At 73.4% G+C, this 56937-nt stretch carries 52 protein-coding genes (1 of these 52 cut by a window edge); 35 read left to right on the top strand and 17 right to left on the bottom strand.

The window, feature by feature from the left end:
- Nucleotides 1–1170 carry the 5' portion of a magnesium transporter MgtE N-terminal domain-containing protein gene (locus ACGFMP_RS23055; protein WP_393674808.1) on the bottom strand. Its footprint begins 159 nt before the window's first position, so only the first 1170 of its 1329 coding nucleotides appear in the window; its start codon is at nucleotides 1168–1170; its stop codon lies beyond the left edge, outside the window.
- A gap of 140 nt (nucleotides 1171–1310) precedes the next feature.
- Between ACGFMP_RS23055 and ACGFMP_RS23060 the strand changes: the two genes are divergently transcribed.
- Complete coding sequence (locus tag ACGFMP_RS23060) at nucleotides 1311–2063, top strand: hypothetical protein (protein WP_393674810.1); 753 nt, start codon at nucleotides 1311–1313, stop codon at nucleotides 2061–2063.
- Between the two features lie 3 nt (nucleotides 2064–2066).
- Here the strand turns inward: ACGFMP_RS23060 and ACGFMP_RS23065 are convergent, their stop codons facing one another.
- The gene (locus ACGFMP_RS23065; protein ID WP_393674812.1) at nucleotides 2067–2573 is read right to left on the bottom strand and encodes a hypothetical protein; all 507 of its coding nucleotides are present in this window, start codon (nucleotides 2571–2573) and stop codon (nucleotides 2067–2069) included.
- A 135-nt stretch (nucleotides 2574–2708) separates the two neighbouring features.
- Between ACGFMP_RS23065 and ACGFMP_RS23070 the strand changes: the two genes are divergently transcribed.
- Nucleotides 2709–3659, top strand: coding sequence for a DMT family transporter (locus ACGFMP_RS23070; protein ID WP_393674814.1), 951 nt, complete (start codon nucleotides 2709–2711; stop codon nucleotides 3657–3659).
- 29 nt (nucleotides 3660–3688) lie between these two features.
- Here the strand turns inward: ACGFMP_RS23070 and ACGFMP_RS23075 are convergent, their stop codons facing one another.
- A complete protein-coding gene (locus tag ACGFMP_RS23075) occupies nucleotides 3689–4825 on the bottom strand; it encodes a magnesium and cobalt transport protein CorA (RefSeq protein ID WP_393674816.1) in 1137 nt (378 codons plus the stop codon).
- A 383-nt stretch (nucleotides 4826–5208) separates the two neighbouring features.
- Here ACGFMP_RS23075 and ACGFMP_RS23080 point away from each other — a divergent pair, with 383 nt between their 5' ends.
- From ACGFMP_RS23080 to ACGFMP_RS23095, 4 genes are all read left to right on the top strand, one after another.
- Nucleotides 5209–5799: a suppressor of fused domain protein gene (locus ACGFMP_RS23080; protein WP_393674818.1), complete on the top strand. Its 591-nt coding sequence runs from the start codon at nucleotides 5209–5211 to the stop codon at nucleotides 5797–5799.
- A 179-nt stretch (nucleotides 5800–5978) separates the two neighbouring features.
- Nucleotides 5979–6617, top strand: coding sequence for a DUF6758 family protein (locus tag ACGFMP_RS23085; protein ID WP_205048648.1), 639 nt, complete (start codon nucleotides 5979–5981; stop codon nucleotides 6615–6617).
- A gap of 87 nt (nucleotides 6618–6704) precedes the next feature.
- Nucleotides 6705–7556 (top strand): PHP domain-containing protein, encoded by an 852-nt coding sequence (locus tag ACGFMP_RS23090; protein ID WP_393674819.1) that lies wholly within the window; start codon nucleotides 6705–6707, stop codon nucleotides 7554–7556.
- Nucleotides 7557–7634: 78 nt separating this feature from the next.
- Nucleotides 7635–8243, top strand: coding sequence for a MarC family protein (locus ACGFMP_RS23095; protein ID WP_393674820.1), 609 nt, complete (start codon nucleotides 7635–7637; stop codon nucleotides 8241–8243).
- Between the two features lie 136 nt (nucleotides 8244–8379).
- Here the strand turns inward: ACGFMP_RS23095 and ACGFMP_RS23100 are convergent, their stop codons facing one another.
- The 3 genes from ACGFMP_RS23100 to ACGFMP_RS23110 form a co-directional block, all read right to left on the bottom strand.
- Nucleotides 8380–8520, bottom strand: coding sequence for a hypothetical protein (locus ACGFMP_RS23100; protein WP_200804305.1), 141 nt, complete (start codon nucleotides 8518–8520; stop codon nucleotides 8380–8382).
- A gap of 94 nt (nucleotides 8521–8614) precedes the next feature.
- Nucleotides 8615–9508 carry an alpha/beta fold hydrolase gene (locus ACGFMP_RS23105; protein ID WP_393674822.1) on the bottom strand — a complete coding sequence of 298 codons (894 nt, stop codon included), beginning with the start codon at nucleotides 9506–9508 and terminating at the stop codon, nucleotides 8615–8617.
- A gap of 106 nt (nucleotides 9509–9614) precedes the next feature.
- Complete coding sequence (locus tag ACGFMP_RS23110) at nucleotides 9615–11750, bottom strand: DEAD/DEAH box helicase (protein WP_393674823.1); 2136 nt, start codon at nucleotides 11748–11750, stop codon at nucleotides 9615–9617.
- 362 nt (nucleotides 11751–12112) lie between these two features.
- Here ACGFMP_RS23110 and ACGFMP_RS23115 point away from each other — a divergent pair, with 362 nt between their 5' ends.
- Nucleotides 12113–12949: a ferritin-like fold-containing protein gene (locus ACGFMP_RS23115; protein WP_393674982.1), complete on the top strand. Its 837-nt coding sequence runs from the start codon at nucleotides 12113–12115 to the stop codon at nucleotides 12947–12949.
- Nucleotides 12950–13145: 196 nt separating this feature from the next.
- Complete coding sequence (locus ACGFMP_RS23120) at nucleotides 13146–13424, top strand: RNA polymerase sigma factor (RefSeq protein ID WP_393674825.1); 279 nt, start codon at nucleotides 13146–13148, stop codon at nucleotides 13422–13424.
- Nucleotides 13425–13560: 136 nt separating this feature from the next.
- Here ACGFMP_RS23120 and ACGFMP_RS23125 read toward each other — a convergent pair whose 3' ends face one another.
- The 4 genes from ACGFMP_RS23125 to ACGFMP_RS23140 all read right to left on the bottom strand — a co-directional run bounded on the left by ACGFMP_RS23125 (nucleotide 13561) and on the right by ACGFMP_RS23140 (nucleotide 15446).
- Nucleotides 13561–13839: a hypothetical protein gene (locus tag ACGFMP_RS23125; RefSeq protein ID WP_393674827.1), complete on the bottom strand. Its 279-nt coding sequence runs from the start codon at nucleotides 13837–13839 to the stop codon at nucleotides 13561–13563.
- Between the two features lie 125 nt (nucleotides 13840–13964).
- Complete coding sequence (locus tag ACGFMP_RS23130) at nucleotides 13965–14195, bottom strand: DUF3107 domain-containing protein (protein ID WP_393674828.1); 231 nt, start codon at nucleotides 14193–14195, stop codon at nucleotides 13965–13967.
- Nucleotides 14196–14359: 164 nt separating this feature from the next.
- On the bottom strand, nucleotides 14360–15016 hold the full coding sequence (locus tag ACGFMP_RS23135; protein ID WP_393674829.1) for a TetR/AcrR family transcriptional regulator: 657 nt from the start codon (nucleotides 15014–15016) through the stop codon (nucleotides 14360–14362).
- A gap of 178 nt (nucleotides 15017–15194) precedes the next feature.
- Nucleotides 15195–15446 carry a hypothetical protein gene (locus ACGFMP_RS23140; protein ID WP_393674830.1) on the bottom strand — a complete coding sequence of 84 codons (252 nt, stop codon included), beginning with the start codon at nucleotides 15444–15446 and terminating at the stop codon, nucleotides 15195–15197.
- 194 nt (nucleotides 15447–15640) lie between these two features.
- Between ACGFMP_RS23140 and ACGFMP_RS23145 the strand changes: the two genes are divergently transcribed.
- The 8 genes from ACGFMP_RS23145 to ACGFMP_RS23180 all read left to right on the top strand — a co-directional run bounded on the left by ACGFMP_RS23145 (nucleotide 15641) and on the right by ACGFMP_RS23180 (nucleotide 25355).
- Nucleotides 15641–16684, top strand: coding sequence for an alpha/beta fold hydrolase (locus ACGFMP_RS23145; protein ID WP_393674831.1), 1044 nt, complete (start codon nucleotides 15641–15643; stop codon nucleotides 16682–16684).
- A gap of 8 nt (nucleotides 16685–16692) precedes the next feature.
- Complete coding sequence (locus tag ACGFMP_RS23150; protein WP_393674832.1) at nucleotides 16693–18051, top strand: DUF3152 domain-containing protein; 1359 nt, start codon at nucleotides 16693–16695, stop codon at nucleotides 18049–18051.
- A 286-nt stretch (nucleotides 18052–18337) separates the two neighbouring features.
- Complete coding sequence (locus ACGFMP_RS23155) at nucleotides 18338–20035, top strand: DUF3492 domain-containing protein (RefSeq protein ID WP_393674834.1); 1698 nt, start codon at nucleotides 18338–18340, stop codon at nucleotides 20033–20035.
- A gap of 728 nt (nucleotides 20036–20763) precedes the next feature.
- Nucleotides 20764–21717, top strand: coding sequence for a hypothetical protein (locus ACGFMP_RS23160; RefSeq protein WP_393674983.1), 954 nt, complete (start codon nucleotides 20764–20766; stop codon nucleotides 21715–21717).
- 113 nt (nucleotides 21718–21830) lie between these two features.
- Nucleotides 21831–22748, top strand: coding sequence for an NAD-dependent epimerase/dehydratase family protein (locus ACGFMP_RS23165; RefSeq protein ID WP_393674836.1), 918 nt, complete (start codon nucleotides 21831–21833; stop codon nucleotides 22746–22748).
- Complete coding sequence (locus ACGFMP_RS23170; RefSeq protein ID WP_393674837.1) at nucleotides 22736–23533, top strand: spherulation-specific family 4 protein; 798 nt, start codon at nucleotides 22736–22738, stop codon at nucleotides 23531–23533. Before ACGFMP_RS23165 ends, ACGFMP_RS23170 begins: the two co-directional genes overlap by 13 nt.
- Nucleotides 23534–23667: 134 nt before the next feature.
- The gene (moeZ, locus tag ACGFMP_RS23175) at nucleotides 23668–24846 is read left to right on the top strand and encodes an adenylyltransferase/sulfurtransferase MoeZ (RefSeq protein WP_393674838.1); all 1179 of its coding nucleotides are present in this window, start codon (nucleotides 23668–23670) and stop codon (nucleotides 24844–24846) included.
- Nucleotides 24847–25178: 332 nt separating this feature from the next.
- A complete protein-coding gene (locus tag ACGFMP_RS23180) occupies nucleotides 25179–25355 on the top strand; it encodes a hypothetical protein (protein WP_393674839.1) in 177 nt (58 codons plus the stop codon).
- Between the two features lie 28 nt (nucleotides 25356–25383).
- Here the strand turns inward: ACGFMP_RS23180 and ACGFMP_RS23185 are convergent, their stop codons facing one another.
- Nucleotides 25384–26475 carry a hypothetical protein gene (locus ACGFMP_RS23185; protein WP_393674840.1) on the bottom strand — a complete coding sequence of 364 codons (1092 nt, stop codon included), beginning with the start codon at nucleotides 26473–26475 and terminating at the stop codon, nucleotides 25384–25386.
- The gene (locus ACGFMP_RS23190; protein ID WP_393674842.1) at nucleotides 26463–27155 is read right to left on the bottom strand and encodes a hypothetical protein; all 693 of its coding nucleotides are present in this window, start codon (nucleotides 27153–27155) and stop codon (nucleotides 26463–26465) included. Before ACGFMP_RS23190 ends, ACGFMP_RS23185 begins: the two co-directional genes overlap by 13 nt.
- Nucleotides 27156–27447: 292 nt before the next feature.
- Here ACGFMP_RS23190 and ACGFMP_RS23195 point away from each other — a divergent pair, with 292 nt between their 5' ends.
- Nucleotides 27448–28386 carry an FG-GAP repeat domain-containing protein gene (locus tag ACGFMP_RS23195; RefSeq protein WP_393674843.1) on the top strand — a complete coding sequence of 313 codons (939 nt, stop codon included), beginning with the start codon at nucleotides 27448–27450 and terminating at the stop codon, nucleotides 28384–28386.
- 152 nt (nucleotides 28387–28538) lie between these two features.
- Here ACGFMP_RS23195 and ACGFMP_RS23200 read toward each other — a convergent pair whose 3' ends face one another.
- The gene (locus ACGFMP_RS23200; RefSeq protein ID WP_393674844.1) at nucleotides 28539–31733 is read right to left on the bottom strand and encodes a lysylphosphatidylglycerol synthase domain-containing protein; all 3195 of its coding nucleotides are present in this window, start codon (nucleotides 31731–31733) and stop codon (nucleotides 28539–28541) included.
- A gap of 272 nt (nucleotides 31734–32005) precedes the next feature.
- Between ACGFMP_RS23200 and ACGFMP_RS23205 the strand changes: the two genes are divergently transcribed.
- The 5 genes from ACGFMP_RS23205 to nudC all read left to right on the top strand — a co-directional run bounded on the left by ACGFMP_RS23205 (nucleotide 32006) and on the right by nudC (nucleotide 41667).
- Nucleotides 32006–32377, top strand: a complete 372-nt coding sequence (locus ACGFMP_RS23205; RefSeq protein WP_393674845.1) for an MGMT family protein — start codon at nucleotides 32006–32008, stop codon at nucleotides 32375–32377.
- Between the two features lie 190 nt (nucleotides 32378–32567).
- Entirely contained in the window at nucleotides 32568–36041 is a 3474-nt protein-coding gene (locus ACGFMP_RS23210; RefSeq protein WP_393674846.1) for an ATP-dependent helicase, read from the top strand.
- 126 nt (nucleotides 36042–36167) lie between these two features.
- Nucleotides 36168–37007, top strand: a complete 840-nt coding sequence (locus ACGFMP_RS23215) for a hypothetical protein (protein ID WP_393674847.1) — start codon at nucleotides 36168–36170, stop codon at nucleotides 37005–37007.
- Between the two features lie 69 nt (nucleotides 37008–37076).
- On the top strand, nucleotides 37077–40508 hold the full coding sequence (locus ACGFMP_RS23220) for an ATP-dependent DNA helicase (protein WP_393674849.1): 3432 nt from the start codon (nucleotides 37077–37079) through the stop codon (nucleotides 40506–40508).
- Nucleotides 40509–40725: 217 nt separating this feature from the next.
- Entirely contained in the window at nucleotides 40726–41667 is a 942-nt protein-coding gene (nudC, locus tag ACGFMP_RS23225) for an NAD(+) diphosphatase (protein ID WP_393674850.1), read from the top strand.
- 28 nt (nucleotides 41668–41695) lie between these two features.
- On the opposite strand, the gene ACGFMP_RS23230 is transcribed toward nudC, so the two are convergent.
- Nucleotides 41696–41953, bottom strand: a complete 258-nt coding sequence (locus tag ACGFMP_RS23230; RefSeq protein WP_393674852.1) for a glutaredoxin family protein — start codon at nucleotides 41951–41953, stop codon at nucleotides 41696–41698.
- Nucleotides 41954–42075: 122 nt separating this feature from the next.
- On the opposite strand from ACGFMP_RS23230, the gene ACGFMP_RS23235 reads away from it, so the two are divergent.
- From ACGFMP_RS23235 to ACGFMP_RS23255, 5 genes are all read left to right on the top strand, one after another.
- Nucleotides 42076–44343, top strand: a complete 2268-nt coding sequence (locus tag ACGFMP_RS23235) for an ATP-dependent DNA helicase UvrD2 (RefSeq protein WP_393674854.1) — start codon at nucleotides 42076–42078, stop codon at nucleotides 44341–44343.
- A 137-nt stretch (nucleotides 44344–44480) separates the two neighbouring features.
- A complete protein-coding gene (locus tag ACGFMP_RS23240) occupies nucleotides 44481–44825 on the top strand; it encodes a hypothetical protein (RefSeq protein ID WP_393674855.1) in 345 nt (114 codons plus the stop codon).
- A 188-nt stretch (nucleotides 44826–45013) separates the two neighbouring features.
- Nucleotides 45014–45331, top strand: coding sequence for a WhiB family transcriptional regulator (locus ACGFMP_RS23245; protein WP_393674984.1), 318 nt, complete (start codon nucleotides 45014–45016; stop codon nucleotides 45329–45331).
- Entirely contained in the window at nucleotides 45328–45648 is a 321-nt protein-coding gene (locus tag ACGFMP_RS23250; RefSeq protein WP_393674856.1) for a hypothetical protein, read from the top strand. The genes ACGFMP_RS23245 and ACGFMP_RS23250 overlap by 4 nt, the downstream gene beginning before the upstream one ends.
- 128 nt (nucleotides 45649–45776) lie before the next feature.
- Nucleotides 45777–45956 carry a hypothetical protein gene (locus ACGFMP_RS23255; protein ID WP_393674858.1) on the top strand — a complete coding sequence of 60 codons (180 nt, stop codon included), beginning with the start codon at nucleotides 45777–45779 and terminating at the stop codon, nucleotides 45954–45956.
- 19 nt (nucleotides 45957–45975) lie between these two features.
- Here ACGFMP_RS23255 and ACGFMP_RS23260 read toward each other — a convergent pair whose 3' ends face one another.
- The gene (locus ACGFMP_RS23260; protein WP_393674859.1) at nucleotides 45976–47325 is read right to left on the bottom strand and encodes an ABC1 kinase family protein; all 1350 of its coding nucleotides are present in this window, start codon (nucleotides 47323–47325) and stop codon (nucleotides 45976–45978) included.
- 321 nt (nucleotides 47326–47646) lie between these two features.
- On the opposite strand from ACGFMP_RS23260, the gene ACGFMP_RS23265 reads away from it, so the two are divergent.
- From ACGFMP_RS23265 to ACGFMP_RS23280, 4 genes are all read left to right on the top strand, one after another.
- The gene (locus tag ACGFMP_RS23265; protein ID WP_393674861.1) at nucleotides 47647–48285 is read left to right on the top strand and encodes a M48 family metallopeptidase; all 639 of its coding nucleotides are present in this window, start codon (nucleotides 47647–47649) and stop codon (nucleotides 48283–48285) included.
- 72 nt (nucleotides 48286–48357) lie between these two features.
- Nucleotides 48358–50010 (top strand): TerD family protein, encoded by a 1653-nt coding sequence (locus ACGFMP_RS23270; protein ID WP_393674985.1) that lies wholly within the window; start codon nucleotides 48358–48360, stop codon nucleotides 50008–50010.
- A gap of 6 nt (nucleotides 50011–50016) precedes the next feature.
- Complete coding sequence (locus ACGFMP_RS23275) at nucleotides 50017–50700, top strand: AIM24 family protein (RefSeq protein ID WP_393674862.1); 684 nt, start codon at nucleotides 50017–50019, stop codon at nucleotides 50698–50700.
- Nucleotides 50701–50716: 16 nt separating this feature from the next.
- Complete coding sequence (locus ACGFMP_RS23280; RefSeq protein WP_393674863.1) at nucleotides 50717–51481, top strand: AIM24 family protein; 765 nt, start codon at nucleotides 50717–50719, stop codon at nucleotides 51479–51481.
- Nucleotides 51482–51505: 24 nt separating this feature from the next.
- Here ACGFMP_RS23280 and ACGFMP_RS23285 read toward each other — a convergent pair whose 3' ends face one another.
- Together ACGFMP_RS23285 and ACGFMP_RS23290 are read right to left on the bottom strand one after the other, a co-directional pair.
- Nucleotides 51506–52036, bottom strand: a complete 531-nt coding sequence (locus ACGFMP_RS23285; protein WP_393674865.1) for an NUDIX hydrolase — start codon at nucleotides 52034–52036, stop codon at nucleotides 51506–51508.
- Entirely contained in the window at nucleotides 52033–53592 is a 1560-nt protein-coding gene (locus ACGFMP_RS23290) for a zinc-dependent metalloprotease (RefSeq protein ID WP_393674867.1), read from the bottom strand. Before ACGFMP_RS23290 ends, ACGFMP_RS23285 begins: the two co-directional genes overlap by 4 nt.
- A 155-nt stretch (nucleotides 53593–53747) precedes the next feature.
- Between ACGFMP_RS23290 and ACGFMP_RS23295 the strand changes: the two genes are divergently transcribed.
- The 4 genes from ACGFMP_RS23295 (at nucleotide 53748) to ACGFMP_RS23310 (ending at nucleotide 56934) form a co-directional block, all read left to right on the top strand.
- On the top strand, nucleotides 53748–54851 hold the full coding sequence (locus ACGFMP_RS23295) for an SDR family oxidoreductase (protein ID WP_393674868.1): 1104 nt from the start codon (nucleotides 53748–53750) through the stop codon (nucleotides 54849–54851).
- 64 nt (nucleotides 54852–54915) lie between these two features.
- A complete protein-coding gene (locus tag ACGFMP_RS23300; RefSeq protein WP_393674869.1) occupies nucleotides 54916–55368 on the top strand; it encodes a molybdenum cofactor biosynthesis protein MoaE in 453 nt (150 codons plus the stop codon).
- A gap of 165 nt (nucleotides 55369–55533) precedes the next feature.
- The gene (locus ACGFMP_RS23305) at nucleotides 55534–55752 is read left to right on the top strand and encodes a hypothetical protein (RefSeq protein ID WP_393674871.1); all 219 of its coding nucleotides are present in this window, start codon (nucleotides 55534–55536) and stop codon (nucleotides 55750–55752) included.
- Between the two features lie 96 nt (nucleotides 55753–55848).
- Nucleotides 55849–56934, top strand: coding sequence for a PDZ domain-containing protein (locus ACGFMP_RS23310; RefSeq protein WP_393674872.1), 1086 nt, complete (start codon nucleotides 55849–55851; stop codon nucleotides 56932–56934).
- Nucleotides 56935–56937: the final 3 nt, after the last annotated feature.

The following is a 56937-nucleotide window of genomic DNA, read 5'->3' on the forward strand; positions in this document are numbered from 1 at the left end:
GTTGTACGTGGCCAGGAAGCTGGTCACCGAGGGCAGCGCGGTGGTCGGGGACAGCGGCTGGAGGTCGGTGTCCACGATCGAGCCCAGCAGCGTGAAGGGCGGGTCGCGCAGCAGCCGCTGGAAGTGCACCAGGCCGAGGTACTTGCCGGTCGGCGTCTCGTCCGGCGGCCGGCACACGTAGACCTGCGCGGCGAGCGCCGGCGACAGGTCGGGGTTGCGGATCCTGGCCAGCGCGTCGGCGACGGTCGCGTCAGGGCGCAGCACGATCGGCTCGGTCGTCATCAGCCCGCCGGCCGTCCGCTCCTCGTACGACAGCAGCCGCCGTACACCCGCCGCGTCCTGCGGCTGCATCAGGGTGAGCAGCCGCTCCTGCTCCTCCGCGGGCAGCTCGGCCAGCAGGTCGGCCGCGTCGTCGGGGTCCATCGCCTCCAGGACGTCGGCGGCCCGCTCCTTCTTGAGCTTGCTGAGGATCTCGACCTGGTCGTCGTCCGGCAGCTCCTCCAGCACGTCGGCGAGCCGGTCGTCGTCGAGCGCGGCGGCGACCTCGCCGCGGCGCTTGGGCGACAGGTGGTGCAGGACGTTCGCCAGGTCGGCGGGGCGCAGCTGCTCGAAGGTCGCCACCAGGTTCTCCGCGCCCTGGCCGTCCTCGGCCAGCCGGAAGCCGGTGACCGCCGACCAGTCGACGGTCAGCGTCTCGCCCTTGCGGCGCAGGGCGCCGCTCTTGCCGCGCCGGATGAAGACCTTGTCGATCTCCCAGTCGCGGCGCGCGGGCAGCTGCACCATCGACACGTCGAGCACGGTGACCTCCTCGCCCGCGTCCTCGCCCGTGGTGGCGCCCGTGGGGCCGCCGTGCGGCAGCCAGCGCAGCCTGCGGTCAAGCAGCTCGCCCAGCACCAGGGTCTCGGTGGGCCGCTGCTCGAAGCGGCGCATGTTGAGCACCCCCGTGGTGATCACCTGCCCGGACTCGACGCCGGTCACCCGGGTCATCGGCAGGAAGATCCGCCGCCTGCTGACCACCTCGACGACGAGGCCGAGCACCCGCGGCGGCCGGCCGCCGACCCGCAGCATCACCACGACGTCGCGCACCCGCCCGACCTGGTCGCCGTGGGGGTCGAAGACGGCGACGCCGGAGAGGTGCGACACGAACACCCGTGGGGCGCCTGCGACCATCAGGGCCTCCTCGGGGCTCTCGTCCTCGCTCGCCAGGCTACTCCGGGCCGATCTTGCCCGCCCGCGGGGTGCTCCCCGGGGGTACGCTGCGGTAGCTTCTGGCACGCCCGCAGCCGCCGTCTCCGAGGGGTCGAGTCCACGTGTATCACGGTCGCAGGACCGCCGCCGCCGTCCTCACCGCCCTCGCCTGCACCCCGCTGCTGACCGGCTGCCTGGGCCTGGGCGACGACCCGGACGCCGGTACGAACGGCGTCGCCAAGCTGCCGGCGCCGACCATCGAGCAGAAGGCGAGCGCCGCCGCCCAGGCCGCCCCGACCGTTCGGCTCACCGGCACCGTCGTCAGCAACGGCCAGACCTACCGCCTCGACATGCGGCTGCGCGGCAACGGCGGGGTCGGCGAGGTCACCACCAAGGGCGACACCTTCCAGCTGCTGCGGGTCGGCGACGACCTCTACCTCAAGGCGGCGGCCGACTTCTACGGCACCGGCGACGACAAGGACAGCCAGGCGGCGGCCGCCAAGCTCAACGGCAAATACGTCAAGGTCCCGCCGGGCGACCCCGCCTACAAGCAGTTCAGCGGCTTCACCGACAAGAAGGTGCTGCTCGCCGACCTCTTCGTGCTCGACGGCACGCTCGACGTCGGCGACCACCGCAAGGTCGGCGACACCAAGACGATCGAGTTGACCGGCTCCAAGGGCGGCAGCCTCGACGTCTCCCTCAAGGGCACCCCCTATCCGCTGCGCTACCAGCGGGCAGGCAACGCGGGCACCCTGACGCTGGTGGACTGGGGCGAGGACTTCACGCTCGCGCCGCCGTCCAAGTCGGAGGTCGTCGACTACGGCAAGTCCGTCGGCGCGACCCCCGCGCCGACGTCGTCCGCCAAAGCAAAGTAGCGCTCAGGCCCGCGACCGGCGGCGGGCCAGCAGCCGGGGAAGGCCGGCCGGCATCGGCTCCCGGGTGGTGGCCGTCGTCGGCAGCGGCACCGCGGCGCCGGACCCGTCAGGCATCGCGCCCGGGTGCTCGGCCGGCTCGCCCTCGGGGACCAGCCGGAAGAGCGCGCACTCGCGGGCCCAGCGGTCGGTCACCGTGTCGGCGTCCGCGGAGTTCAGCCGCTTCGTGCGGAGCTCGGCGACCGCCGCCGACCACGGCTCCGAAGCGGGGGCGAGCAGCGCGGCGCGGCCCTGCCAGCCGACCAGCCGGCCGCCCTTGTCCTTGCTGCGCACGGTCACCGAGGCGGTGGCGCCGTCGGCGAGCCCGGCGGGCACCGGCTGCTCGGTGGGGCCGCCGCACAGCACGTGCATCGCCCCGTCGATCCAGGCATGCCACACCGCCTGGCCGTTCACCCAGACCAGGCCGGACTTTTTGGTGGCCTCCTCGATGAGGGCGGCGTGCTCGCTCGTCATGGGCCCACCCTAAGGGCTGTCCCGTGGTCCCCCGCGGGGGAACGACAGGTGCTCGGGGCGCCCATGGGCCTTACTCTGGTGGGCGCCACGTCCGTACCCGTCGTACGTACGCCGTCCCGCACCCCCAGGAGTCCCGTGACCGCCCCGCAGAGCACCTCCGCCGCGCTGCCGGCCGCGGGCACCCCGGCCGCGGCGGGCCCCGGCGAGGCGCCGGCGTCGCGCAGCACCGACTTCACGCTGCTCGCCGTCGCCGTGGCGGGCGTGTCCATGTCGGCGCCGCTGATCGCCGCCACCACCGCCCCCGCGCTGGCCATCGCCTTCTGGCGCAACGCCATGGCCGTCGGGGTGCTCAGCCCGGTCGCCCTGTGGCGGCACCGCGGCGAGCTGCGCCGGATGGGCCGCAGGGCGCTGACCCTGTCCGGCCTGGCCGGCGTGGTGCTCGCCCTGCACTTCGGGCTGTGGCTGCCCAGCCTCACCATGACGTCGGTCGCCACCTCGACCGCGCTGGTCACCACCACCCCGATCTGGACCACCCTGATCCTGCGGCTGCGCGGCCACCGGCCGCCCGGCCTGGTGTGGGCGGGCACCGCGCTCGCCGTGGTCGGGGTGCTGATCCTCACCGGCATCGACATGTCCACCGACACCCGCGCCCTGGCGGGCGACGCGCTCGCGCTCGCCGCGGGCCTCGCGGCCGCCGTCTACATGCTGCTCGGGGCCGAGGTGCGGCGTACCGCGACGACGACCGCGTACACCTACGTCTGCTACTCGACCACCGCCGTGGCGCTGCTCGGCGCCTGCCTGGTCTCGGGCTCCGCGCTCGGCGGCTACGACGGGAAGACCTGGCTGAAGATCGCCGCCCTGACCGTCGTCGCCCAGCTGCTCGGGCACTCGCTGCTCAACCGGGTGGTACGCGGCCTCGGCCCGTCGACCACCTCGACCGCGATCCTGCTCGAGACCCCAGGTGCGGCCCTGATCGCCGCGCTGTGGCTGGGCCAGACGCCGCCCGCCGCCGCGTATCCGGCGCTCGGCGTGATCCTCGCGGGCCTTGCCCTGGTGATCCTCGCCGACCGCAGGAAGCGCGTGTGAGCCCGGTGGCCCGCGCCTGAACGCGGGGCCTACAGCCAGCCGTTGTGGCGGAAGCCGCGGTGGATGGTGTAGCAGATGACCAGGATCGAGGCCAGCACCGCCGGATAGCCGTACTCCCAGTGGAGCTCCGGCATGTGGTCGAAGTTCATGCCGTACACGCCGGTGATCATGGTCGGGACGGCCAGGATCGCCGCCCAGGCGGTGATCTTGCGCATGTCCTCGTTCTGCACCACGGTGGCCTGCGCCAGGTTGGCCTGCAGGATCGAGTTCAGCAGGTCGTCGAAGCCGGTGACCTGCTCGTGGACCCGGGCGACATGGTCGGCGACGTCGCGGAAGTACTTCTGGATCTCCGGGTCGATCAGCCGCATCGGCCGCTCGCCGAGCAGCTGCATCGGCCGCAGCAGCGGGGAGACCGCCCGCTTGAACTCCAGCACCTCCCGCTTGAGCTGGTAGATCCGGCCCGCGTCACCGCCGCGTGAGGACTTGCCGGGCTCGGCGGAGAAGACGTCGATCTCCACCTCGTCGATGTCGTCCTGCACCGCGTCGGAGACCGCGAGGTAGTCGTCCACGACCTGGTCGGCGATGGCGTGCAGGACCGCGGAGGGGCCCTTGGCCAGCAGCTCGGGGTCGTCCTCGAGGCGGTGCCGCAGCGCGCGCAGCGAGCCGTGGCCGCCGTGCCGCACGGTGATCACGAAATACCGGCCGGTGAAGACCATCACCTCGCCGGACTCCACCACCTCGCTGGTCGCGGTCAGCTCCGCGTGCTCGACGTAGCGGATCGTCTTGAAGACGGTGAAAAGCGAGTTGTCGTAGCGCTCCAGCTTCGGCCGCTGGTGCGCGTGCACCGCGTCCTCGACGGCCAGCGGGTGCAGGCCGAACTCCTGGGCGATGCCCGCGAACTCCTGCTCGGTCGGCTCGTGCAGGCCGATCCACACGAAGCCGTCGCTGCCGTCGCAGTGCTCCGAGGCCCGCCCGGCCCGCACCGTCTCCAGCGCGTCGCGCAGCCCGACCCTGTCGGTGCAGCGGACCCCGTCGCGGTAGACCGCACAGTCCACGACCGCGCTGCTGCCGGTGATCGCGTCCCGCGTCGGGCCGTAGTCGTAGGACGCGGGGGACTTGCGCAGCGCGGGACGCACGACTGCGCGAAGATCACGGATCATCGACATGGCAAGCTCCTTCACGGACTGGCCGACGGCATCACGCCGCACTGAACTGGAATGCTGCTGCTGTTGATCAGGATTCGGTGATCACGAGGCAGTTCAGGGCGCTCTTCCCGAGCGGGTACTTTCCGCGGGCAGGCCGTGGCAGGCCGCGTTTCACGGCCTGGAGGCCGGGTAAGGAACGCGGGGGCTCAGCGGTATCAGACTGCGTGCGCGGCGGCGAGGGAAGAGCGGCCGGTACTGCACGGTCGACTAGGATCCATGTCAGTCCCCACCTCCTCCGGCCGTTCCCCGCTGGGGGATGACGTACGCGAACGCCCCACCTTAGCAAGCCCGGGTGGCCGCGATACCGCGGTCGGCGCGATCCTTACGCGTTCTATGCTCGCCGCATGGGTGAAATCCTGGCACTGGTCGAGGCACGGCTGCGGTCGGCCTTCGGCGAGCCCGACGCCCGCGCGGCCGTCACCTTCGTCGGCGCCGAGCGCATCGAGGTGCTCCGCTACGTCCAGGGCGACCTGCTGCGATACGCCACCCTCGGGATGTCGGCCCAACCCATGGCCGACCCGGTCGCGGTGCACGCCGACCCGCTGCGCGGGCCGCGCGCGGAAGTCGTCCTCACCGTGCGGGCCGGCCGCGCGGACACCGCCGCGGTGCTGCGGCCACTCGCCGTCTTCGCGGCGTCCCCGCAGGTCGAGGGTGTCGTACTGGCCCCGGGCAACGCGCTGGACGTCGGTGCGCCGCTGTGGCCGGGGGCGCCCTTCACCTCGGTCCTTGTCGCCGAACCCGGCGGGCTCGTGGACGACCTCCCGCTGCCCGAGCCCAGCGACCCGGTCCGCTTCTTCCCGCTGCTCCCGATGACCCCGAACGAGGCGGCCTTCAAGCGGGCCCGCGGCGCCGACGCGCTGCGCGAGCTCTGGCTCTCCCACGGCACCGACCTCCGCGACCCGCTGCGCGGCGGTGTGCCCCTGACCCCCGCGTAGGGGCGGACCCCGGTTTCCTTCCGCCTGGGGCGGTCGCCGGGTGCGCCCCGCAAGAGGTTGGCCATCGCAACTGGTGCACCCTGCATCGATCCGGACCTGCGGCGGAACGGCGGAAGGTGTCCCTCCGGACGGGTGATCGTCCTTGACGCGGGCACGGTGTGGGAGGACCGTGGGGATTTATGAGGGGCGAACCCAGTTGCCCGAAGTGCGGTGGCAGGGTCAGGGCGCCCGGCCTCTTCGCCGACTCCTGGCAATGCGATGTGCACGGCACCGTGTACCCGCTCCAGCCCGTCGTGCCGCCGAGCGTCGAAGGCCTCGGAGTGGTCGTCCACCGGGCGCAGGTGCCGGTGTGGATGCCGTGGCCGCTGCCCGTGGGCTGGCTCTTCTCGGGTGTGGCGGCGGCCGGCGACGACCGCAGCGGCGGCCGGGCCACCGCCGTGGCCTGCTCGGGGCCCGGACCCTTCGGCGGACCCGGCGAGCTGATGCTGATCGCCGAGGAGCTAGGCGTCGGGCTCGGCGCGCGCTACGCCGGGATCGACGGCCCCGACCCGGGCCCGAACATGTGCGTGAACAAACCTCCGCACGCCAAGGTGCTCGCCGCCGGCCGCCCCACCGCCCTGTGGCACGTCGGCGGCGCCCCCGACGACCGCGTGGTCTTCGCGGGCGAGGCCCGCGGGCTGTGGCTGTGGGCCATCGTCTGGCCCGAGGAGACAGGGCTGCTGATGTACGACGAGCTCGTCCTCACCGACCTGCGGGACGCCGGCGCCGAGGTCGATCTGCTGCCCTGCGGTGCGCTGACCCCCAGGCTGCTGGCCTGAGCCGCTGAAGTCCTGGGAATCGCAGGTCCGGGCGGGCGCTATCCTTGACTTCGCCCCCTGTCCGCGCCGCCCTCAGGAGCCAGTGCCGTGCGCATCGACCTGCACACCCACTCCACGGCGTCCGACGGCACCGACACCCCCGCGGAACTGGTGCGCAATGCCGCCGCGGCCGGGCTCGACGTGGTGGCACTCACCGACCACGACACCGTCGGCGGCTACGCGGCGGCCACCGCGGCCCTGGACGGCACCGCCCTGACCCTGGTCACCGGCGCAGAGCTGTCCTGCCGTGTCGACGGCATCGGCATGCACATGCTGGCCTACCTCTTCGACCCCGCGGAGCCGCAGCTCCACGACGCGCGCGAGCTCGTACGCGACGGCCGGGTGCCGCGCGCCCGCGGGATGGTCGACAAGCTCCAGGCCCTGGGTGTGCCCGTCACCTGGGAGATGGTCGAGCGGATCGCCGGTGACGGCTCGGTCGGCCGGCCGCACATCGCCACGGCGATGGTGGAGCTCGGCGTCGTGGGCAGCGTCTCGGACGCCTTCACCGCGGACTGGCTCGCCAACGACGGGCGCGCGTACGTCGAGAAGCAGGAGTTCGACCCCTTCGAGGCGGTGCGCCTCGTCAAGGCGGCGGGCGGCGTCACCGTCTTCGCCCACCCGGGCGCGCACAAGCGCGGGGAGACGGTGCCGGACGAGGTCATCGCGGCGCTCGGCGCCGCCGGGCTCGACGGGCTCGAGGTCGACCACGTCGACCACGACGCCCCCACCCGGGAGCGGCTGCGCGGGCTCGCGCGGGACCTGGGGCTGCTGGCGACGGGCTCCTCCGACTACCACGGGTCCCGCAAGACCGTCGCGCTCGGCGAGTGCGTCACCGACCCGGAGGTCTTCGCGCGGATCGCCGCCCGGGCGACCGGTGCGGTACCGGTCTCCGCGCTCTAGCCACCGCCCGGACCGCCTCCTCGCGGAGCGCCGCCACCAGGGGCGGCGTGTCCGCCCACGACTGACGAAAGCTTGGGCATGTTCGACTTCACCCTGTTCGGGTCCGTGTTCTTCACGCTGTTCGTGATCATGGACCCGCCCGGCATCACGCCGATCTTCCTCGCGCTGACCTCGGGGCGGGCGGCCAAGGTCCAGCGGCGGATGGCCTTGCAGGCCGCGGGCGTGGCCTTCGGGGTGATCGCGGTCTTCGGGATCTGCGGGCAGCAGATCCTGGACTACCTGCACGTGTCGGTGCCCGCGCTGCGGGTCGCCGGCGGGCTGCTGCTCCTGCTCATCGCGCTCGACCTGCTGACCGGCAAGGCGGACGAGCCGACGCAGACCAAGGACGTCAACGTGGCGCTGGTCCCGCTGGGGATGCCGCTGCTCGCCGGGCCAGGGGCCATCGTCACGGTGATCCTCGCGGTGCAGCACGCCGACGGCTTCGAGCAGCAGACCTCGGTCTGGCTGGCGATCGTGGCGATGCACGTGGTGCTGTGGATGACGATGCGCTACTCGCTGGCGATCATCCGGGTGATCAAGGAGGGCGGCGTGGTGCTGGTGACCCGGCTGTCCGGCATGCTGCTGTCGGCGATCGCGGTCCAGTCCGTCGCCAACGGCGTCTTCGGGTTCATCCACGGCCAGGGCTGAGCCGGACCTCGGGGCTGAACCGGGGGTCAGGACCGGGCGGCGGATCAGGGCCGGTCGGTGCACGTGGTGCGGCCCGGACATGCGAAAGCGCCCCGTACGAACCTTCTGTACGGGGCGCCGTTGCGTGAGCCTGCGATCAGTCCGCCGGGCGGATGTAGATGCGCTGGCCGATGGCAGCGGCCTGCTGCACGATCTTGTTGACGGCGGAAGCGTCCACGACGGTGCTGTCCACGGCGTCGCCGTTCCTGTCGTCGAGTCGCATGATCTCGAAGCGCATGGGGCTTCTCCCTTCGTCCCTCGTTACATGTGTGGTCAACGAACACCCCCTTCAAAACATTCCCTACCCTAAATAAACTCTTTCGCAGGGCCGACTACCGTGCGCCGGCCGCACCCTCGCCGGCCCAGAACGCGACGAGCGCGGCTGCCGTCTCGGCCGGCCGCTCGGCGTTGGGGGAGTGCTCCGCGCCCTTGATCACGACGCGCCGCGCGCCCAGCCGGTCCGCCATCGCGTCGAGCAGCGGCACCGGCCAGGCGTAGTCCACCTCACCGGACAGTACGAGTTTCGGCAGCGGCACGGCGGCAAGTTCGCCGACCCGGTCCGGTTCGGTCATCAACTGCCGTGCCGTGGCGATCAGCTGCTCGGGAGCGGTGGTCACCCACCGGCGGTGCAGGAAGTCGTCGAGCCACGCCGGCGCCGGGGGGACATCCGCGCGGTCCGCGTCCAGCGCGCGCATCGCCCGCCACGCCGTCTCCATGTCCATCGTCGGCAGATGGTCGATCAGCAGCTGCGTCCTGACCTGCTGCGCCTCGGTGATCTCGGCCGGACCCGAGCTCATCAGCGTCAGCGACGCCCAGGGACCGGGCCCGTCCGCGAGCACCGAGGCCCGCACGATGTGGCCGCCCAGCGAGTGGCCCAGCACATGCAGCGGGCCGTCGTACCGGGCGGCGAGGGCGGCGCCCTGCGCGCTGACGTCCGCGGCAAGCTCGCGCTGCGCGTACGCCGCCTCGTCCCGCGGGCCGCCCGACTCGTGCTGGCCGCGGCCGTCCACCGCGACGATCCGGAAGCCGGCCGCGGACAGCGGCCCCAGCAGGTCGAGGAAGTCCTCCTTGCTGCCCGTGAAACCGGGTACGAGCAGCGCGGTGCCGTGCAGGGCGGGGGCGTCGGGCGAGGGCGCGGCGTCCAGGACCGCGAACGACCCGCGGGAGGTGTCGAGCCGATGGGCTGACACGCGTTCGGGCAGGTCCAGGGTGGTCGGTCGGCTCATGCAGCGAGATTACGCGGTGCATATGTCCGAGAGGTTGCCTCTGGGCATGAAACACCCCCGGCCGGGTGGGCCGGGGGTGTCCACACTGCGCTGCGTGCCGTAGGCGTCAGCTCTCGTCGGCCGCGGCGGCGGGCACCTCGGCGACCGCCTTGCGCGTCCTGCGGCGCGGCGCCTTCACCACGGCCTCCTCGGCGCCGTCCGCGGGAGCGGGCACCTCGGCGACCGCCTTGCGCGTCCTGCGGCGCTTCGGGGCCTCCTCGGTCGCGACGGCTGCGGCGACCGCTTCGGCCGACTCCGGCGCGGCGGCAGGTGCCGGCACCTCGGCGACCGCCTTGCGGGTCCTGCGGCGCTTGGGGGCATCCTCCGCGACGGCGGCAACGGCGTCCGGCTCCGGCGCGGCGGCCGGTGCGGGCACCTCGGCCGCGGCCTTGCGGGTCCTGCGGCGCGGGGCCGGCTCGGCCACCGCGGCGTCCGACGCCTGCGCCTCGGCCACGACCTCGGCAGGTGCCGCAGCGGCCTTGCGGGTCCTGCGGCGGGGCGTCTTCTGGACGGCCTCCGCGGTCTCGGCGACCGGGGTCACCGCCTCCACGGCGACCTCGACCTGCGCTGCCACGGCCTCGGCGGTCTCGGCAACCGGGGCCACCGCTGCCGCCGCACCGTTGCGGGTCCTGCGGCGGCGGCGCGGTGTACGCGGACCGCTCTGGGCCTCGGCGTCGGATTCCGGCACCGCGGGCACCGCCGACACCGCGGTCGCCGACTCGGCGGCCTCGGAAGGCGCGGGCACGGTCTGCGACGACTCGCCGGCACGGGTCCTGCGGCGCTGCCGCGGGGTCCTGGTGCGGGCCGGCCGCTCCTCGGCCGGGGCCGCGGCGGGGCCGGAGCGCCCGCCGCCGGCGGGACGGCGGCCACGGGCGCCGCGTCCACCGGTCTCGCCCAGGTCCTCGACCTCTTCCGCGTCGAGCCCCGCCCGGGTCCGCTCGGCCCTGGGCAGTATCCCCTTGGTGCCTGCCGGGATACCGAGCAGCTCGAACAGGTGCGGGGAGGTCGAGTAGGTCTCCTCCGGGTCGTTGAACGACAGGTCCAGCGCCTTGTTGATCAGCTGCCAGCGCGGGATGTCGTCCCAGTCCACCAGCGTGATCGCCGTACCCGACGCACCGGCGCGGCCGGTGCGGCCGATGCGGTGCAGGTAGGTCTTCTCGTCCTCGGGCGTCTGGTAGTTGATCACATGGGTGACACCCTCGACGTCGATGCCGCGCGCGGCCACGTCGGTGCACACCAGCACGTCGACCTTGCCGTTGCGGAAGGCCCGCAGCGCCTGCTCGCGCGCGCCCTGGCCGAGGTCGCCGTGCACCGCGCCGGAGGCGAAGCCGCGCTTCTCCAGCTGCTCCGCCACGTCGGCGGCGGTGCGCTTGGTGCGGCAGAAGATCATCGCGAGCCCGCGGCCGTCGGCCTGAAGGATGCGGGAGACCAGCTCCGGCTTGTCCATCGAGTGGGCGCGGAAGACGTGCTGCGTGGTGTTCGCCACCGTCGCGCCCGTGTCGTCGGGGGCGGCCGCCCGGATGTGGGTGGGCTGCGACATGTAGCGGCGGGCCAGGCTGATGACCGCGCCGGGCATGGTGGCCGAGAACAGCATCGTCTGCCGCTTCACCGGCAGCATGCCCATGATCTTCTCGACGTCGGGCAGGAAGCCCAGGTCGAGCATCTCGTCGGCCTCGTCGAGCACCAGGGTGCGCACATGGCGCAGGCTGAGCTTCTTCTGCCCTGCCAGGTCCAGCAGCCGGCCAGGGGTGCCGACGATCACGTCGACGCCCTTCTTCAGCGCCTCGACCTGCGGCTCGTACGCACGGCCGCCGTAGATGGCGAGCACGCGGACGGCGCGGACCTTGCCGGCGGTCAGCAGGTCGTTGGTGACCTGCTGGCACAGCTCGCGGGTGGGGACGACGACCAGGGCCTGCGGCGCGTCGGTCAGCTGCTCGGGCGTGGCGCGCCCGGCCTCGACATCGGCGGGGACGGTCACCGACTCCAGCAGCGGCAGACCGAAGCCCAGCGTCTTGCCGGTGCCGGTCTTGGCCTGGCCGATGACGTCGTTGCCCGCGAGGGCGACCGGGAGCGTCATCTCCTGGATCGGGAAGGGAGTGGTGATGCCGACGGCTTCGAGAGCTTCGGCGGTCTCGGGAAGAATGCCGAGACTGCGGAAAGTGATGGTGGTCAGGATGCTTGCCTCTTCTGTGAGACGCGGCACTGTGCGGCAAGGGGGGTCGAGCAACCGGGCACGCCGGGATACGGCGTAGGTCACTGACCGCGCAGAGGTGTCGTACAGCCTTCGAGGGGCTGTGGAGCGCGGGACCGCTGCCCTCGCTCGAGCCGCGAGTGGGCGCCCCTCCCGATGTCAGGAGGGCGGTCGGTTCGGAGCCGATCGGGCCACCGACCGGGCATCCAAGGTGTTGCACACGTCGCCCGCCGAGGTCCGGAACCAGGCCGAAAATCGGCGGGTGCATTACCACTCTACCCCGGAAACACGTAGCTGCACCCGATCAAATGTTTCGTTAGGGACGTCATCGGGTCACGTGGAGGGTGTCGGCGGGTGCCCGGGACTTGGTTATTGTGCGCTGCATGGAGACGCCTGACGACACCACCAAGCCCGCCGCCGAGCCCGCCGCCGAGTCCGCCGCCGAGGCCGGGACCGGGGCGGGATCCGCCGAGGAGCCGGCCGCGGCGCCGGAGGCCGGGGCAGCCCTGCCGGCCACCGGGATCGCCGCCCAGGACTGGGCGTCCGCGTCCGCCGACCCGCGCTACCGCGCCGCGGTGGTCGACCTGCTCGGTGCGCTGGCCTACGGCGAGCTGGCCGCCTTCGAACGGCTTGCGGAGGACGCCAAGCTCGCGCCCACCCTGGAGGACAAGGCGCAGCTCGCGGCGATGGCCGCCGCCGAATTCCACCACTTCCAGCGGCTGCGCGACCGGCTCGAGGAGGTCGGCGAGTCGGCGAACAGCGCCATGGAGCCGTTCGGCACCGCGCTGGACGAATTCCACCGCCAGACGGCGCCCTCCGACTGGCTCGAGGGCCTGGTCAAGGCCTACGTCGGCGACTCGATCGCGTCCGACTTCTACCGCGAGGTCGCCGCCCGCCTCGACACCGACACCCGCACCCTGGTGCTCGCGGTGCTCGACGACACCGGCCACGCCACCTTCGCGGTGGAGAAGGTGCGCGCCGCGATCGAGGCCGAGCCGCGCGTCGGCGGCCGGCTCGCGCTGTGGGCGCGCCGGCTGATGGGCGAGGCCCTGTCGCAGGCGCAGCGCGTCGTCGCCGACCGGGACGCGCTGTCCACCATGCTCGTCGGCGGTGTCGCCGACGGCTTCGACCTGGCCGAGGTGGGCCGGATGTTCTCCCGCATCACCGAGGCGCACACCAAGCGGATGGCCGCGCTGGGGCTCGCCGCCTAGCGCTCCGCGGGCAGGCGGGGGCGCCCCCGCGCCTGGGAGTGCCCCCACCTCAAGCTGGCCGTGGGGGCGCCACTGGGGTGGTGGGGGCGCCCCCGCCGTGGTCGCCGCGGGGGCGTGAACCCGAACGCGGGGTGCGGGCAAGAACGGGTGTGCGCACCGCCGGTGCGCAGGCGCCTCCCGCGGAAACGGAGCACCCATGACCACCGTCCCCATCCGGCCCTCGCCGCCCGCCGGATTAGGCGAGGACGACGACGCCCGGCTGATCGCCCGGTCTCGCGAGCGCCCCGAGGCCTTCGCCGAGCTCTACGACCGGCACGCGGCCGACCTGCACCGCTACGTCACCCGCCGGCTCGGTGCCGACCTGGCCGACGACGTGGTCGGCGAGACCTTCCTGATCGCCTTCCGCCGCCGCCCTCGTCCCTCGTGGACCACACCGGGGAGAAGCTCGGCGCCCACCTGCCGCCGGGCCTGCTGAAGAACTTCGCGAAGCCGCCGGGGTCATCGGATGCCACGCCCCTGGCGACGGTGCCGCCGCCCGGCAGTGGCCGTTAGGGGCGGCAGGACGGGATTCGCCGGGCAGCGCCTACGGCCCCTCCGGGCGCGGACCGGCGTCAGGCGCCGGTGGGCGTGGCCTTGGCGTGCCGCCCGCGCCGCGGGGGGCGGGCCAGCACGCTCAGGCCCGCGGCGGCCGTCGCGAAGGCCGCCGCGAGGCTGCCTCCGGGGTGGCCGCCGCCGAGGATCGTGTAGGTGACCAGGCCGCCGGTCAGCCCGCCCACCAGGCCGGTGCCGAGCAGCAGCGGGGGTGAGGGGAGCCGGGCGGGGAAGAGCCGGGCCGCGGCGAAGGCCGCGAGCAGGCCGAGGGCGGCATAGGCGACGATCTGCCAGATCATGCGATTCCCCTCCGGTTACGCGGCGTTGCGGACCGTTCCGTATCCGTCTTACCCCTGGGGGCATGGCGGCAAAACGAAGGGGCGGCAACCGGGTATTCCCGGTTGCCGCCCCTGCTGACCGTTCGTCAGAGCGCTGCGCCGAAGCCCACCCTGCGGGCGGCCGGCTCGCCGATCTCCACGTACGCCAGCCGGTCCGCGGGGATGAGCACCTTGCGGCCGTGCTCGTCCTCCAGGGACAGCAGCTTCGCATCACCGCTCAGTGCGTCGGCGACGGCCTTCTCGACTTCGGCCGCCGACTGCGCGCTCTCGATGCTGATCTCGCGCGGCGCGTGCTGCACGCCGATCTTGACCTCCACGGCTTGGATACCTCCGATGGTCTGGCGGTGTGCGCGGTTGGTCGCGCCGTACGCTGCCCAGACTAGCCCGCGGCGGCGGCCGTAAATCCGCGCCTCGAACACGCCGTGAGCGAACACCGGTGGTGAGCCGCGGCGGCTGTCCCGACGGCCGCGGCGGGGGGCCGTCAGCCCTGCTGGCCGCCGACGCCGCCCTCGGCGCCGTGCAGCGGGAAGCCGGCGATGCCGCGCCATGCCAGCGACGTCAGCAGCTGCACGGCGGTGTCCCTTGGCACCTCGCTGCGGCTGGCCAGCCAGTAGCGGGCCACCACCTGGGAGACGCCGCCCAGGCCGACGGCGAGCAGCATCGACTGGTCACGGGACAGGCCGGTGTCCTCGGCGATGACCTCGCTGATCGCCTCCGCGCACTGGAGCGCGACCTTGTCGACCCGCTCCCGCACGGCGGGCTCGTTGGTCAGGTCCGACTCGAAGACCAGCCGGAAGGCGCCGCCCTCGTCCTCGACGTACGCGAAATACGCGTCCATCGTCGCCTCGACGCGCTTCTTGTTGTCCGTGGTGGACTCCAGCGCACCGCGCACCGACTGGAGCAGTGACTCGCAGTGCTGGTCGAGCAACGCGAGGTACAGTTCGAGCTTGCCGGGAAAGTGCTGGTAGAGCACCGGTTTACTGACGCCGGCCCGCTCGGCGATGTCGTCCATCGCCGCCGAGTGGTAGCCCTGCGCGACGAATACTTCCTGGGCGGCCCCCAGCAACTGCTCGCGACGGGCCCTGCGGGGCAGGCGGGTGCCGCGTGGTCGTGCCTGAGTCTGCTCGATGGCTGTCACGCCGCCTCCCATTTCTGCGGAAAGAACGAAGGAGCGAACGAAAGAACGCTGCGCTGGCCATCGTACTTTTGAGTAACGACCCTGTGCGCCGTACGGGCGCACATTCTCACTTTCTGGATAGGGGCGGCCTCGTCCCGATCCGTCCTGTGGGGCGCTCCGCAACGGCGCCCAGTGCCGCTCACCTGTAGTCGTCCTCGTCCAGCGCCACCACCCGGCGCTGCTCCGCGGTGTCCGCCGGGTCGGCCTCGCCGTCCCGGTCCGAGGGCCTGCCGGTCACCGGGTCGTCGCGGTGCTGGAGCAGTTCGGTGTGCTGCTCGGCGCTGTCCGCCTCCGGTGCCTCGATGTCCAGGTCCTCGTCGGCCGCGCGCTGTACGGCGTCGGTGTCGTCCTCGTCGGCCTCCCGCTCGATATGCGCGATCTCGTCGGACATGGCGCCTTCCTTCCCTCGATCCCCGCCCCTCCCCCTCCTCGTACCCCCTCCTTGGAGCGTAGGAGCACGGGGCCGCGCGTGCAGTGTGTACGGGCGCCCCCGACGTCATCGCACAAGAGCGGACGGCTGATTCTGTTCGGTTGTGTGCGGACGAAGACACAGCCCCGCGTGTGATCGTCTCGTAACATCGACCCATGGCCTCGACGGACTACTCCCAAGCTGCCGCCCCTCCGGCGGCCGTACCCCCCGCGGGGCCGGTGCTGGCCGCCGGGGAGACGTCAAGGACCGTGCGGCTTCCCGGCCTCGGCCTGCTGGTTCGCTCGCGGACGCACAGCGGGGCGCGGGGGCGTGACGGCGACCTCGAACCGGCGATGTTCGTGCACGGGCTCGGCGGCTCGTCGCAGAACTGGTCGGCACTGATGGCCTCGCTCGCCGACACCGTCGAGGGGCACGCTCTCGACCTGCCGGGTTTCGGCCATTCCCCGCCGCCCGACGACGGCAACTACTCGGTCGCCGCCCACGCCCGCGCCGTCGTGCGGCTGCTGGAGGCCGAGGACCGCGGCCCGGTCCACCTGTTCGGCAACTCGCTGGGCGGCGCCGTCGCCGTCAAGGTCGCCGCGGCCAGGCCCGACCTGGTCCGCACCCTGACCCTGGTCTCGCCCGCGCTGCCCGAGCTGCCCCCGCAGCGCAGCGCCCTGCCCACCGCGCTCGCTTCCGTGCCCGGCCTGCCCGCGCTGTACGTACGGGCCACCCGCGACTGGCCGCCTGAGCGCCGCACGGAGGCGCTGCTCGCGCTCTGCTACGGCGACCCGGCCGTCGTCGGCGAGGCCGAGCGGGGCGCCGCCGCCGCCGAATACCAGCGGCGGATCGACCTGCCGTACTTCTGGGACGTGATGGTCCGCTCCACCCGCGGCATCGTGAACGCCTACACGCTCGGCGGCCAGCACTCGCTGTGGCGGCAGGCGGAACGCGTGCTGGCGCCGACGCTGCTGGTCTACGGGGTCCGCGACAAGCTGGTGTCGGTGCGCATGGCCCGCAGGGCCTCGCGGGCCTTCCGCGACTCGCGGCTGCTCACCATCCCGGACAGCGGCCACGTCGCGATGATGGAGCACCCCTACCTGGTCGCCAGGGCATTCCGTGACCTGCGCGACGAAATCGCGGCCCGTGCACGGGCCGGCGCGGCCGGGAGTACGGTCTCGGCAACGACGGACATGAGCGCTGCGGCGAGCGGGAGCTGATCGAGGGCGTGGGCAAACACAGCGCGCGGGACGGCCAGGACGGTCGCGACAACCGCGTACCGCAGACCGGCGGCACCTTCGCGCCGCCCGGCAGCGCACTGGGCACCCCCGGCAGCGGGCGCCGCAGGCGCGGCTCCGGCGGCCCCTACACCGAGCCGTTCGACCCGTTCGGCGACAGCGGCGCCTTCGCGGCCGTACGCCCCCAGGACCTCGCCGGCCGCCCGCCCGCGCACCCGGAGCACCGCGAACACGGGGCGTGGGGCACGCCCGGCACCTGGACCGGTTCCGGCGGGGGCCGCCGCGACCTGCCCTTCGACCCCGTCGAGGACTGGGCGGAGGGCTGGGCCGCGCACGACGCCGCCACCGCCGCAGCCGCCGCAGGGCCGCGCGCGCCGCGGCACCAGGTGGACGCGCCGGGCCGCGGGGTGCCCAGGCCGCGGCAGGAGTTCATCGACGCCTTCGAGCCGCCGCCCGCGCCCGCCGTCCCCGAGCCGCCGGTGGTCACCCCGCCCGTCGCGCCCCCGGAGGAGGAGCCCGAGCCCGCAGGGCGCCGCAGGCCGGGCAAGGCCGGCTGGACGATCAGCGGCATCGCGGCCGCCGCAGTGGTCACCGTGGTCGCCGTCGCGACCGGCAGCCAGCTGACCGGCAGCGGCAGGGACGCGCCCTCGCCCGACCCCACCACCGACACGCCGACCCGCGCCACCGGCGACACCGCGTCGCGCTCCGACTCGCGCGCGACGCCCGGCGTGACCCCGGCGCTCGCCACGCCCGGCTACGACCAGCTGATGGACCGCCAGTATCCGCTGGACCCCGGGCTCAGGCTCTCCGGGCGGTTCGACACCGTCCCCGGCCACCAGGCCGCGCCGGGCAAGGGCAAGGTGATGACCTTCCGGGTCGACGTCGAGCAGGGCCTGCCGCTGGACGCCGCGCTCTTCAGCGACACCGTCTTCAAGACACTCAACGACAGCCGCAGCTGGGGCCACGGCGGCACGATGACCTTCGAGCGGGTCTCGACCGGGCACGCGGACATCGTCGTGACCCTCGCCAGCCCCGGTACCACGGCGAAGTGGTGCGCCAAGTCGGGGCTGGACACGACCGTCGAGAACGTCTCCTGCGACGCGGCGTCCACCCCGCGGACCATGATCAACGCCTACCGCTGGGCGCAGGGCGCCGAGACGTACGGGCCGCGGCTGATGCACGCGTACCGCCAGATGCTCATCAACCACGAGGTCGGGCACCGCCTGGGGCACGGGCACGTCGGGTGCCCCAAGGCCGGGGCGCCGGCCCCCGTGATGATGCAGCAGACCAAGTTCCTCTCCCTCAACGGCGGCCCCGCCTGCAAGCCCAACGCCTGGCCCTTCCCGTAACCCCGGGCCGTTGGGGCCCCACCCGGCGGCGAAGGGCGCCCGGGGCGCGCGAGGCGTGCCCGCCGCGGGGGGCGCACGCCTGAGCCGTGGGGCGCACCCCCGATTCCGGCGGCGCCTCGTCCCGGGAGGGCGTTAACGCCCGGCCTTGGGAGAAGTTACGCCCGTTCACCCCTTTTGGTGGTGCCGCGGACAACCGTCCGCCGGGGTGGGCGTACCGCGCAATACGGTCGTCCCGCCGGGCGGGACAGCAGCTCGTCCGGGGTCGAGGACGAGAAGGGGCGGACCCGTGCGGATTGGATTACTTACCGAGGGTGGTTATCCGTACGCGAGAGGTGAGGGCGGGGCGTGGTGCGACCGCCTCGTCAGGGGCCTGGCACACCACGACTTCGATGTGTACGCGCTGAGCCGCCACCGCAGGGCCGAGTCCGCAGGCCTGGTGGAGACGCCGCCCCAGGTGCGCCGCGTCCTGCAGGAGCGGCTGTGGGGCGAACCCGCCGAGGCGGAAGCGCCGCGCGGCGGCCGGGCCGCCGCCAAGGCGGCCCGTGAGGCCTTCCGCGGCGGCTTCCGCGACCTGGCGACCGCCCTGGCCGGCGCGGCGGGCATGGGCGCGGCCGAGCGGGCGGACCGTTTCGCCGCAGGCCTGTACGCCCTCGCGGACCTCGCCCAGGACGCCGCCGGCGCCCTCCCCGCGATGCTGCGCGGCGACGACGCCCTCGCGGAGCTCGAAGCGGCATGCCGCGCCCCCGGGGTACGGCCGCTGCTCGCCGACATCGTCGTGACCGAACTCCTCACGGTCGCCGACCTGCTGGAGCGCCAGCTGCGCCCGCTGTCCGCCCCCTGGTACGGCCCCGACGAGCTGGGCGCGGCCGACATGTGCCACGCGGTGTCCGGCGGTCCCGCCGCGCTTCCGGGCCTGTTGGGCAAACGGTTCTGCGGCACCCCGCTCATCGTCACCGAATACACCGTCCGCGCCCGCGAAGCGCTGCTCGCGCACCGGGCCGCGGGACTGCCCCCCGCCGTACGCGCGCTGCTCGGTGACCACTACCTGCTGCTGGCAGGCGAGAGCTACCGGCAGGCCGCGCTGATCACCCCGGGGTCGACCCACGTGCGGCGCTGGCAGGAGCGGTGCGGGGCGCCCAGGGAGCGGATGCGGACCATCCACCCCGGCATCGACGCCGGCCGCTTCGCCCGCGCCGGTGCGGCAGCCGAGGCCGCAGCGCAGTCCGAGGAACAGGCGGCGCATGCGGACCCGACCGTGGCCTGGGTCGGCCGCGCCGACCCGGCCAAGGACCTCATCGCGCTGCTGCACGCCTTCCACGCGATACGCCGCGAGGAACCGCACGCCCGGCTGCGCGTCTTCCACCTTCGCGCCATGGACGAGCGGGCCGCCCGCTACCTGGACCACTGCCGCGGGCTCGCCGCCCAGCTCTTCCCCGACGAGGCGGCCGACGCCGACGCCGTCGGCGAGAACCCGGTCAGCTTCGAGGAGATCGGCTCGCCCGGCGCGCCGCAATCCGCCGACGCCTACGCGGCGGGCGACGTCGTGCTGCTCTCCAGCAGCGCCGAGGGCTTCCCGCTGAGCCTGGTCGAGGCGATGTTCTGCGGCCGGCCCACCGTGTCCACCGACGTCGGCGCCGTCCGCGAGGTCATCGGCGGTACGGGCCTCGTCGTGCCGCCGCGCAACCCCAAGGCACTGGCCGCGGCCACCCTCGACCTGCTGCGCGGGCCCGAGCGCGCGGCCCGCCTCGGCGCCGCCGCCAGGGAGCGGGCGCTCGCCCTCTTCACGGTCACCACCTGCGTCGACGCCTTCCGCGACAGCTACCTCGACGTGGTCGCCCACCACCCCGTACGCCGCGTCCCGCTGCTCGACGCGCAAGGCGCCCCCCGTCCCTTCACCAACCCGGCGGAATCCCTCTCGCCAAGCCGCCTCGCCCCCACCCCCACGCACCCCTCCTGGACACCCGTCCCGGCCACCCGCCCATGACCACCGCCCCTCGGAGCCGTATCCCCATGACCCCGGACACCGACCCGGCAGCAGCCCTCCTCACCCGCCTGACCCCACCCCCACCCGACACCGACCCCCCGATCCTGCTCCCCATACCGCCCCCCGCGGCCGAGCCCCACGACCACTCGGCCCGCCCCTGCCCGGCCGATCCCGACGCGGGCCTGTCGCGTCCTGCCGGGGGTCCCGCGCACCCCGAGGCCGATCCCGACGCGGGCCTGTCGCGTCCTGCCGGGGGTCCCGCGCACCCCGAGGCCGAGGCGGGCGCTGGGCAGTCGCGTCCTGTCGGGGGTCCTGCGCGCCCCGAGGCGGGGGCGGGCTCGGGGTGGTCCGCGGCCGAGGCGGGCGCTGGCCTGTCGCGTCCTGCCGGGGGTCCTGCGCGCCCCGAGGCGGGGGCGGGCTCTGGGCGGTCCGAGGCCGATCCCGAGGCTGGCCTGTCGCGTCCTGCCGGGGGTCCTGCGCGCCCCGAGGCTGGGGCGGGCTCGGGGTGGTCCGGCGGCGGACTTCCGGGTGCCGGCCCGGACGCCGCGGCCCGCGGTGCCGAGCCGGGCACCGGCGCTCCGCGACCCGCCGGGAGCGCAGGGCGTGCGCCCGGGGGCGCGGTGGGGCGTGGTGGTGAATCGATTTCCCACGGGGGGCGTCCCAGGCCCGGGGGCGACAGCGGCACGGGGATGCGGCGGCGCGGGCCCGCCGACCCCGTGCGGGCCGTGATGCACCGGCATCAGGCGATGCTCGCGGGGGCCGTGGACGCGTGGGAGATCGCCGCCGGACTCGAGGCCTTCGGGGTCAACGACGGGGAGGCGCGGCGGCTGCGGCACCGCGACGTGTTCGGTCTCGCCGAGGAGCTGTACGCACGGGTGCCGCGGGCGGTCCGGGTGGCCGCGGCGGGGGAGCGGCCCCCGGCGGGCGCCCCGCTCGGGCGGCGGACCGTGGCGCTGCACCTGCTGCCCGGCGCCGGGTGCGTCCTGGCCGCGGGGCTGCCCGCCGCGGCCGCGCCGGTCGCGGTGCTGGTGGCCGTCGCCCTGTGGGCGGCCCTGCGCGGCGGGCCGCTGCGTGCGGCACACGCCGCGGGCGCGGGCCTGTGGGCGTACGGCCTGCTCGGCTTCGCGCTCTACGGCCCGCAGGCGGTGGCCGCCCTCGCGGACCGCGGCCGCTTCGACGCAGGCGCCGGCACCGCCGCCTTCGCCGCGCTCGCGCTGAGCCTGGCGCCCGCGGCCGCCCTGGCCCGCTGGTTCGCGGCCGCCGCCAGGGCCCAACTCGGCCCCAGCCACGGTCTCGCCGACTTCGCCGACGCCGTACGCCCCCGGCTGGCCGCCGCACTCGCCGGTTACGCCGCCGCGCTGACCGCGCTGCTGCTCACCGCCGCCGCCCTGGCCGGGTCCGCCCCGCTGGCGGCGCCTGCCGCGCTGGGCGTCCTGCTCTTCACCGCCCGGCTGCTGGCCGTGCACGGCCACCCCGGGCCGGCCGCGGCGGGCCTGGCCGCGGCTTGCGCCGCCGAGGGGCTGACGCTCGTACTGGCGGCGGCCCCCGGCCACTTCGCCCCCTCCGGCGGCACCGCGCAGGCCGCCGCCTGCGGCGCCGCCGCCCTCGTGCTGGCCGCCCAGGCGTTCCGCCTGCTCGCGCGGGCCGCCGCCCATCGCCCGGCAACCGCCGGGCGCCACTGACCTCTGTCACACCGACCAGGAGAAAGACCCTTGACCACGCACCTGTCCCGACCGCGACCCCGACCACGACCCGAGCACCGGCACTTCCGCAACGCACCGCTCGGAGGCACCCGATGAGAGTGCTGCTGCTCGGAGCCGACGGCTTCCTCGGCCGCCACGTCGCGGAGCGACTGCTCGCCGACCCGGCCGTCCAACTCACCGCGCTGGGCCGCAGTGACGACGCCGACGTCAGGTTCGACCTGTCGAGCGGCGCACCCGGCGTCCTCGCCCGCTTCCTCGACGCGGTCCACCCCGGCGTGGTCGTCAACTGCGCCGGCGCCACCCGCGGCGGTGCGCGCGAGCTGACCCGGCAGAACACCGTCGCCGTCGCCACGGTCTGCGAGGCGATGCGGCGCAGCAGTATCGGCGCCCGGCTGGTCCAGCTGGGCTGCGGCTCCGAGTACGGCCCGTCGCCGGTCGGCTCCTCCACCGGCGAGGACGCGCCGCCGCGGCCGGGCGGCCCGTACGGGGTGAGCAAGCTCGCCGCCACCGAGCTGGTGCTCGGCTCGGGCCTGGACGCGGTGGTCCTGCGGGTGTTCAGCCCGGTCGGCCCCGGCACCCCGACGGGCGCGCCGATGGGCCGGGTCGCGGAGGCGCTGCGCCGCGCGATGCAGAACGGCGACCCCGAGCTGCGGCTCGGCGGCCTGGCCGTACAGCGGGACTTCATCGACGCCCGCGACATCGCCCGCGCGGTGCACGCGGCCTCGCTTTCCGCCGCGCAGGGAGTGGTGAACATCGGCAGCGGGCGGGCGGTCCGCATGCGCGACATGGCCGCCGCGCTCGCCCATGTCGCCGGGTACGAGGGCGCCGTGCGCGAGCTGGACGAGGCGCCGCCGTCCGGCGGCGCGGCGATGCCGCCGTACCCCGACGGCTGCGGGCTGTGGCAGCAGGCCGATGTCCGTACGGCACGCGACCGGCTCGGCTGGCGGCCGCGGATCGGCCTGGAGGAGTCGCTGGCCGATGTGTGGATGGAGGCGGCATGCCGCGTCTGACCCGGGCGCCGCGCGGTACCCGGCGGCGCCGCGACGGCACGGGCCTCGGGATGCCGGCCCTCCCGCACCCGCTGACGGCACCGGCCGAGTGGGCGGAGATCGCGCGTCCGGGCACGCCCCTGCACTGGGCCGCCTTCGACGTCTCCGGCGGCCCCGGCAGCCGCCGGGACCTGCTGTACGCGGAGGTGACGTCCCGCGTCCGTGAGAACGGTGTCCCGGTCCTCGGACAACTGGACGCGGCGTACGGCAGGCGGCCGTTCGGCGAACTGGTCTCCGACGCCTCGCACTACCTGGACTGGTACCGGGTCGACGGCTTCTACCTGGACCGGGCGCCGGTGGGCCGGGCGGAGGCCGCCGACTGCCACTGGGTGATCACCACGCTGCGGGCGCTGCTGGAACAGGAGGGCGCGCCCGCGCGCGGCCGCGGCGCCGCCGGGCACATCGTGCTCGGCCACGGCACCCACCCCGACGCCTGCTACGCCGACCTCGCCGACCAACTGGTCACCTTCGCCGGGCCGTGGGACCGCTACCGGTGGTCGGAGGCGCCGCAGTGGACGGCGGCGCATCCGCCGTCGCGCTTCGTGCACCTGGTGCACGGCCTGCCCGAAGTGCACCTCGACAGCGCCCTGCGGATCGCCCGCTGGCAGGGCGCGGGCACGGTGTGCCTGACCGACGGGAGTGCACGGGAGGGGACCGGCCCGTGGGCTGGTCTGCCCGGATACTGGGACCGAGCGGTACGTGCGGTCGGTGGCGGAGCGGGGGAGCGGCCGCCGCCCACGATGTGACCGTAGGATGTCTCGGTCCTCGGACCGGGTGTCTTGGAATGAAGACCGGCGTGGCAGTGTTGCAGAGGTGCGCGTGTGCGAGCACGCGGCTTCCGTACCGTCTGAGACCGACCAACCGTATTGCTGAGGTCCCTGTGTCGCTGCCACCCCTGGTCGAGCCGGCCGCCGAGCTCACCGTTGACGAGGTCCGCAGGTATTCGCGTCACCTGATCATCCCCGATGTGGGCATGGACGGGCAGAAGCGGCTCAAGAACGCGAAGGTGCTGTGTGTCGGCGCCGGCGGTCTCGGCTCGCCGGCCCTGATGTACCTCGCGGCCGCCGGTGTCGGCACGCTCGGCATCGTGGAGTTCGACGAGGTCGACGAGTCGAACCTTCAACGCCAGATCATCCACAGCCAGGCCGACATCGGCCGCTCCAAGGCCGAGTCGGCCCGCGACTCGGTCCTGGGGATCAACCCGTTGGTCAACGTCGTCCTGCACGAGACCCGGCTCGAAGCCGAGAACGTGATGGAGATCTTCTCCCAGTACGACCTGATCGTGGACGGCACGGACAACTTCGCGACCCGCTACCTGGTCAACGACGCGTGCGTGCTGCTGGACAAGCCCTACGTCTGGGGCTCCATCTACCGCTTCGACGGCCAGGCGTCGGTCTTCTGGTCCGAGCACGGCCCCTGCTACCGCTGCCTCTACCCCGAGCCCCCGCCGCCCGGCATGGTGCCGTCCTGCGCCGAGGGCGGCGTGCTCGGCGTGCTGTGCGCGTCGATCGGCTCGATCCAGGTCACCGAGGCGATCAAGCTGCTGGCCGGCATCGGCGAGCCGCTGGTCGGCCGGCTGATGATCTACGACGCCCTGGAGATGACGTACCGCACGGTCAAGGTCCGCAAGGACCCCGACTGCGCGGTCTGCGGCGACCACCCCACGGTCACCGAACTCATCGACTACGAGGCCTTCTGCGGTGTCGTCTCGGAGGAGGCGCAGGCCGCGGCGGCCGGGTCGACGATCACTCCCAAGCAGCTCAAGGAGTGGATCGACGACGGCGAGAACATCGAGATCATCGACGTCCGGGAGCCGAACGAGTACGAGATCGTCTCCATCCCGGGTGCGAAGCTGATCCCGAAGAACGAGTTCATCATGGGCTCCGCCCTGGCGACGCTCCCGCAGGACAAGCGGATCGTGCTGCACTGCAAGACCGGAGTGCGCAGCGCCGAGGTGCTGGCGGTCCTCAAGTCCGCGGGCTTCTCCGACGCGGTCCACGTCGGCGGCGGCGTGATCGGCTGGGTCAACACCGTCGAGCCGCACAAGCCGATCTACTAGGCGCCCGATTGGCGGGTCGCGGCGTATCGCCGCGGCCCGCCTTTTCGCTGCGGAAACACGGCGGTCGGCGGTCGTCGTCGGGCAGCCGCGAACGACGGCCGGGCTCCGGATGCCGGCCGCCGCCGCCCGCGACTGCCGCCGACGAGGGGCGGCATCCGCAACCTCACGGCGTACTCTCCGGCCATGAATCACAGGGGGCACCCGCGAGAGCCGTTCGCAGAGCTTGGAAGGCGCCCCAGAGAGCGATACACGGGCTGGAGGGGCGATCTGCCGCTCCCGGAACACCTTGGACCAGGCACCGGCCTCGCGACCCGCTGCGAGGAGCTCTCCTCATGGCGGTGCTGCCGCTCTCCCTCTTCGCGGCGGTCCTCGGTCCTTACGGCTGGCCCTGGTGGCAGCGGGTCCTGGGGCTCCTGGCCGCACTTGCTCTGTGCGTCTACCCCGTCCTCCTGGTCATCGGGTACTGGTGCCTGTGGCGGCATCGGGCTTCGGGCAGCCCGAGACGCTGAGGCCCCGTCCGCACGATCCGCGACCGCTTCAGCGGACGACGGACTGGATCTCGCGGACTGTCAGGTCCTGCGCCGGGTTGTGGACGACACCGTCCGGCAGGGGGTGGGTGCCGCCGCCGTCGGAGCCGACCCAGGTGACGTGCCAGGTGGCGGTCACGTCCAGCCGGTAGGGGCCGGTGGCCGCCGTCGAGCGCCGGTAGGTCATCCCGCACGGCGGCACCGCCGCCGGGTCGCCGTTGTACGCGGAGCCGACGCTGCCGTCCGCCGCGACCGGGCAGTCGCCCGACGCCGGGTGGAGGGTGGCGTCGCCCGTTCCCGGGTCGATGTGCACGTTCGCCGGGTCGGCCGTGGTCTGCGCCCAGATCTCCTGCCCGCCGCCGATGTCGATCGAGGCGCGGACCTGTACCCGGGTGTACTTCTGCGTCAGTTGCAGCCAGGTCGGCAGGTTCACCGTCTGGGTGGTGACGGGACTGGTCACCACGGTGACCCCGGGAACCCGGGTGCGGGCGTAGGCCAGCCGGGACAGCATCTCGGCCGTGATCACGTTCTGCGTGCCGGGCGGCGGCAGCTTGCCGTTGTCGACCCAGAAGGGCAGCGTGCTGTTGCAGTCGAACCGCTCGGGGCTGTCGGAGTCGGGGTTCATCACCGGGCCCCAGAACTGCCCCTTGCCCTGCTTGTCGAGGTTGAAGTCCTTGTAGCCGTCCCCTGAGGCGGCCCAGGTCCTGCCCTCCTCGTAGTGCTGCTGCAACTCCTGCATGGCCTCGAGCGCGTAGTTGGCCTGGCCGGGCACATTGGTGTCCTTGACGCTCTGGAGCAGCTTCTTCTTGAACGTCTCCGGGTCGCCGACCGGGCCGATCCAGCAGGGCGGCGGCGTCCAGCTCACGTCGGACGAGCCGAGCGGCACCGTGGCGCTGCCGGTGGACTTGCCGGAAGGGTAGGTGTACGTCACGCCCGCGGACAGCGCGCCGCCGTCGTTGCCGCCCGTCTCGGTGGACTTCGACGTGGTGGTGTCGGCGTGGCCGGGTGCCGCGGCGGCCAGCACGAGTGCCGAGGCGACCGTGAACGCCCCGGTGATCGACAGACCCCGGCGGGGCCGTCCTGCGGTGGTCAGTCCTTGCATTGCAGGAAGCCCTCCTTGACGGTGATCCCCTGCGCCTGCCAATACGGGTGGGCGGTGGGGAGTTCGACCAGGACGATGTCGAAGAGCACGTAGCTCTTGTCGCTTTCGGCGGTCACGTGCACTTTTCCGCCGACGACGTCCTTGCTGTAGATCTTCGACTGGTCGTCGCAGAGCCTGATCTCCACGGAACCTTTCGAACCGCCCGTCCCCGCGGCGCCATTACCGAAGACGGGGCGGTAAAAGCGGTCGGTTCCGCTGAGGGTCAGTTTCGCTTCGATGTTCCGCTGTACGAAGTCGCCGGCGTAGGCGAGCGCGTCACCGGCCGCGTACGCGTGCAGCGGCGGGTCCTGTGCGTTCTGCCGGACGACCGCGTGGTCGATCGACTGGAGGTAATTGGCCGCCGCGGTCAACGCGGCGTGCTGCGCGGGGTCTTCCGGCATCGTCCAGTCGAAGACGACCTTCACGTCGGCGGGCAGTGCCACCGCGGGGTCGAGCGTGAGCGGCGCGCCCGTCCGGGACCCGGGAGTGCCGCTGGGTGCGGTCGTGGCCGCGGCCGTCGTCGGTGCGGCAGGCGGGATCGTCTCTGAGCCGCCGTCGCCGGATCCGCCACCGCACGCGCTGAGCACGACCGCGGCAACCACCGTGGTGGCAAAGGCCGGTATCGCGCATCGGACTCTCATCGTCCGGCTCCCCGTTCGCCGTGCGCCAAGGGCACCGACCGGGCACCGGAATGCACGTGTGCGCCGACTGGACCCCGTATCCAGGCTGTTCACCGTACTGAAAGCAGCTCAGGTGCACGAGAGGCGTGACGCACGGATCGGGTCACGGCTCTGTCTCATGACAGAACTGTGACGCGGTGATGACACTTCGGATGCCGAAACATGAACAGCACCGCGGTAGCGTCAAGGGCTTCGTTCGGGATCATCCCGTATCGAGGCAGCACACACATCACCTATCCGAGGGGGACCACAGGTGAAAAAGCAGGACCGTCGGCACACCCGGCGCGGTCTGAGGTCGAAGGCCGTCGCCATTGCCGCGGGCACGCTCGCACTGACGCTCGGCACGACCGTGGCGGCGAGCGCGAACGGGGGCACGGGAAGTCTCGGCACGGCAAGCGGTACGACCGTGCACACCGCCCCGCAGCAGGGCAGGACCACGTTCTCCGCCGGCGCCGATGCCGGCTCCACCTGGATGTTCGGCATCGACGGCCGCGACTCGGCCGGCAACATCTGGGACTACCCGCCGAACGCCAAGGGCGGATTCGGCACCAAGACCAGGACCGGCACGGGCATGGGCAGCGCGTCGGCCTTCTTCAAGATCAACTCGGCCAACACCGAGAAGGTCAACGTCTACGCCCGCTTCGGCAGCCAACTGCGCATGTACGGCGGCTCGTCCAGCGCGGGCACCGTCATCGGCAGCGGCTGGTCGGGCTACAACGCCTTCGTCACGCCCGGCAACCTGGGCGGCGCGGCCAACCCCGACCTGCTCGCCCGCGACACCAGCGGTGTGATGTGGGAGTACCTGTCGTACAGCAACGGCACCTTCGCTGGCCGCATCAGGGTCGGCGGCGGCTGGCAGATCTACAAGGACCTCGCCGGCTTCGGCGACCTGACCGGTGACGGCAAGGCGGACATCGTCGCGCGCGACGCCGCCGGCGGCCTGTGGCTGTACAAGGGGACCGGCAACTCCAAGGCGCCGCTCGCCTCCCGGGTGCAGATCGGCACCGGCTGGAACGTCTACAACCGGCTCGTCGGCCTCGGGGACAACAACGCGGACGGCAGGTACGACCTGATCGCCCGCAGGACCGACGGCGTCCTGTTCTTCTTCCCCGGTACCGGCAATGCCGCCAAGCCCTTCGGCGGGCGGCAGCAGATCGGCACCGGCTGGGGCGTCTTCAACTACCTGTTCTGACCGGCCCGATGCGGTGAGACACCAGGCCCGGCGGTGCACGACCACCGCCGGGCCTCGGCGTTCCCGCGCGCGGGCCGCCGCAGGCCTGCGCTCTCCCGCGCGCCGGCCTGCGCTTCCCGCGCCTGCGCTTCCCGCGTCCGGCCGCGGATCCGCTACAACTCGCCCCGGCGGCTGAGCTGCGTGAAGGACAGCCAGCCGGGCAGCACCGGCAGCCAGAAGGTCAGCAGCCGGAAGAAGAGCACCGCCGGTGTCGCCACCTCCTTGGGCAGACCCGCCGCGATCAGACCACCGGTCAGCGCCAGTTCGACCGCGCCGACACCGCCGGGCGTCGGGGCCGCGGAGCCCAGCGCGTTGCCCGCGAGGAAGACCACCGCGACGGCCGCGTAGCTCAGATGGCCGCCGAAGGCCCGTACACAGCCGTCCAGGCAGATCACGAAGGTCACGGTGACCATCAGGGTGCCGCCGATCCCGGTGGCCAGCTTGCCGGGCCGCTGGAGCACGTCCAGCATGCGCGGCACCACACCGGCGAACAGCGCCCGGACCCGGGTGGAGACGAACTTGCGCAGCGCGGGCACCGCGGTGACCACCAGCACCAGCACGCCCGCGGTCAGCAGCCCCGCCATGACCGTGCGCGACGGGGACAGCGACGGCGTCTTCTCCGTGCCGGTGATGAAGCCGAAGGTCATCAGCAGCAGCACGTGCATGCCGAGGCCGGCCAGCTGCGAGGCGCCGACACTCGCCACCGCCAGCCCGGGGCGCACCCCGGCCTTCTGCAGATAGCGGGTGTTCAGCGCCACCCCGCCGACCGCGGCGGGCGCCACCAGCTTCACGAAGGAGCCGGCGATCTGCGCCTGCACCGTCCGCAGCAGCGACAGCCGCTCCGGTACGAAGCCGGCCAGCGCGCACGCGGCGGCCACGTAGCTCGCCGCGGACCCCGCGACCGCGATCACCGCCCAGCGCCAGTCGGCGTGGGCGATGGCGTGCCCGATCGGCACGGAACTGAGCTGGGAGAGCAGGAAGTACGCGGCGAAGGCACCGGCGATCACCGTGATCAGGGTGCGCGGCTTGATCCTCTCGAGGCGGACCGGCTCCACCGGCGCCTGCGGGCGGATCAGCAGCACCTGCTGCCGGATCCGCGACAGCAGGTCCTCCTCGCGGGCCTCTTCGAGCGCGTCCTCTATGGCCCGCTTCTCCGCCTTGCGCTCCGCCTTGGAGACCGCCTTCTCCTCGCCCTTGCCCTCGCCGTCCGCGTCGCCTGCCTCGGCGCCCAGATCCGCGCGGACCTGCCCGTGCGCCTCCGCGGCGTCCTGCGCCCGCTTCTGCTCGCGGGCCTCCTTCTCCGCCGCGGACGCCGCGAGCACCGCCTCGCGCTCCCGCTGGGCGCGCTCCCTCGCCAGGTGCTTGAGCTGGCCGCGGGTGGCGCGGCTGAGCGCGATCGGCTGGAGCAGCGGCAGCGAACTGGCCACCGCGTCCGGGCCGAGCACCGCGACGGCCGAGGCCACCGCGCGCTCGGGGCCGACCCGCAGCGCCATCGTCGTCAGCAGCTGCGCCACGTCCATCCGCAGCACGATGTCGCCCGCCGCGATCTCGCCGCCGCGCAGATCGGTGAGGAACACCCGGCCGGAGCGGTCGACCAGCAGCGACTCGCCGACCAGCCGCCGGTGTGCGATCCGCCGCGACTGAAGGGCCCGCACCTGCGTCCAGGTCTCGCGCAGCAGGGTGTCGGTGATCTCGTCGTCGGTCAGCGCGTCGAGCCGACGGCCGCCGATGTGCTCGTAGACCAGCATCACCGCGTCGGGACCGAGCTCCGAGGTGGCGATGAGCTTCGGCGCGTTCGCCCCGGCGGCGATCGCCGCGTACGCGAGCAGGGCCTCCTGCTCGAGCGCCTGCCGCAGCGACAGCAGGCTGCGCCGCTGGGTGATCCCGCCGACCAGGGACAGCCGGCGCCACGCGCGGTAGAAGAAGCCGTGCGCCTGGCGCTCCCGGTCCACCACGGTCACGTCGAGCGGCGGGCCGTCCTCCAGGGTCACCAGATAGCCGCGGCCGCGGTCGGAGTCCGCGGTCTCCGGGCGGTCCTCCTGCACCCTGCGGGCGGTCTGCGGGCTGAATCCCACCCGGCGCAGCCCGGCGAGCAGCTGCCGCCCGGTGGGGCGTACGTTCGGCGAGCCCACCGCGTAGACCGTGCCGTAGGCGATGGTCCAGCCGATCAGCACGGTCACCGCGATCGAGAACGGCGTCGTGTAGCCGCCGACCAGCACCGCGAAGGCGTCGAGCAGCAGCACGAACCACAGGGCCACCCGCCAGCGCGGCCTGCGCGCCATGCCGACCGCCGTGACATAGGCGATGACCGGCGCCAGATAGCCGTGCACGGGGTCGGTCATGCCCGTACCGGAGGGCGCGTTGTGCGTCAGCGCGTCGCGGATCGGGCCCGGCGCGGAATTGGTCACCCACAGGTCCGTGGCCAGGGCAGTGCCGTGCGCCAGGACGGCGGCGAGCACACCGTCGGCGATACGCAGGCCGTCCCGTTTGGCCAGCCGCTCGATCGCGAAGGCGACCGGCACGATCAGCACCGCGATGCTCGCGGTCAGCCCCGCGAACGACGCGAGCGCGTCGGGCGCGTGGTCGGTGCCCTTGGTGATGTCCGTCTCGAGGCCGGTCGTCGTCGCGTGCGCGAAGCCCGCGATGGCCAGCACGACCGCGATGCCGAGCAGGCCGAACAGGAAGCGCATCAGGTCGGCGGGCCGGTGCACGCGGGCGGCGAGCAGCGGTTCGTCGACGGCGACCGGGGTCGGCCCCGGCTCGGGGACCACGGTGTGGCTGTGCGAGCCGCCGGACCTGCCGCCCTCGCCGCCGTCCTTGCCGTCGCCATTGCCGCTGCGGCTGCCGTGGTCGTCGCCGTGGCCTTGGTTTGTCGTGCCCTCGGTGTCGCTGCCGGTGCCGCTGTTCGCGGTGTCGGCGGGGTCGCCATTGGCGTGGTCGTTTGTGCCGTTGCCGGCCGGGCCGCTGTGGTCGCTGCCGCCGGTGCCGTCCGGGTCGCCGCTGGTGCCGTTGCGGGCCGAGCCGTCGTGGTCGCTGCCGCTGCCGGTGCCGGTGCCGCTGTTCGCGGTGTCGGCGGGGTCGCCATTGGCGTGGTCGCTGGTGCCGTTGCGGGCCGGGTCGCTGTGGTCGCTGCCGGTGCCGTCCGGGTCGCCGCTGGTGCCGTTGCGGGCCGAGCCGCCGTGGTCGCTGCCGGTGCCGATTCCGGTGGCGTGGTCCGCGGTGCCGGCCCGGTCGCGGCTGCTCCCGGCCCGGTCACCGTCTTCGCGGCCCGCGCCACGGCCGGCGGTGTCGCCGCCGGCGTCGCTCACGGCCCCGCCCCCGCCTCCGCTTTCGGCGTCGCCTTTGCGCCCGGCGTCGCGCCTGCCGCGGGCAGCGGTGCCGGGCGCGTCGCCCTTGCCGGGTGCGGGCAGCGCTTTACGGGCGCGGGAGGCCCCTCCGGCCTTGTCCGCGCCCGGCTGATCCGCTTCGGTCTCTTCTTGATCTCGTATCACCAGTCACCGCCGGGACGATGGTGGCATGAGCACCGTGCGGATGGCACCGGAACCCCCCGGTGTCGGTGGTCTGGGGCAGGATTGGGCGGATGAGCGAGGAAGACGACCCCGGAGCGCCCGGCGACTACGCGGAAAGGGTGCTCGACACCGTCGACCTGATCCCGGCCGGGCGGGTGATGAGCTACGGCGACATCGCGGAATGGCTGGGCGAGGGCGGTCCGCGGCAGGTCGGCCGGGTGCTCGCGCTGTACGGCAGCGGGGTGCCCTGGTGGCGGGTCGTGCGGGCCGACGGTGTCCTGCTGCCGGGCCACGAGCTGCGCGCCCTCGACGCCTACCGTGCCGAAGGCACACCGCTGCGGACCGCGGGGCCCGCCACGGAGGGCCACATACCGCGGGTCGACATCCGCCGGGCGCGCTGGGACGGGCGTACGCCGGGCGCGGGCGGCGGCGCCGACGGCTGACGGCCGGAAACTCATGCCCTCCAGCTTCCGCCATCCGGGGCCCGTCCACGGCATCGGCGCCCCGAACGGAGTGTCCGGCGTGTCCACGGGGCGCCTGCGGGGCGCGCGGCGCACGGCGTAGCGTCGGGGCGACCGCGCCCCCGGCCCCGACCGCACCACAGCTCGAGCCTCCCAAGAACCGGCGAACCACGTGATCCTGTCTCCCTCTCCCGCCCCGGCGGCCTCCGCGGCCGTCGGCTACCGGCTGCTGCGGACGCCGCCCGCGCCCGTGCGGCCCCCTGTGCTGGACGCGGCCCAGCGGGCGGTGGTTGAGCACGGGGACGGCCCGCTGCTCGTCCTTGCGGGGCCCGGCACCGGCAAGACCACGACGTTGATCGAGTCGGTGCTGGCCAGGGTGCGGGCCGGCACCGCGCCGGAGCGGATCCTGGTGCTCACCTTCAGCCGCAGGGCCGCTGTCGACCTGCGCGACCGGATGGCGGCACGCGGGCTCGGCGGGCTCGGGGCGACCACCTTCCACTCCTTCTGCTACGCCCTGATCCGCGAGCACCAGCCCGCGGAGGCCTTCCAGGAGCCGGTCAGGCTGCTGTCGGGTCCCGAGCAGGACCTGCTGGTGCGGGAGCTGCTGGCCGGCCAGGCGGTGCTGGAGCGGGAGGGCCGCAGCCGGGTGCGCTGGCCCGACGACCTGCGGGCGGCGCTCACCACCAGGGGCTTCGCCGACGAGGTGCGCGCGGTGCTGGCCCGCACCCGTGAGCTGGGCCTGGGACCTGCCGCGCTCGCCGACTTCGCGCACCGCATCGGGCGGCCGGATTGGACCGCCGCGGCCGCCTTCCTGGACGAGTACCTGGAGGTCACCGAGCTGGGCGCGATGGTGGACTACGCCGAGCTCGTCCACCGGGCCGTCCTGCTCGCCCGCCGGCCCGAGGTGCACCGGGAGCTGTCCCGGCGCTACGACGCCGTCTACGTGGACGAGTACCAGGACACCGACCCCGCGCAGGTGCGGCTGCTGCGGGCGCTGGCCGGGCAGGGGCGCACGCTGGTCGCGTTCGGCGACCCCGACCAGTCCGTCTACGCCTTCCGCGGCGCCGACGTCAACGGCATCCTCGGCTTCCCCGAGCAGTTCCCGCGGCGCGACGGCCGGCCCGCGGAGGTGCGCGTCCTGCGCGTCTCCCGGCGGGCCGGGGCAGGGCTGCTGGCCGGCACCCGCCGGCTCGCCGACCGGATGCCGCTGCCGCGGCTCCCCGCCGCGGCCGTCCGCGCCCACCGCTCCCTGACCGCGGAGGCGGAAGGCGGCACCCTCGCCGTCCGTACCTACCCGACCCCGGGAGCCGAGGTCGAGTCCATCGCCGACACCCTGCGCCGGGCGCATCTGGAGGACGGCTACCCCTGGCACTCCATGGCCGTGCTCACCCGCGGCGGCGCCGCCCTGGCGCCGCTGCGCCGCGCCCTCACCTCCGCGGGTGTCCCCATCGACCTCCCGCCCGCCACCACCCCGCTGCACACCGACCCGGCTGTCTCCCCCCTGCTGCTGTCCCTCCGGCTGGCCGCCGCCTCCCTTCTCCCGGCACCCCGGGCGACCCCCCGTCCGCCGGCCGAGACGTCCCCCCAGACGTCCCCCGACGAGCCGCCGCCGGCAGCCGGACCCGAACCCGCGTCCCCCCCGGAAGCCGAAACCCCCACCCTGCGGGAGACGCACGACGCCCCGGAGGCGGGGCAGCCGGGCGGCGCGACGGACGACCACCCCGCGGCCCCGCCGGGCGAGGACGGGAAGGGGGACGGGGACGCGCACGGGGACGGGATCAGGCTGGGCGTCGAGGACGCGCTGACCCTGCTGGCCTCGCCGCTCGGCGGCATGGACGCGGCCGACCTGCGGCGGCTCGGCAGGGCGCTGCGCGAGGAGGAGCGCGCGACGGGCGTGGCGGTCCCGCGCCCCTCGGACGTGCTGATCGCGGAAGCCGTCGCAGAACCGGAAAGGCTCGTCGCCCACGACCCCTCGTACGCCCGCGGCGCCCGCCGCGTCGCCGCCCTGCTGCGGACGGCCCGCGACATCCTGGCGGGCGGCGGGACCGCGGAGGACGCCCTGTGGGCGCTGTGGAACGGCACCCCGTGGGCGGCCCGCCTGGAGCGGGCCGCCCTGCGCGGCGGCGCCGCGGGCCGCAACGCCGACCGCGACCTGGACGCGGTGTGCGCGCTGTTCGAGACCGCCGCCCGCGCGGAGGAGCGCACCGGCGGCCGCGGCGCCCTCAACTTCCTCGAGGAGCTGTCCGCCCAGGACATCGCGGCCGACACGCTCGGCGGCCGCACCGTACGCCCCGACGCCGTCCAGCTGATGACCGCGCACCGCTCGAAGGGCCTGGAGTGGCGGCTCGTCGTGGTCGCGGGGGTGCAGGAGGGCCTGTGGCCCGACCTGCGCCGCCGCGGCTCGCTGCTCGAGGCGGACCGCATCGGAAGGGACGGCATCGCGCCGCCGCTGAGCCAGGGCGCGCTGCTGGCCGAGGAGCGCAGGCTCTTCTACGTGGCCGCGACCCGCGCCAGCGAACGCCTGCTGGTCACCGCAGTGAAGTCCGCCTCTGACGACGGCGACCAGCCCTCCCGCTTCCTGACCGAGATGGGCGTCACCCCGCAGGACGTGATGCACCGCCCCCGGCGCCCGCTCGCGGTCGCCGCACTGGTCGCGGAGCTGCGCGCGACCACCGTCGACCCCGCCGCCTCGCCCGCGCTGCGCGAGGCGGCGGCACGCCGGCTGGCCAGGCTGGCCGCGCTGAACGACGACGGCCACCCGCTGGTGCCGGCCGCGCACCCGGACCGCTGGTGGGGCCTGTACGAGCCCACCGCCTCCGCGGTGCCGCTGCGGGACCGCGACCAGCCGGTGGCGCTGTCGGGCAGCGCGCTCGACCAGCTCGCCAACACCTGCGCCCTCCAGTGGTTCCTCGGCCGGGAGGTGAAGGCGGAACCGCCCGCCACCGCCGCCCAGGGCTTCGGCAACGTCGTGCACGTCCTGGCCGACGAGGTGGCGTCCGGGCGCACCCCCGCCGACCTGGACGTGCTGATGGCCCGCCTGGACTCGGTATGGGACGCGCTCGCCTTCGACGCGCCCTGGAAGTCCCGGCAGGAGAAGGACAACGCCCGCGCCGCCCTGGAGCGCTTCCTGCGCTGGCACGTCATGGAGCGCGGCCGCACCCCGGTCGCCACCGAGCACGACTTCGACGTCACCCTCGCCGCGGGCGACGCCCGCGTCCGGATCCGCGGCAGCATGGACCGGGTCGAGACCGACGCCCAGGGCGCGGCCTACGTCGTCGACTTCAAGACCGGCCGCAGCAAGCCGACCGCGGCGGAGGTGGCGCACCACCCGCAGCTGGCCGTCTACCAGCTGGCCGTACGCGAGGGTGCCGTCGACCCGCTGTTCGGCGGTCGGCCCACCGCCTCGGGCGGCGCGGAGCTGGTGCATCTGCGGCTCGGCGCGACCCGCCGCGACGGCGGTGAGACCGCACCGACGGTGCAGCGCCAGGAAGCGCTCACGGGGGAGTGGGCGGAGGAGCTGCTCGCCACCGCGGCGGGCCGGGTGCTGGACGAGCGCTTCACCCCGGCCGCGGGCCAGCACTGCACGCACTGCGCGTTCCGTGCCGCCTGCACGGCACGGCCGGAGGGCCGCCACACCGTGGAGTGACGCCGGGGCCATACCCCGGCCGGGTAATTGTCAGCGGGCGCCGCTACCTTTGCCGTACAACCAGGGGTGGGGATCACGTGTCCAAGAGGCGCGTGTGCACGAAGAGAGATGCAGGGGGGACGGCCGATGTCGGCCAGCAGGATCATGGTGGGCGCGTGCGCCGCCATCGCGGCCACGGCCGCACTCACGGGCTGTGTGGGCGCCGATGGCGAGGGGGACTCGTCGGCTCCGCTGCTCGCGCCGGCGGTGGTGAACTCGGCGGCGGTGAAGACACCGGCGGCCTCGGGGAAGGACGTTCCCTACTCGTACATGACCGCGGAAGGGCTGCTCGCCACCGCGCAGGCGAACATGCGGGATTCCGGCGCCATGACCATCAGCATGAACGCCGTGGAGGAAGGCCAGAAGCTGCAGGTCAAGGCCGCGCTCACGGCCAAGGGCACATGCGCGGCGGCCCTGCGTATCGGCGGCCGGAACATCCAGATCATCACCACCGACGCCCGCCACGCCTACATGAAGGCCGACGACGCCTTCTGGCGGCAGACCGGCGGGTCCCGCGGCGACAAGGTGGTCGACGCCATCGACGGGCGGTGGGTCAAGCTCACCCAGGAGATGGCGAGCAACGGGGGCGTGCGCGAGTTCTGCTCGCTGACGGAGATGTTGGACGGCCTGCTGCTGACCGACGACGACAGCGACACCGAGGTCGTCAAGGGGGAGCCGACCACGCTCGACGGCAAGCAGGTCATCCCGCTGATCGAGAAGCTCCCGGACGAGACCGACACCATGTACGTGTCGACCGGCAGCACGCCGTACATCGTCAAGATCGAGGGCGAGGGCGGCGACTCGCCCGGCAGCGGCACCTTCGGCGACTTCGGCAAGGACCCGCACGTGGTGGCACCGCCGCCCTCCCAGACCGTGGACATGGCCGACCTCGGCATCGAGCCGGGCGACGGCGACTTCGCCGTCTGAACCGCGTCCCGCCGCCCGCGGGCGCCACCGGGGCCACCGGTGTCCGCGGCTCCGGATAGCCTCCATGAGGTGGCAACCCGCATCCATTCGCCTGAGCAGCTCAAGGAGCTGCTGGGCATCCCGTTCACCCCGGAGCAGACGGCGTGCATCACCGCGCCGCTCGCGCCGGGCGTGATCGTGGCCGGAGCGGGTTCCGGCAAGACGACGGTGATGGCCGCCCGGGTGGTGTGGCTGGTCGGCACCGGGCAGGTCGCGGCCGAGCAGGTGCTCGGCCTGACCTTCACCAACAAGGCGGCAGGCGAGCTGTCGGAGCGGGTGCGCAAGGCGCTGGCGCAGGCCGGCATCAGCGAGCGCGACCCCTACGACCCGCCCGCCGGCCCGGCGGCGGACCCCGGGGAGCCGGCGGCGGGCGACCCGACCATCTCCACCTACCACGCGTTCGCCGGGCAGCTGCTCAAGGACCACGGCATGCGGATCGGCCTGGAGCCCACCGCGAGGCTGCTGGCCGACGCGACCCGCTACCAGCTGGCCGCGAAGGTGCTGCGGGCCGCGCCCGGACCGTATCCGGCGCTGACCAAGGGCCTGCCGACGCTGGTCGGCGACCTGCTGGCGCTGGCCGGCGAGCTGGCCGAGCACCTGGTGCCCGCAGAGCGGCTGCGCGCGCACGACACCGGGCTCGCCGCGGAATTGTCCGCGCTCGACCCGGCCAAGCGCGGCAACGCCTGGGTCAGGGACGTCGGCCAGGCGGTCGCAGCCCGCCGCGACCTCGCGGAGCTCGCCGCGGCCTACCGGGACGACAAGCGGCGCCGCGACCTGCTGGACTTCGGCGACCAGATCGAGCTTTCCGCACGGCTCGCGCAGACCAGGCCGGAGGTGGGCGAGCTGCTGCGCGAGCAGTACCGGGTGGTGCTGCTCGACGAGTACCAGGACACCTCGGTCGCCCAGCGGCTGCTGCTCGCCGGTCTCTTCGGCGGCCGCAGCGGCCACGCGGTGACCGCTGTCGGCGACCCCTGCCAGGCCATCTACGGCTGGCGTGGTGCCTCGGTGGCGAATCTCGACGACTTCCCGCGGCATTTCGCGCACCCCGACGGGCGGCCCGCCGACCGCTACTCGCTCAGCGAGAACCGCCGCTCGGGAGGCCGGCTGCTGGACCTGGCCAACACGCTGGCCGCCGAGCTGCGCGACCGCCACGAGGGCGTCGAGGCGCTGCGGCCCGCCCCGGGCGCCGAGCTGGCCGGGCAGGTGCGCTGCGCCCTGCTGCCGACGCAGGCGGACGAGACGGCCTGGCTGGCCGACTCGATCGCCCACCTGGTGCACACCGGCACGTCCCCGGGCGGCATCGCGGTGCTGTGCCGTACCGCGGCACGCTTCCCCGAGATCCACGCAGCGCTCGTGGCCCGTGACATCCCGGTCGAGGTGGTGGGCCTGTCCGGGCTGCTGCACCTGCCGGAGGTCGCCGACCTGGTGGCGGTGTGCGAGGTGCTGCACGACCCGACCGCGAACGCCGCCCTGGTCCGGCTGCTGACCGGCCCGCGCTGGCGGATCGGCCCCCGCGACCTGGCGCTGCTCGGCCGCCGCGCCCGGCTGCTCGTGCGGTACGGGGCAGGGAGCGCCGAGGGCCGGGATCCGCTGGCGGCCGCGGTGGAGGGCGTCGACCCCGCGGAGGTGGTCTCGCTCGCCGACGCCCTGGAGACCTTCCTCGACGCGGACCCCGACGACGGGCTGCCCTTCTCCCCTGAGGCGCGGGTGCGCTTCGCGCGGCTGGCGGTGGAGATCAGGGAGCTGCGCAGGGCGCTCGCCGACCCGCTGATGGACGTGCTGCACCGGGTGCTCGCCGTCACCGGCCTCGAGGTCGAACTGTCCGCGTCCCCGCACGCGCTGGCCGCCCGCCGCCGCGAGACTCTGACGTCCTTCCTCGACGTCGCCGCCGGGTTCGCGGCCCTCGACGGCGAGGCGACCCTGCTGGCCTTCCTCGGCTTCCTGCACACCGCGGCGCAGTACGAGAAGGGCCTGGACAGCTCGCTGCCCGGCGGCGAGAACACGGTGAAGGTGCTCACCGCGCACAAGTCCAAGGGCCTGGAGTGGGACGTGGTGGCCGTGCCAGGACTGGTCGCCAGGGGCTTCCCGAGCGAGCGGGGGCGCGAGCTGTGGCCGGTCAACGCCAAGGTGCTGCCGCACGGGCTGCGCGGCGACGCGGCGACGCTGCCCGACGTGCGGGAGTGGACCCGCGCCGGGCTCGACGGCTTCCGCGACGAGATGAAGGAGCACCAGCGCATCGAGGAGCTGCGGCTCGGCTACGTGACCTTCACCCGCCCGCGGTCCCTGCTGCTGGGCTCGGGCCACTGGTGGGGTCCGACGCAGAAGTCGCCGTTCGGCCCCTCGGTCTTCCTCGACGCGCTGCGCGAGCACTGCGAGGCCGGATACGGCGAGATCGAGGTGTGGGCCGAGCCGCCCGCACAGGACGCGGTCAACCCGGCGCTCGAGACCGTCGAGGACCACCCCTGGCCGCTGCCGCTCGACCCGACGGCACTGCGCAGGCGCCGCTGGGCGGCACGGACCGTGCTCGCGTACGCGGCGGCGGACGAGGAGGCGGCAGCCGGGGGCGCGGAGTACGAGGAGGCCGCGGAGCCCGGGACCGCGGCGCGGAAGGGCTTCGCGGGGCCCGCAGGGCCCACGGTCCCGGCCGCGCGGGGCGCATCCGCGTCCGGCGGGGAGCAGGCCGGCGGGCTCGACCCGGCGGAGGCCAGGCTCGTGGCGTCCTGGGACCGCGACCTCGACGCCCTCGCGGGCGAGCTGCGCCGGGCGCGGGCCACCGTGCGGGACGTACCGCTGCCCGCGACGCTCACCGCGAGCCAGCTGATGCGGCTCGCCACCGACCCCGAGGGCCTGGCCCGCGAGCTGGCCCGCCCGCTACCCCGCCCGCCGGCTCCGGCGGCCAGGCGCGGCACCCGCTTCCATGCCTGGGTCGAGTCCCGCTTCGACGCCCGCCCGCTGTTCGGGCCCGAGGACCTGCCGGGCGTCGAGGGCGGCGACGACATCGCGGACGAGGCGGACCTGGCGGCGCTCAAGGAGGCCTTCCTGCGCACCCCCTACGCCGACCGCACGCCCTACCGCGTCGAGGTGCCGGTCCACCTCACCCTGGGCGGCCGCGTCGTCAGGGGCCGGATCGACGCGGTCTACCGGGACCGTGACGCACATCGCAGCGGTGACGTGCGTCGCAACGGCGCCGGCCGTGGTGACCAGGATCTCCTCCGTGACGGGGATCTCCTCGGCGACCGGGACACGTACGAGATCGTCGACTGGAAGACCGGCCGCGGCCCCGCCGCGTCCGCTGACCCGCTGCAACTGGCGATCTACCGGCTGGCCTGGGCGGAGCTCCAGGGCGTCCCGCCGGAGCGGGTCCGCGCCGCCTTCCTCTTCGTCCGCACCGGCGAGCTGGTCCGCCCCGCGGCCCTGCCGGGCAGGGCGGAACTGGAACGGCTGCTGGCCGCGGGCGAGTGACCGGGCGGCGCTCCCGCGGCCCGGCGTGGCGGACACCTCGCGGACCCGTACCCGTGGCGCGGCGCCAGCGGGGCTAGGCTGCTCATGACGCGCTCCACCTCGGACGACGCGGCGTATCCATACCGTCACCGGGAATTTCCCTGCCCGCCGGCGGTTGGCACCGGGTGGACGACAAGGTGGTGCGCCTGCGGCACGGCACATCACGTACTACGGGGAGATGGAAGCAGCCTTGACAGGACTCGACGCGACGGACCGCCCGCTGACACTCACCTACTCGGGGGTGGACCGGGCCGCGAACCACCGTATGGACGAGGCGTGGCTCGCCGCGGCCTGGAGCCACCCGTCGACCAGGGTGTTCGTGGTGTCCGGCGGACAGGTGCTGGTCGAGGACGGTCCAGAAGGCCGTACCGAACTCGTGATGACCCCGGCGTTCGACGCGCCGGAGACCGAGATGCACCGCTACTTCCTCGGTATTGCGCCGGACGGTGTGCGTTACTTCGCGCTCCAGAAGGACTCGCTGCCGGGCCGGATGGACGGCGCCGCGAGGGCCGCGGGCCTGCGCGAGGTCGGCGGGCTGCTGTCACCGCTCGAAGCCGGGCTCATGGTGCACGCGGTCGCACTGGAGAACTGGCAGCGCATGCACCGCTTCTGCTCCCGCTGCGGCGAACGCACCGTCATCGCCGCCGCGGGCCACATCCGCCGCTGCCCGGCCTGCCTGACCGAGCACTACCCGCGGACCGACCCCGCGGTGATCATGCTGGTCACCGACGACCAGGACCGTGCGCTGCTCGGCCGCCAGCCGCACTGGCCCGAGGGCCGCTTCTCGACGCTCGCCGGCTTCGTGGAGCCCGGCGAGTCGATCGAGCAGGCGGTGCGCCGCGAGGTCGCCGAGGAGGTCGGCGTCACCGTCGGCGACGACGTCAGCTACGTGGCCAGCCAGCCCTGGCCCTTCCCCTCCAGCCTGATGCTGGGCTTCAACGCCAGGGCCGTCTCGTCGGAGATCACCGTCGACGGCGAGGAGATCCACGAGGCCCGCTGGTTCTCCCGGGAGGACCTGAGCGCCGCCTTCGCCTCCGGCGAGGTGCTGCCGCCCTCGGGCATCTCGATCGCCGCCCGCCTGATCGAGACCTGGTACGGCGCCCCGCTGCCCCGCCCGTAGCGTGGGCGCGGGGCCGTACCCGCGGGTCCTAGGCGCCGAGCGCCTGCTTGACCTGCGCCAGGCTCGGGTTGGTCATCACGACCTCCGCGCCGCCCGACTTCGGCACGATCTGGAGCGTCGGCACGGTCTGGTTGCCGCCGTTCGCCTTCTCGACGAACGCCGCGGAATCGGGGTGCTCCTCGATGTTGACCTCGGTGTACGCGATGCCCTCGCGGTCCATCTGGCCCTTGAGTCGGCGGCAGTAGCCGCACCAGCTGGTGCTGTACATGGTCACGGTGCCCGGCATCGGTTTCGCTCCTCGTCGCGAGAGAATCTGGCAGAGGCACAACGTCCGCCCGGGGGCGGGCATTCCGCCGCGGCCTGTGGATAACTTTCCGGGCTGTCGGCGAGACCTGGCAGAGTGGCGGTGTGACTGCGACGACCCACGACTCGCTCTTCCCCGCGGTGCCCGACTCCCCGGACGCGGTGCTCGACGGCCTCGACCCCGAGCAGCGCGCCGTCGCGACGGCGCTGCACGGCCCGGTGTGCGTGCTGGCCGGGGCCGGCACCGGCAAGACCCGGGCGATCACCCACCGGATCGCCTACGGGGTCAGGGCCGGCATCCTCCAGCCGGCCAGCGTGCTCGCGGTCACCTTCACCGCGCGGGCGGCGGGCGAGATGCGCGGCCGGCTGCGGCAGCTCGGCGCCGGCGGGGTGCAGGCGCGCACCTTCCACTCGGCGGCGCTGCGCCAGCTGCAGTACTTCTGGCCGCGCGCTATCGGCGGCGAGATGCCCCGGCTGCTGGAGCGCAAGGTCCAGCTGGTCGCGGAGGCCGGTGCCCGCTGCCGGATCCGCCTGGACCGGAACGAGCTGCGGGACGTCACCGGCGAGATCGAGTGGTGCAAGGTCACCCAGACGGTGCCTGAGGACTATCCGGCGGTGGCCGCCAAGACCGGTCGGGACGTGCCGCGCGACCCGGCCGAGGTGGCCCGCATCTACACCACGTACGAGCAGCTCAAGCGGGACCGCGGGGTGATCGACTTCGAGGACGTGCTGCTGCTGACGGTCGGCGTGCTCCAGGACCGGCCCGACGTCGCCGACACGGTCCGCTCGCAGTATCAGCACTTCGTGGTCGACGAGTATCAGGACGTCAGCCCGCTCCAGCAGCGGCTGCTCGACCTGTGGCTCGGCGGCCGGGACGACCTGTGCGTGGTCGGCGACGCCTCGCAGACCATCTACTCCTTCACCGGCGCCACCCCGGACTTCCTGCTGGGCTTCAGGTCCCGCTATCCGGAGGCCACCGTGGTGAAGCTGGTACGCGACTACCGCTCGACCCCGCAGGTGGTGGGTCTGGCCAACGGGCTGCTCGGGCAGGCCCGCGGACAGGCGGCGGCGCACCGCCTCGAGCTGATCTCGCAGCGCGAGCCCGGCCCCGATCCTTCGTACACCGAATATCCCGACGAGCCCGCGGAAGCGGAGGGCGCCGCCCGGCGGATCAAGGAGCTGATCGGCTCCGGGGTGCGGCCCAGCGAGATCGCGGTGCTCTACCGCATCAACGCCCAGTCGGAGGTCTACGAGCAGGCGCTCGCCGACGCCGGGGTGCCCTACCAGCTGCGCGGCGCCGAGCGGTTCTTCGAGCGTCCCGAGGTGCGCGAGGCGGGGCTGCTGCTGCGCGGCGCGGCCAGGGCGTCGGCCGACCCCGACGATGCGGCGACCCTCCCCGAGCAGGTGCGGGCGGTGCTCAGCTCGCGCGGCTGGGCCTCCGAGCCGCCCGCCGGGTCCGGGGCCGTCAGGGACCGCTGGGAGTCGCTTGCCGCGCTGGTGCGGCTCTCCGAGGACTTCACCGCCGCCCGGCCCACCGCGACCCTCGGGGACTTCGTCGCCGAGCTGGACGAGCGGGCCAACGCCCAGCACGTGCCGACCGTCGAGGGCGTCACCCTGGCATCGCTGCACGCGGCCAAGGGCCTGGAGTGGGACGCGGTGTTCGTCGTCGGCCTGACCGAGGGCACCCTGCCCATCACCTTCGCCAAGACCGACGAGCAGGTCGAGGAGGAGCGCCGGCTGCTCTATGTCGGCGTCACCCGGGCGCGGCTGCACCTGGGGCTGTCCTGGGCGCTGTCCCGCTCGCCGGGCGGGCGCGGCGGGCGAAGGCCGTCCCGCTTCCTCGACGGGCTGCGGCCCGGGTCCGCGCCCCGTGGCGCCCGCGGGTCCGGCGGCGGCGCGGGCGGCGTGGAGCGCGGCTCGGGCGGGCGCAAGCGGCGCGGCCCCGTGCTGTGCCGGGTGTGCGGGCGCACGCTGTCCGACGCGGGCGAGATCAAACTGATGCGCTGCGAGGACTGCCCCTCGGACCTGGACGAGGCGCTGTACGACCGGCTGCGGGTCTGGCGTACGACCCAGGCCAAGGCGCTGGGCCAGCCCGCCTACTGCGTGTTCACCGACCGGACGCTGCTGGCCATCGCCGAGGTCAGGCCGGAGGGCGCGGCGGAGCTGTCGTCGATCCCCGGCGTGGGGGCGCGCAAGCTGGACCGGTTCGGCGCGGACGTGCTCGCGCTGTGCTCGGGCCGGGAGCCGGGCGGCGACCAGGAGGGGGAGCCAGGGGACGGGCCCGATGACGGGCCTGACGACGGGTCGGCGGAGGGCTCCGGGGAAGGTCCCGCGGACTCCGTGGAATCTTCTTCGGAAGAAGCCGAAAAATAGTTTGCGCATCCCGCAGAGGTCCCCATAGCCTTCACGAGCGCGGTTGAGAACGGCTCTTCCAAGAGCCCACCCGATCGTGATGTACTAGGCAAGTACGGTCCTTCATCCTTACGAGACGCCGAGAGGAGGCGAGCCCAGTGACCAGCCAGCTGCTTTCCACGAAACTGACCGATCGTTCGGTGGTCGCCGCCTGCCCGCTCGGTATCTCGCTGCCCGCCACCGGTCTCATGTCCTCCCTGCTCCCGGTTCTGCCGATCCGTGTGCGCAGTGAGCGACCGACCGAGGCGCCCGCGGTAGCGGCGGCGGCGAAGGTGAAGGCGCATGCCTTTACCTCCGCGGCGGCGGCCAACGGCGCCGGCACCGGCACCGGCACCGCCAAGGGCGCGGAAGGCGCCAATGGCTATGCAAACGGACGGCAGAAGACGCAGCAGTACGGCAAGTGGGCCTTCCGCGGGCTCGAACCCTGGAGTGATCCAGCCTGATAGCGCATCAGGTCGGCACCTCAGGGCCGCGGAATCCCAGACCGGGATCCGCGGCCCTTCTGTTTTCCCCAGAAGACAGCGTCTCTGCGGAGACACCGACGAAACCGGCCGACCGGCCGGACCGACAGACGAGGAACGAACCCACCGTGCACACCGCCCAGCACGAACCGTCCGGACCCACGCCAGACCTGAGCCGCCCTCCCGCACAGCCCCCGGAGACCACCTTGCTGCCCCTCACCGAGCTTGACGACGAGATCGAGCGCCTCGGCGTTCCCGTCCCGTGCCGCACCTACGACCCCGAGGTCTTCTTCGCCGAGACGCCTGCCGACGTCGAGTACGCGAAGTCCCTCTGTCAGACCTGTCCTGTCCGTGAGGCCTGCCTCGCCGGCGCCAAGGACCGCCGCGAGCCCTGGGGTGTCTGGGGCGGCGAGCTGTTCATCCAGGGCGTCGTCGTACCCCGCAAGCGGCCGCGTGGCCGTCCGCGCAAGGACGCGGTCGCTGTATGAACGCCAGGAAGCTCAGGACTCCGGGAACGATCGATCGTCCCCTCCACCACGACCCGATGAATCAGGCCCCGATGACACCCACCCGCATCGAACAGACCGCACGTACTTCCGACGCGATGGCGTCGCACCAGAACAGGACTCTCGAAATGCAACTCATGCCAGAAGCTCTGGCTCGTGCCCATATGCAACAGCGGCTCTACGAGGCCGAGCACGAACGCAGGGCATCCCGGCTGCTCGCCGCCCGGCGGCTCCAGCGGCGCGCCGAGCGCGCCTCGCTGCGGGCCCGGCGGGCACTCGCCCTGGCCGTGATGCAGTAGCCATCAGGCCACGACAGCGCTGAGCACCAGCTGATACACCTCACGCCACCGCGGGGCCGGTCCAAAAGGACCGGCCCCGCGGTGCGTTATGCCGACAAATACGGCAGGTGTGGAGGTATCGTCACCCAGTGGATCAGAAGAACGCTCAGACCACGACCACATGCGCCCGCTGCGGGACGACCCAGGCCGGTCTCCCGCTGACGTGGACCTGCTCCGTCGAGAACGGCCGCCGTGTCTACTTCTGCGTCGACTGCGCCCGGCGGCATCTGCGCAGCATCGAGAGCCGGCTGGACTCCGCCTGGTGGTAGCGCCGCGGAGCGCCTGACCTCAGGCGGACTCCGCGGTCCCCTCCGGGTGGAAGCCCGGCAGCCACTCCTGCAGCTCCGCCCGCAGCCGCACGGTCGCGCCCAGCTGGCACAGCACGCCGACGGTGCTCAGTGTCACGCGGTGGATCAGCAGATACGACGGCGGCAGATTCAGCTGCCTGCCCAGCTGGTGGGCCGGTGACCGCGGATCGGCGATCCTGGCCGCCTGGGCCCGCATCCACGCCCGGTCGAAGGGGAACTCCTCCCGGCCGGCCGGCTCGATGATCGGCTTGAGGTAGTCCAGCACCGCGTCCGAGTCCAGCTTGATCGTCGGCTTGACGAAGCCCTCCGCCCGCAGCATCGCGTGCACCTCCTCCGCCTCGCCGGCCAGTGCCAGCCGCAGGGCGGTGCCGATCGGCAGCGGCAGGCCCTCGGGCAGCCGGTCGACCGTGCCGAAGTCCAGCACCCCGAGCCGCCAGCCCGACGCCGGTCCTTCGTCGGTCAGCAGCCGGAAGTTGCCCGGGTGCGGGTCGGCGTGCAGCAGGCCGGTGCGGGCCGGGCCCGCGAAGAGGAAGTGCGACAGCAGCTGCCCCGCGCGGTCGCGCATCTCCTGGCTGCCCCGGGAGATCACCTCCGACAGCGGCACCCCGTCCATCCACTCGGTGACCAGCACCTGGTCGGCCTGGTGCACCACGTCGGGCACCTCGATGTCCGGGTCCCCGGCGAACTCCACCGCGTGGACGTGCTGGGCCCTGGCCTCCAGCTCGTAGTCCAGCTCCTCCGCGACCCGCTCGCGCAGCTCGGCCAGCAGCGGCTTGACGTCCATGCCGGGAACGAGCGGCCCGAACAGCCTGGCCACCCGGCCCAGCTGCGCGAGGTCCGACAGCAGGGCGGCGCCCGCGCCGGGATACTGCACCTTCACCGCGACCTTGCGCCCGTCGCTCCACACCGCGCGGTGCACCTGCCCGATCGACGCCGCCGCGGCCGGCACGTCCTCGAACTCGGTGAACAGCGAGCGCCAGTCCTTGCCGAGCCGCTCGGCCAGCACCCGGTGCACGGTGCGGGCCGGCAGCGGCGGCGCCGCCTCCTGGAGCTTGGTCAGCGCGGCCCGGTAGGGGCTCGCGACGTCCTCGGGCAGCGCGGACTCGAAGACCGACAGGGCCTGGCCGAACTTCATGGCCCCGCCCTTGAGCTCGCCCAGCACCTTGAAGAGCTGCTCCGCCGTGCGTTCCTGGAGCTCGACCGCCACCTCGTCGGCCGGTCTGCCCCCCAGGCGCTTGCCGAGCCCCAGCGTGGCCCTCCCGGCGAACCCCAGGGGGAGCGCCGCCAGCTTCGCGGTCCGGGTCACCGCCTTGCGCGGAAGATCAGACATGCGCCCCTCATTTCGCGTCGGTCACCTCGCCATTGTGCCCCTCCCCGCCGACCCCCCGGTCAAGACCGGGTCAGCATCCGTCAGCTGTCATATTTTGCACCTTTCTGTACGGTATCCCGGCCGGCTCCGCGCATCGTCCCCCTGCGCCGTCACCCTCCGTGCGCGACTCCTGCAGAATGCCCCATTCCGTCGCTCTGCCGACCGGGTTATCCACAGGCTGTGGGGAAAAGTCGTTCAATATGAGTGAGAAGCGAGGTGATTCCGATGCCAACCGGCCTGGGGACAGGACGTCCCGCACGCCCAGCGGGTACGGTCGAGAGCGTGTCCGCCGATCCAGCGCGAAATCTCGCCAGTCAGCCCGCTCGCGGCCACCGGACGAGCACGGTGGAAGTACGCCGCAGCGCCCGGCGGCGGCAGACGGTGTCTGCGTACCGCGACGGAGACCGCACGGTCGTCCTCATCCCGGCCCGGATGTCGGCCGCGGAGGAGCAGCGCTGGGTGGCCGTGATGCTGGAGAAGCTCGCCGCCCAGGAGAGCCGCAGGATGCCGGGCGACGCCGAGCTCGCAGCCCGCGCGGAATGCCTCTCCGAGCAGTATCTGACCGGCCGGGCGACCCCCGACACCGTGCGCTGGGTGACCAACCAGAACTCCCGCTGGGGCTCGTGCACCCCGTCCGAGGGCAGCATCCGGCTGTCCCACCGGCTGCAGGGCATGCCCGAGTACGTCATCGACTACGTGCTGCTGCACGAGCTGGCGCATCTGCTGGTGCCGGGCCACGGGCCGGCCTTCTGGAAGCTGCTGGAGAGCTACCCGCGGACCGAGCGGGCCCGCGGCTTCCTGGAGGGCGTCGTGGCCGCCGACCGGCTGCCGCACCCGCCCGGCGGACGGGACGGCCGCGAGGGCCGTGGCCTCGGTGACAGCAGGGACAGCCGCGAGGACCGCGAGACCGTGGGGGAATAGCCGCTGTCCGCGCGACCGGTTAGCCTGTCGCAACGCACCAGCAGCGAGGACGGGATGGGGGCCGGTCGATCCATGGCCAGGGAATTCCAGCGTGGCCACAAGGCCAAGATCAGCGATCTGACCGCGGGGACGGATCTCTATGTCGGCGTGTCGATCGCGGGCCCCGGCCTGACGTTCGACATCAGCTGCTTCGGTCTCGACGCCAAGGACGAGCTGTCGGACGACCGCTACTTCGTCTTCTTCAACCAGCCGAAGTCGCCGGAGGAGTCCATCCAGCTGCTCGGCGCTCAGTCCGGCGACACCGAGTCCTTCCGCGTCACCCTCGACCGCATCCCGGCGGCCGTCCAGCGGCTGTCCTTCACCGCGACCATCGACGGCGGCGGGCAGATGTCCCAGGTCGGCCCCGGCTACCTGCGGATCGTCGCGGGCGGCGAGGAGGTCGCCCGGTACTCCTTCACCGGTGCCGAGTTCAGCACCGAGCGGGCCGTGATGCTCGCCGACGTCTACCTCAAGGACGTCTGGCGCTTCGCGGCGGTCGGGCAGGGCTTCGACGGCGGCCTGGCCGCACTGCTCCAGAACTTCGGCGGCGAGGTCGCGGAGGAGGAGCCGGCCGCGCCCCAGCAGGCCGCGGCGCCCGGCTTCGCGCCGCCCGCCGGCGGCGCGCCCGCACCCGGGTTCGCCCCGCCGCCCGGCGGACCGGCCCCCGCACCCTCCTTCGGTGCGCCGCCGCCCGCCCCGGCGCCCGCCTTCGGCACACCGCCGCCGGCTCCCGCGCCCGCGCCGCCCGCCTTCGGCACCCCCGGCGGCCCCTCGGTGCACCAGGCGCCCACCATGGTCGCGCCGCTCGCCCCCGGCCAGCCGACCGCGCCGCCCTTCGGGCAGGTCCCGCCGCCGGGACCGACCCCCGGCCAGATCCCCGGCCAGCCCACCCCGCCGGGACCGCCCGGCCCGCCGGGATACGCCCAGCCGCCCTTCGGCCAGCAGCCGCCTCCCGGGTACGGGCAGCAGCCCGCCTTCGGCGGCCAGCCCGGGTACGGGCAGCCGCCGGTGCCCACGCAGGCCGCGGGTATGGCGGTGGCCATGCAGAAGTACCGCGAGCTGCCCACCGGCCAGCGCTGGGCGCAGCAGAACCCCAAGATGATGCGCGCCGACCTCGGCCAGGCCGGCGGCCAGCCGGTGCTCGCCCGCCAGGGCAGCATGGTGCTCTACCAGGGCAAGGTCGACTTCGGTTACAAGGGCGCGGGATTCACCGGCCGGATCGTCGGCAACATGACCGGCCAGGAGATGCAGCTGATGCGCTGCACCGGCTCCGGCCAGGTCTTCTTCGCCGAGAACGCCGCGTATCTGCACCCGATCGAATTGCAGGGCGACGCCATCTGCGTCTCCGCTGAGAACGTCCTCGCCTTCGACGAGGGACTCCAGCACGAGGTGCGCAGGATCGAGGGCCACGGCATTCCCGGCGGCGCGCTGTTCACCATGCAGTTCCAGGGCACCGGCACGGTGATCGTGAAGACCCACGGCACCCCGGTCGTGCTGCCCGTCACCCCGACCACGTATGCGGACAGCAATGCGATCGTGGCGTGGTCGTCCGCAGCCCAGGTGATCGTCTCCAGCCAGGTGCGGCTGCGCAGGACCGCCTACCCGGGCCACAGCGGTGAGACCGTGAACCTCCAGTTCCGCGGCGCTCCCGGCAATTTCATCGTCGTCCAGCCCTACGAGGTGTGACCCGCCATGGACCAGCAGATGATCGCGGGCTACGCACCGACGCCGGTGGCCGCCCGGATGGAGAACCACGGCTCCTCGATGCTCAAGGTCGCCATGGCGACCGGCCAGGACCTCTTCGCCCGCACCGGCTCCATGGTCGCCTACGAGGGCTTCGTGCAGTACGAGCCGAATCCGCCCGCCGTACGGCAGATGGCCTCGGCCTGGCTGACCGGTGAGAGCACTCCCATCATGAAGTGCAGCGGCGACGGCCTGCTCTACCTCGCGGACTACGGCGCCGACGTGGTGTGCCTGAATCTCAACAACGAGTCGGTGTCGGTCAACGGCACCAACCTGCTCGCCTTCGACGCCCATCTGACCTGGGGCGTGGAGCGGGTCAAGGGCCTGGCCAAGTTCGCCGGGCAGGGCCTGTTCAACGTCGGGGTGTCGGGGAGCGGCTGGGTGGCCGTCACCTCCCGCGGCACGCCGATCGTGGTCGACTGCGGCAGCGGTGCCGACGAGACCTACGTGGACCCCGACGCGCTGGTGGCCTGGTCGTCGGGACTGAAGATGAAGGCCAAGCGGAGCTTCAAGGCGTCCTCGCTCATCGGGCGGGGGAGCGGGGAGGCCTTCCAGATCGCCTTCTCGGGGCAGGGCTTCGTGGTCGTACAGCCGAGCGAGGACAGCACCGACCGCCTGCGGGTCCGGGGCTGAGGGGGAGCGAAACACCATGCAGAGTCCGCTTTTCGCGTTCACCGAGGTCCAGAACCAGGACCACTACAGCCTGCAGAACTCGTATCTGCTGCGGGTCCGCCTGGACGGCAGCACCGGTCCCGACTGCCTTGCCCGCAAGGGCTCGATGGTCGCCTACCAGGGCATGATCGAGTTCGACGGCGAATACCAGTCGCATCACCAGCGCGGTGCCCGCGGCCGCACCGGCGAAGGCCTCGACCTGATGCGCTGCTCCGGCCAGGGCACGGTCTACCTCGCCAACCTCGCCCAGCAGATCCACATCCTGGACGTCGACCACGACGGCCTGACCGTCGACAGCGCCTACGTCCTGGCGCTCGACTCCGGGCTGCACTGGGACGTCATCGCCGTCGACAGCCAGTTCGGCCTGTCGGGCACCGGCCAGTACAACCTGAACATCTCGGGCAGCGGCAAGGTCGCCCTGATGACCTCGGGCAAGCCGCTGCTGATGCCCGTCACGCCCGACAAGTACGTCTCCTGCGACGCCGACGCCGTCGTGGCCTGGTCCAGCAGCCTGCGGGTGCAGATGCAGGCGCAGACCAGCAGCAGCTCGGTCTTCCGCCGCCGGGGCAACACCGGTGAGGGCTGGGAGCTGAACTTCGTCGGCCAGGGCTACGTCCTGGTGCAGCCCAGCGAGCTGATGCCGCCGCAGAACGTGGCACTGGGCGGCGGCCTGCGGGCCCAGTACGGAATGGGCCAGCAGGGCGCGCACGGGCAGAACCCCGGCAACATCTGGTCGAACTGACCGCACCGTCCGGCCGGGACCCGCTCAGAGCAGCGCGCGGGTCCTGGCCAGCAGTGACTTCACCGAGCCGTCCGCCACGCCGGCGACCTCGTCGTACCCGAACCACCGCAGGTCGAGCGACTCGTCGCTGATCGCCTCGACGGCGCCCGGCGGAGCGACCGCCGCGTACTGCACGTCCAGATGCCACGCGCAGGGCGTCAGGTGCCGGTCGAGCTGCACGGGACGCGGCACCAGCAGCCGCAGCCCCTCGATGCCGGACTCCTCGGCGCCCTCACGCAGCGCCGTGCCTGCCAGGGTGGTGTCCTCCGGCTCGCAGTGGCCGCCCATCTGGAGCCACATCCGCAACTTGGCGTGCAGGGTCAGCAGCACGCGCTCCCGCGGCGGGTCGATCACCAGGGCGCCGGCCGTGATGTGCCCGGTCGCGCACGGCTTCCACATCCCGTCGGGGTGCTCGGCCAGATACGCCAGGTAGTCCTTGCGCAGCGCGTCCTGGCCGGCGTCGGGCGCGTCCCAGGTGTCGAGGACGCCCACCGCGTCCGTGTGCAGCGGGCTCACTTGCCGCTCTCGCCGTCCTCGCCCTTGCCTTCGCCCTCTGCGGGCCGGTCGCCGGACTGCGGGTCGGTGCCCTTGCCGGTGTCCTTGCCGGGCTCCTCGGCCGCGTCCGCGTCCTTCGCCGTACCGGTGTCCGCGTCGTCCTTGCGGGCGGAGCCCGACTTGTCCGCGGCCTCGCCGAGCATCCTGTCCAGCTCGGAGAAGTCGAAGTCCGTCGAGTCGCGGTGGACGAAGCCGTCCGGGTCGTCGAGGTCGTCGGCGGTCGGCAGCATGTCGGGGTGCGCCCACAGGCCGTCGCGCCCGTCGACCCCGTGCGCGTCGGTCAGCGACGCCCACAGCCGGGCCGCGTCCCGCAGCCGCCTGGGCCGCAGTTCGAGGCCGATCAGGGTGGCGAAGGTCTGCTCGGCCGGGCCGCCGCTGGCCCGGCGGCGGCGCAGCGTCTCGCGCAGCGCGCCCGCGGACGGCAGATGCGGGGCCGCGGCGGCGTGCACGACCGCGTCCACCCAGCCCTCGACCAGCGCGAGCGCCGTCTCCAGCCGGGCCAGTGCCGCCTTCTGCTCGGGGGTGTCCTCCGGCTGGAGCATGCCCTGCTGGAGGGCTTCCTGCAGCTGCTCCGGCTGCGTCGGGTCGAGCTGGCCCACCGCCTCCTCGAGCCTGGCGGTGTCCACCTTGATGCCGCGCGCGTAGCCCTCGACCGCACCGAACAGATGCGCCCGCAGCCAGGGCACGTGGGCGAAGAGCCGCTGGTGGGCGGCCTCGCGCAGGGCGAGGTAGAGCCGCACCTCCTCCTGCGGCACGCCGAGGCCGGCGCCGAACGCCTCGATGTTGGCCGGCAGCAGCGCGGCCTTGCCCGAGGGGCCGAGCGGCAGGCCGACGTCGGTGGAACCGACCACCTCACCGGCCAGGGTGCCCAGCGCCTGCCCGATCTGGGAGCCGAACATCGCCCCGCCCATCGAGCGCATCATGCCGAGCAGCGGGCCGGTCATGGCCTGCATCTCCTCGGGCAGCACGTCGCCCATGGCGCCCGCCACCCGCTCGGCGAGCGGGTCGACGAGCTCCTTCCACACCGGCAGGGTCGCCTCGACCCACTCCGCACGGCTCCACGCCACCGCAGAGCCGGATCCGGAGGGCAGCGAGGTGACGCCGTCCAGCCACAGGTCGGCGAGGCGGACCGCCTCCTCGATCCAGGCGCGGTCTGCGCGGCCCACCGTGGCGTCCTTGACGCCGTCGGCGGTGCCCTGCGCGACCGTCTGCCGGGCGATGTCCTTGGCCATGTCCCAGTTCACCGGCCCGCCCTCGTAGGAGAGCATCTGGCCGAGCTGCTGGAAGGCCGCGCCGAGGTCGTTGGGATTGAGGGAGCCGAACATCGCCGCGAAGGGATTGTCGCCGCCGCCTGGGCCGAAGGGATTGCCGCCGCCAGGGCCGAACGGATTCCCGCCGCCGAAACCGAAGGGATTCCCCGGCTGCCCGCCCCCGCTGTCGCCCTTGCGCTGCTTGCCTTCGTCGCCGTCTTCCGGCTCCTCGGGAGGGACGCCGAATCCGAATGGAGTGTCGCTCACGGGATTCCTCGGATCTGTGTCGTGGTGGGCTGTCGTGGTCGGCCTGGTGTGATGGGCTGTACCTCCAAGCCTAGACACCTGTCCGGCAGGATGGCTGCGTACGTCGTAGCAGGTACAGCTGAGTACGCAACTGAGACAACCGTGGGAGACACCCGGTGAGTTCCCCAGAAGCACACGTTCGCCCAGAGCGGAGCGCCGCGAGGGGCGCCGCGGGACCGGTGGTCGCGATCACCGGTGCCGCCTCAGGCGTCGGCCTCGCGCTGGCCTGCCGCCTGGTCGAGTCCGACCAGGTCAGGAAGGTCGTGGCGATCGACGAGCGGCGCGGGGACGTCCCCGGGGCGACCTGGCGGGTGCTCGACGTCCGCGATCCCGCGATCGCCGAGAAGCTGCGCGGCGCGGACGTCGTCGTGCACCTGGCGATGGACCTCGACCTGGAGTCCGACGCCAAGGCGCGGTCCGCCTTCAACGTGCGCGGCACCCAGACCGTGCTGACGGCCGCCGCCGCGGCCGGGGTGCACCGGGTGGTGCTGTGCACCTCGGCGATGGTCTACGGCGCCCAGGCCGACAACGATGTGCCGCTGGCGGAGGACGCCCCGCTGCGCGCCACCTCGGAGGCCAGCTTCGTCGACGACCTGCTGGAGATCGAGCGGCTCGGCCGTCGGGCGCCGCGGGCCCACCCCGGGCTCAACGTGACGATACTGCGGCCGGCCGTGCTGGTCGGCGGCACCGACACCGCGCTGACCCGCTATTTCGAGTCGCCACGGCTGCTGGTGGTGGCGGGCAGCCGGCCCTGCTGGCAGTTCTGCCATGTCGAGGACCTGGTCGCGGCGCTGGAGTACGCCGTGCTGGAGAAGGTCGACGGCGAGATGGCGGTCGGCTGCGACGGCTGGCTGGAGCAGGAGGAGGTCGAGGAGCTGAGCGGCATCCGGCGCATGGAGCTGCCGCCCGCCATCGCCTTCGGCGCCGCGTCCCGGCTGCACCGGCTGGGTCTGACCCCGTCTCCCGCCGGCGACCTCGCCTACACGATGCACCCCTGGGTGGTCAGCGGCAGCCGGCTGCACGAGGCGGGCTGGCGGCCGAAGTGGACCAACGAGGAGGTGCTCGCCGAGCTGCTCGAAGAGGTCGCGGGCCGCAATTCGGTGGCCGGGCGGCGGCTGGGCCGCAAGGACGCCACCACGCTCGGCGCGGCGGGTGCCACGGTCGCCCTGGTCGGCACCGCGGCCCTGGTCAGAAGGGCCCGCAAGCGGCGCGGCATCTGACCGGCGCCACCATGACCGGGCTGTAATGGAAGGCTCTTTCCGTATCGCGGGCAGATGAGGCAGCATGTTGCGCATGGCACCCACCGACCGCTCAGACCCGATCCGGCTGCTGGCCGTACGCGAAACACCTCTGTCGCTCGACGAGGTCTTCGCGGCGGTCGGCGACGACGCGGCGGGCGGCACCACGCTCTTCGTCGGGACGGTACGCGACCACGACGGGCACTCCGGTGCCACGGTGACCGGCCTGTCCTACTCGGCGCACCCCTCGGCGGAGCAGGAGCTGCGCCGGGTCGCGGAGAAGGTCGCGGCGGACTTCCCGGTACGCGCGCTGGCCGCCGTGCACCGGGTGGGCGACCTGCGGGTGGGCGACCTCGCGGTGATCGTGGCGGTCTCCGGTCCGCACCGAGGTGAGGCCTTCGCGGCGAGCCGTCGGCTGATCGACGACCTCAAGAACGAGGTGCCGATCTGGAAGCACCAGACCTTCGACGACGGCACCGAGGAGTGGGTGGGCTGCTGAGGCCCGGCCTTCCCGTGGCACGGTCCGCGGCGCCCCGGCCCGCGGGGTCGGCTGCCAGGAGGAATTCCGGTTGCGTAACCCCGCGCCCCGGCAGAGCGTTGATCCACTGAGTCGTTAATCTGCTCATAGGTCCGTTTTGCTGGTGTGTGGGGTCGGGAGTTCGCTGTGGCAGCACTCGCTTGGTTGCTCATCCCCCTGGTCGGAGTCCTGGTCGCCGTCGTCTGGGCGCGCTGGGCGGCGCGCGGCCGCTCCGTCGCCGACGGCGCGTCGCTCGCGGGCTACGAGCGGTTCCGCACGGCCATGCAGCCCGGTGACGCCCCGCCGCTGAAGCTCAAGAAGGGCGAGCAGGGCGAGACCGAAGGGCCCGACGCGGAGCCTGTGTGAGGCCTGTGCGACCCCTGTGCGGGACGGCCCCCGGGGCGTACTCGTCCGGACTCACCCGGGGAGCCGAATCGGCGGCCGGTCACGTAATGTCGTTGCATGCCCAGCCGTACCGCGACGCTGCTCGCCTCGACACTGACGCTGATAGCACTGCTGAGCGTCGCGCTGCTCGTGCCGACCCCGTATTCGGAGATGTCGCCGGGCCCCACGGTGAACACCCTGGGCAGCTACGGGCCCGACACCGTGATCCAGATCTCCGGCCGGAAGACCTACCCGGCGGACGGGCACCTGAACATGACGACGGTCCGCGTCACCGGTGCGGACTACCACATGAACCTGATCGAGTCGGTCGTCGGCTGGCTGCGCCACGACGACAAGGTCGTCGAGCACGACACCCTCTACCCCAAGGGCCAGACCGCAGAGGAGTCCGACCAGCAGAACGCCGAGGAGTTCACCGAGTCCCAGGACAGCGCCAAGGTCGCCGCCCTGGACGAGCTGAAGATCCCGGTCCCCTCCCGCGTGATCGTGTCCGCGGTGATCAGCGGCGGAGCGTCGCAGGGACTGCTGCACGCCGGTGACGTGATCAAGGCGGTGGACGGCAGCGCCGTCACCCAGTCCGACGACGTGGCCAAGCTGGTCACCAAGCACCAGCCCGGCCAGAAGGCGGTCTTCACGGTCGTGAACGCCGCCGACGCCAAGGGCAAGTCGGCCGACGGGCTGCCGACCCACCAGGTGACGATCGTCACCAGGAAGTCCGACGACACCGGGGCGAGCCGTGCGGTGGTCGGCATCAAGGCCGGGGTCGAGCACCTCTTCCCGTTCAGCATCGACATCAAGCTCGCCGACGTCGGCGGCCCCAGCGCCGGCATGATGTTCGCGCTCGGCATCGTGGACAAGCTCACACCCGGCGACATGACGGGCGGCAAGTTCGTGGCGGGCACCGGCACGATCGACGACGACGGCAAGGTCGGCCCGATCGGCGGCATCAGCCTCAAGACGATCGGCGCCCGCGACAAGGGCGCGCAGTACTTCCTCACCCCGGCGGACAACTGCGGTGAGGCCGCCAAGGACATCCCCAGCGGCCTCACGCTGGTGAAGGTCAACACGCTGGACGACGCCATGGCGGCGCTCAAGGACATCAAGTCGGGCGACACCGCCGCACTGCCCAGCTGCACCAAGGGCTGAGCC

The sequence above is a fragment of the Streptomyces sp. NPDC049040 genome (assembly GCF_043197715.1).
Classification (GTDB): domain Bacteria; phylum Actinomycetota; class Actinomycetes; order Streptomycetales; family Streptomycetaceae; genus Actinacidiphila.

Coding starts and splice junctions, on each gene's coding strand:
- ACGFMP_RS23065 (WP_393674812.1), bottom strand. CDS start 2,573: ATGACGAGCGAGCACGCCGCCCTCATCGAGGAGGCCACCAAAAAGTCC.
- ACGFMP_RS23075 (WP_393674816.1), bottom strand. CDS start 4,825: ATGTCGATGATCCGTGATCTTCGCGCAGTCGTGCGTCCCGCGCTGCGC.
- ACGFMP_RS23080 (WP_393674818.1), top strand. CDS start 5,209: ATGGGTGAAATCCTGGCACTGGTCGAGGCACGGCTGCGGTCGGCCTTC.
- ACGFMP_RS23085 (WP_205048648.1), top strand. CDS start 5,979: ATGAGGGGCGAACCCAGTTGCCCGAAGTGCGGTGGCAGGGTCAGGGCG.
- ACGFMP_RS23095 (WP_393674820.1), top strand. CDS start 7,635: ATGTTCGACTTCACCCTGTTCGGGTCCGTGTTCTTCACGCTGTTCGTG.
- ACGFMP_RS23100 (WP_200804305.1), bottom strand. CDS start 8,520: ATGCGCTTCGAGATCATGCGACTCGACGACAGGAACGGCGACGCCGTG.
- ACGFMP_RS23105 (WP_393674822.1), bottom strand. CDS start 9,508: ATGAGCCGACCGACCACCCTGGACCTGCCCGAACGCGTGTCAGCCCAT.
- ACGFMP_RS23120 (WP_393674825.1), top strand. CDS start 13,146: ATGACCACCGTCCCCATCCGGCCCTCGCCGCCCGCCGGATTAGGCGAG.
- ACGFMP_RS23125 (WP_393674827.1), bottom strand. CDS start 13,839: ATGATCTGGCAGATCGTCGCCTATGCCGCCCTCGGCCTGCTCGCGGCC.
- ACGFMP_RS23140 (WP_393674830.1), bottom strand. CDS start 15,446: ATGTCCGACGAGATCGCGCATATCGAGCGGGAGGCCGACGAGGACGAC.
- ACGFMP_RS23145 (WP_393674831.1), top strand. CDS start 15,641: ATGGCCTCGACGGACTACTCCCAAGCTGCCGCCCCTCCGGCGGCCGTA.
- ACGFMP_RS23160 (WP_393674983.1), top strand. CDS start 20,764: ATGCACCGGCATCAGGCGATGCTCGCGGGGGCCGTGGACGCGTGGGAG.
- ACGFMP_RS23165 (WP_393674836.1), top strand. CDS start 21,831: ATGAGAGTGCTGCTGCTCGGAGCCGACGGCTTCCTCGGCCGCCACGTC.
- ACGFMP_RS23170 (WP_393674837.1), top strand. CDS start 22,736: ATGCCGCGTCTGACCCGGGCGCCGCGCGGTACCCGGCGGCGCCGCGAC.
- ACGFMP_RS23180 (WP_393674839.1), top strand. CDS start 25,179: ATGGCGGTGCTGCCGCTCTCCCTCTTCGCGGCGGTCCTCGGTCCTTAC.
- ACGFMP_RS23185 (WP_393674840.1), bottom strand. CDS start 26,475: ATGCAAGGACTGACCACCGCAGGACGGCCCCGCCGGGGTCTGTCGATC.
- ACGFMP_RS23190 (WP_393674842.1), bottom strand. CDS start 27,155: ATGAGAGTCCGATGCGCGATACCGGCCTTTGCCACCACGGTGGTTGCC.
- ACGFMP_RS23205 (WP_393674845.1), top strand. CDS start 32,006: ATGAGCGAGGAAGACGACCCCGGAGCGCCCGGCGACTACGCGGAAAGG.
- ACGFMP_RS23215 (WP_393674847.1), top strand. CDS start 36,168: ATGTCGGCCAGCAGGATCATGGTGGGCGCGTGCGCCGCCATCGCGGCC.
- nudC (WP_393674850.1), top strand. CDS start 40,726: ATGGAAGCAGCCTTGACAGGACTCGACGCGACGGACCGCCCGCTGACA.
- ACGFMP_RS23230 (WP_393674852.1), bottom strand. CDS start 41,953: ATGCCGGGCACCGTGACCATGTACAGCACCAGCTGGTGCGGCTACTGC.
- ACGFMP_RS23250 (WP_393674856.1), top strand. CDS start 45,328: ATGAACGCCAGGAAGCTCAGGACTCCGGGAACGATCGATCGTCCCCTC.
- ACGFMP_RS23260 (WP_393674859.1), bottom strand. CDS start 47,325: ATGTCTGATCTTCCGCGCAAGGCGGTGACCCGGACCGCGAAGCTGGCG.
- ACGFMP_RS23270 (WP_393674985.1), top strand. CDS start 48,358: ATGGCCAGGGAATTCCAGCGTGGCCACAAGGCCAAGATCAGCGATCTG.
- ACGFMP_RS23275 (WP_393674862.1), top strand. CDS start 50,017: ATGGACCAGCAGATGATCGCGGGCTACGCACCGACGCCGGTGGCCGCC.
- ACGFMP_RS23280 (WP_393674863.1), top strand. CDS start 50,717: ATGCAGAGTCCGCTTTTCGCGTTCACCGAGGTCCAGAACCAGGACCAC.
- ACGFMP_RS23300 (WP_393674869.1), top strand. CDS start 54,916: ATGTTGCGCATGGCACCCACCGACCGCTCAGACCCGATCCGGCTGCTG.
- ACGFMP_RS23310 (WP_393674872.1), top strand. CDS start 55,849: ATGCCCAGCCGTACCGCGACGCTGCTCGCCTCGACACTGACGCTGATA.